Consider the following 57671-nt stretch of genomic DNA (forward strand, 5'->3'; position numbering starts at 1 on the left):
GGGCAGCAGGGCGTCGGGGTCGCCGCCCTGGGCACTGATCATCCGGCGCCAGACGTCCATCGCCGAGCCGTCCTTCAGGGCCTGCTCCGGGTCCTTGCCCCCGGTCAGGCCCCCGGCCTCCAGCATCTCGCGCGCCAGCCGTACGGTCAGCTCGACCACGTCGGCGGGCCCGCCCCCCGCGAGCACCTCGACGGACTCGGTGACCTCAAGCGCGTTGCCCACGGCCCGGCCGAGCGGCCGGTCCATGGCGGTGAGCAGGGCGACCGTGTTGACCCCGGCGTCGGTGCCCAGCTCGACCATGGTCATGGCCAGCTCACGGGCCCGGTCCACGGTCTTCATGAACGCGCCGGAACCGACCTTGACGTCGAGCACCAGCGCCCCGGTGCCCTCCGCGATCTTCTTCGACATGATCGAGGAGGCGATCAGCGGGATCGACTCGACGGTGCCGGTGACGTCGCGCAGCGCGTAGAGCTTCTTGTCCGCCGGGGCGAGCCCGTCACCGGCCGCGCAGATGACCGCCCCGGCCTCCCTGAGCACGTCGAGCATCCCGTCGTTGGACAGGGACGCCTGCCAGCCGGGGATGGACTCCAGCTTGTCCAGGGTGCCGCCGGTGTGACCGAGCCCCCTGCCGGAAAGCTGCGGCACGTAACCGCCGCACGCGGCGACCAGCGGGGCCAGCGGCAGTGTGATCTTGTCACCCACCCCGCCGGTGGAGTGCTTGTCGGTGGTGGGACCGGGCAGCGCCGACCAGTCCATCCGGGACCCGGACCGGATCATGGCCTGGGTCCACTCCGCGATCTCCCGCCGGGTCATGCCGTTGAGCAGGATCGCCATCGCGAGCGAGGACATCTGCTCGTCGGCCACGACACCCCTGGTGTAGGCGTCGATCACCCAGTCGATCTGCTCCCTGGACAGCTCGCGGCCGTCCCGCTTGGTGACGATGACGTCGATCGCGTCCATGGTCAAGCCCCCCGGCTCAGGTTGGTGACGACGGCCTCGGCCATGCTCATGGTCAGGCCCCCCGGCTCAGGTTGTCGGGCCCGAAGGCGTACGGCAGGATCTCCGTCATCGGCTTGGGGCCGTCGACGGTCTCCACCAGCAGTTCGGGACCGCCGAACTCGTACAGCAGCTGACGGCACCTGCCGCACGGCATGAGCAGCTCCTCGTGCCCGTCCACGCAGGTGAACGCGACCAGCCGGCCGCCGCCGGAGGCCCGGAGCGCGGACACCAGCCCGCACTCCGCGCACAGCCCGAGGCCGTAGGAGGCGTTCTCGACGTTGCAGCCGGACACGATCCGCCCGTCGTCCACCAGGGCGGCGGCGCCGACCGGGAACTTGGAGTAGGGGGCGTAGGCGTGCGCCATGACCCGTACGGCTTCCGCCTTCAGTGCCGCCCAGTTGATGTCCATCGGGCTCGATCCACTCATGGGCACGTCGCGAACGACTCGTGCCGCCTGTATGACTTCTTACGGAACTTCTCGCACACCACGGTCACTTCGCCTGTCCCCTGCGGTACGGCACGCCGTCCGCGGCGGGCATCCGGAGCCGCTGGGCGGCCAGCGACAGCACCAGCAGCGTGGTGATGTGCGGCGTGACCGAGGTGAACTCCGACGGGATGGTGTCGGTCAGCGCGAACAGGACGAACACGGCGATCGCCGCGATCCCGGTGATCAGCGCCGCCCTCGTGCGGTTCTGCTGGACGAGCTGGTAGACCGCCACGGCGGCGATGAGGATCGCCACGACCAGCAGCAGCGCGTGCACCGACTCGCCACCCCGGCGGAGCTGGAGCCCGTCGGTGTAGCCGAACAGCAGGGCACCGCCCGCCAGACCTCCCGGACGCCAGTTACCGAAGATCATGGCGGCGAGGCCGATGAAGCCACGGCCGCCCGTCTGGCCCTCGCGATAGGCGCTGGCCGCCACCTGGGACAGGAACGCGCCGCCGAGACCGGCCAGTGCGCCGGAGACGACCACCGCGACGTACTTGTAGTAGTAGACGTTGACGCCCAGCGACTCCGCCGCCGTCGGGCTCTCGCCGCAGGAGCGCAGCCGCAGGCCGAACGCCGTGCGCCAGAGCACGTAGAACGTCAGCGGGACCAGCAGGATCGCCAGGATGGTGAGAAGCGAGACGTTCGTGGTCAGGCCGCGCAGGATGCCCGCCACATCCGACAGGAGGAACCACTGTTTGGCCTCCAGCCCCTTCAGATGGTCTCCGACCCACGGCAGGCTCACGACGCCCGGTTTGGGCACCGGCGGCGACTGGGCGTCGCCGCCACCCGGCATGGTGGCGAAGGTGACCTTGGAGAGGTACTGGGTGACGCCCAGGCCCAGGATGTTGATCGCGACGCCGGAGATGATGTGGTCCACCCCGAACGTCACGGTGGCGAGCGCGTGCAGCAGGCCGCCGAGGGCGCCGCCGAGCGCGCCGACGATGACGCCCGCCCAGGGGTTGCCGAAGTGGATCGCGCCCCAGGCCCCGCCCCAGGTACCCATGATCATCATGCCCTCGAGGCCGATGTTGACCACACCGGCCCGCTCGGACCACAGGCCGCCGAGACCGGCCAGGCCGATCGGCACGGCCAGCGCGACGGCGGCGTTGATCGCTCCCGCCGAGGTGAGGTCGACGGCTCCGGTGACGGCGCGGGTGAAGGACAGCAGGAGGATCAGCCCGCCGATGGCGTACAGCAGGACCTGCCAGGTGAGCTTGAACCTCCTGGCCTTCTTCGGTTCCTCCACGGCAGGGGTCTTCGCCACGGCCAGACCGCCCTCGCTCATGCCGACGCTCCTTCAGCCTGGGTGGGAGTCGCGCTCGCCAGCTGCCTGTTCACCCGGCGTTGCCCGGCCGAGACGCGATAACGGTGAACGAGCTCGTAGGCGATGATGACCGAGAGCACGATCGTGCCCTGCATGATCTGGACGATGTCCGGGGAGATCTCGTGCAGTTGCAGGATGTTCGACGAGGTGTCGAGGAAGGCCCAGAGCAGGGCGCCGAGCGCGATGCCCACCGGGTGGTTGCGGCCGAGCAGCGCGATCGCGATGCCGATGAAGCCGAGCCCCGTGGGGAAGTCCAGGCTGTAGCTGTAGGACTCGCCGACCAGTTGCGGTATGCCGACCAGGCCCGCCACGGCGCCGGACAGCATCATCGCGATGAGGGTCATCCTCTTCACGTTGACCCCGCTGGCCACCGCGGCCGTCTCCGAGCGGCCGGTGGCCCTCAGGTCGAAGCCGAAGCGGGTCTTGTTGATCAGCACGTGGTACAGGATGCCCATGACGATCGCCAGGACGATGAGGCCGAACACCTTGGTCGTGGTGCCGGGGATGATCTCCAGGCCGGGCACCTGGCCGGACGCGCCGATCGGCTTGGTACCGATGTTGTTGCTGCCCGCGACCTCGACCGCGAGGCGGTCCTTGTTGAGGAGCCAGGCGCCGAGCGAGGTGGCGATGGCGTTCAGCATGATCGTGGAGATGACCTCGCTGACCCCCCGCCTGACCTTGAGCAGGCCGGCGATCGACGCCCATCCGGCGCCGATCACCATGGCGACGAAGATGATCAGGGCGACGTGCAGGGGGGCGGGCAGGGTGACCGCCCCGCCCACGGCCGCGGCGACGAGCACCGCGAGGCGGTACTGGCCGTCCACGCCGATGTTGAAGAGGTTCATCCTGAACCCGATCGCCACCGCCAGCGCGGACAGGTAGTAGGTCGTCGCGGAGTTCAGGGTCAGCACGATCGACCGCGGCTGCGCGCCGTAGTCGACCATGAGGAGCAGGGTGTTCAGCGGAGGGTCGCCCGTGATCAGCAGGACGATCGAGGTGATCAGTCCGGCGAACACGATGGCCAGGATCGGCGCGATCAAAACCGGGCCGCCGAGGCGGACCCGGCCGAGGAGCCTGTCGGCGAAGGTCGACGTCTCGGGGCTCATACGATCACTCCGGCCGCCACGCGCGCTGTGTGGATGTTCATGCCGCCTCTCCAGCACCCGTCATGGCTGATCCGAGCTGCTCGGGCGTCACGTTCAGCGGGTTCACGTCCGCCACGATGCGACCTCGCAGGATGACCTTCAGCGTGTCCGACAGGCCGATGAGCTCGTCGAGGTCGGCCGAGATGAGTAGTACGGCCAGGCCCGCGGCGCGGGCGGCACGAAGGTGGTCCCAGATCGCGGCCTGGGCGCCGACGTCCACGCCGCGCGTCGGGTGGGAGGCGATCAGGAACACCGGGTTCCCGCTCATCTCCCGGCCGATGATCAGCTTCTGCTGGTTTCCGCCGGACAGGGACGAGGCGTCCACGTCGATGCCCGGCGTACGGACGTCGTACTCCTCGACGATGCGCTGGGTGTCCTTGCGCGCCCCCGAGCGGTTGATCCAGAAGCCCCTGACATTGGGCCGTCTCGTCTGGTGACCGAGGATCCGGTTCTCCCAGAGCGGCGCCTCCAGCAGCAGTCCCTGCCGGTGCCGGTCCTCGGGGATGTAGCCGATCCCGGCCTCGCGGCGGCGCAGCGTCGGCCAGGCGGAGATGTCGTGCTCGCCGAGCCGGATCTCGCCGTCGGCGGCGCGCATGCCCATGATGGCCTCGACGAGCTCGGCCTGGCCGTTGCCCTCGACGCCGGCGATGCCGAGCACCTCGCCCTTGCGGATGTCGAAATCGACGGCGTCGACGATGCGGCGCCCCTCCGGCGAGTGGACGGTCAGACCGCGCACCGACAGTGCGACCACGTCGGTGACGGTGGACTCGCGGGTCTCCGGGCTGGGCAGCTCGCTGCCCACCATGAGCTCGGCGAGCTGCCTGGCCGTCACGTCCTTGGGAACCACGCTGGCCACGGTCGTGCCGCGCCGGATGACGGTGATGGCGTCGGCGACCGAGAGCACCTCGTCCAGCTTGTGGGAGATGAAGATGATCGTGAGGCCCTCGCGGACCAGCACGCGCAGGTTGGCGAAGAGCTCCTCCACCTCGTGCGGCACCAGCACGGCGGTCGGCTCGTCCAGGATGAGGATCCGGGCGCCGCGATAGAGGACCTTCAGGATCTCCACCCGCTGCCGGGCGCCGACCCCCAGGTCCTCGACCGTGGCGTCGGGGTCGATACCGAGGCCGTAGGAGTCGGAGATCTGTATGATCTTCTTCCGGGCGGCGCCGAAGTCGAGGGCGATCCCGCCCTTGCGGGGCTCGCTGCCGAGAACCACGTTCTCCAGCACCGTCAGGTTGTCGGCCAGCATGAAGTGCTGGTGGACCATCCCGATGCTCGCGGCGATCGCGTCTCCGGGAGAGCGGAAGGTCGCGGCTTTCCCGTTGACACGGATCTCGCCCTCGTCGGGACGTTGCATGCCGTACAGGATCTTCATGAGGGTGGACTTGCCCGCGCCGTTCTCGCCGACGATGGCATGCACGTGACCCTGGTTCACGGCAAGGGAGATGTCGCGGTTGGCCACGACGCCGGGGAATCGTTTGGTGATCCCCTCGAGTTCGACGGCCGGAGTCGAGGTGTTGATGACGGCCTCCTCCACACGGATGGCCTTGATTGCGGAACGTGATGGTGAAAGTAGGGCAAGAGGCCCGGGGGATTTGTCCACCGGGCCTCTTATTAGTACCAGTTCAGGAGGTCTTGTCCGGAACGGTGATCTCGCCGGAGATGATCTTCTGCTTGAACTCGTCGAGCTTGGCCTTGATGTCGTCGACCTGGCCACCGGTGGTGGAGTAGTCGACGCCGCCGGCCTTGAGGTCGTAGGACGTGGTGCCGGCCTTCACCGTGTTGTCGGCGAAGCTCTTCAGGAAGTCGAAGACCGCGACGTCGACCTTCTTGAGCATGGAGGTCATGATGACGCCCTGCAGATCGGCGGCGGCGGTCTTGGCCTGGTCGGAGTCGACGCCGATGGCCAGGCCGCCCGCGGCCTTGGCCGCCTCGAACACACCGCTGCCGGAGCCGCCCGCGGCCTGGTAGACCACGTCGGCGCCCGCGTCGAACATGCCCTCGGCCGCGGTCTTGCCCTTGGCCGGGTCGGCGAAGCCGGTGAAGTCCGGCGGCTGGCTGAGGTACTTGCTGTCGATCTTGATGTCGGCCTTGACGGCCTTGGCCCCGGCGGCGAAACCGGCCTCGAACTTGTTGATCAGCGGCACCTGCACGCCGCCGATGAAGCCCACGTGGCCGCTCTTGCTCTTCAGCGCCGCGGCGGCACCGACGAGGAAGGAGCCCTGCTGCTCGGAGAAGAGCAGGTTGGAGATGTTCGGGCCCTTGGCGGCCTCGTCGTCGACGATCGCGAACTTGATGTCCGGGAACTCGGCGGCGACCTTCGCCACCGGACCGGAGTAGGCGAAGCCGATGGCGATGATCGGGTTGTAGCCGCCGTCGGCGAGCAGACGCAGCCGCTCCTCCTTGGCCGCCTCGGTCTCGCCGTTGCCGGCTTCGAGCTCCTTGGTCTCGGTGAGGCCGAGCTCGGTCTTGGCCTTGTCCAGACCGGCGGCGGCCGCGTCGTTGAACGACTGGTCACCACGCCCGCCGATGTCGTAGGCGAGACCGACCTTCGCGCCGCCCGCGGCCGGAGCCGCGCTGCTCGCTCCGCCACTCGGCGCGGCCGACGTGGCCGGCTCCTCGCTTCCACCGCACGCGGCAGCTCCCATGAGCATGCTGCCTGCCAGTGCTGTTGCGGCCAGCCTGCCGAATCGGTTCTGAAGCAAGATGGACTCCCCTCGCGTTTATGTGCACGCGCGAAGAGACGCACGGCAACCCTGCACGGAAGATAGTTGGTCAGAGAGGGTTGACCAAACCAACGCACGAGTCCGCAACAGGTCCGTTATGCAGCTCACGCCACCTTGTGACCAGCGGAGCCATCCGCGGCCACATCTTCGCCCGAGGGTAGTCCTTTACCTGGAGGACGGGTTCTGGTCACCACCGTGACAGGTGTTACGTGTGAGAAAGTCCGATTTATGGCTAATTGTCCAGATTGAGCGCCAGGAGCGGCTCGGTGGAGGCGGCGCTGGGCCGCCTCCCCTCCCAGAGCGCGGTCAGCGCGGTCGCCGCCAGGAAGCGCACGCCGGTGCCGATCGCGGTCTCGTCCACGTCGAAAGTGCCCTGATGGATGTCGGCCAGGTGCGTCGAGCCCGGAGTGCGGGTTCCGAGCCTGCCGTACGCCCCGGGAACGGACTCCAGATACCAGCCGAAGTCCTCGCCGCCCAGGCTCTGCTCCGTCGGCGCGACGGCATCCTCCCCGAGCACACCCTCCGCGGCCTCGGTCAGCATCTGCACGCTGACCTCGTCGTTGACCACCGGCGGAACCCCGCGCACGTAGTCCATCTCGGCCTCGACGCCGTAGGCGCCCGCGACCGACTCCAGCAGCGTCTTGATCATGTCGGGAGCGGCGTGCCAGGCGGTCTCGTCCAGGCAGCGCACGGTGCCCTCGGCGATGCCGTCGTCCGGGATCGCGTTGGCGACCGAGCCCGCCTCGACCCGGCCCCAGACCAGGCTCAGCGACGAGCGCGGGTCCACCCTGCGCGACAGCGCGGCCGGCAGCTCGGTGAGGATCTTGGCGAGCGCGAAGACCAGGTCGGCGGTGAGGTGCGGCCGGGCGGTGTGCCCGCCGGGACCGCTGACCCGGATCGAGACCTTGTCGCAGGCGGAGGTGATCGGCCCGGCCTTGAGACCGACCTTGCCGACGTCCAGCCGCGGATCGCAGTGCAGGCCGAAGATCCGGTCGACCCCGCTGATACCGCCGGAGGCCATGACCTCCAGCGCCCCGCCGGGAAGCTCCTCGGCGGGCTGGAAGATCAGCCGGACCCGGCCGGGAAGCAGCCCGGCCTCCGCCTGCTGGGCGAGGAAGAGCGAGGTGCCGAGCAGGATCGTGGTGTGCACGTCGTGACCGCAGGCGTGGCACACCCCGGGGACCGTGGAGCTGTAGGCCACGTCCTTCTCGTCGGGCACGGGAAGCGCGTCGATGTCGGCCCGCAGCGCCACCGTCGGCCCGTCGCCGCTGCCGACCTCGCAGATGACCCCGGTGCCGCGAGGCAGCACCGAGGGCACGAGGCCCGCCGCGGTCAGACGCTCGACGATGCGCTGCGTCGTACGGTATTCGGCGAACGCGAGCTCTGGATGCATGTGCAGGTCACGTCGGAAATCGATCAGCTCCCGCTCGCGACCGGCGAGGAAGGTGTCGAGTTCTCCCCGCAAATTACGCCCGCGCATTACGTACCGTCCTATCCGCGCCAGCGGTCTGAATCGTCGACGCACCGTGCCACTGCCCAGGATCACGCAATCCATGAGGCAGCCTCGAAAAAAAGCGACCGCCGCACCGATGGGCCGGAGTGGGTGTCACGAGCCACGCCAGTGCGGACTGAGAACCGTCGACATGGGAGCGACAAGCCGATGGTCTTGGGGCCGCCGTCACGTTGACGATGCCATCGACTTTATCCCTCCTGCCTGGCAGCTCGCCGCCATCTACACCAAATGTTTTGTCACCCCATGCCCCTCTTCTATGCCTTCTGACCCTCTCGAACCAGAGAAGATGACCCGGATTAACTAGATCGTGGCAGTCGCCGGTGGCCACACCGGGTCATGTCACGGCGGCGGTGACAGCCTGTCACTCGATCCAAACCTGGCCGACCTGGCAATTTGCATGGCCTCAGGTACCAGTCATAGAACCCGGCGGAGTGATGTAAACAGGAGAAATGCATGTTTCACTCCGCATATGATCGCTAACATCCCATTCGGGGAGAGGCAGTCGCGATTGAGCATCTTCGAACCGATCGAGGGGACCCTGGTGGTTGTCCCCTCACTGTCGCTTCCACAAGATGAGCTGCGCAGGATCACCGCCGTCCGCTCCTACGAGGAGCGATTGCTGTTCCTCCTGCTCACCCTCAAAAAACCCGACATGGAAGTCGTCTACCTGTCCTCCACGCCGGTGGACGACGCGATCGTGGACTACTACCTGAGCTTCCTCGACGATCCCGACGAGGGCCGCACGCGCCTGCAAATGATCAGTTTGGATGATCCGCACACGCAACCGCTCAGCGAGTCGCTGCTGCGCCGTCCGGACGTCATCGCGCGGATCCGCGAGGCACTCGGCGACGCGAAGGACACCTGGATGGTGCCGTTCGTGGTCAGCGAGTACGAGGAGCGGCTCGCCGAGATCCTCGCCCTGCCGATCTACGGCCCGGCCACCGCGCTGGCCCATCTGGGCTCCAAGAGCGGCGGGCGCATGGTCGGCGAGGAGGCGGGGGTGCCGGTGGTCAGGGGCTTCTCCAGCCTGCGGTCGCTGACCGAGGTGGAGCACGCGGCCCGCGCCATGGCCCCGGCGAACAAGCTGATGGTCAAGCTCAACAACAGCTACTCGGGGCTGGGCAACGCCATCGTGATCAAGGACGACCGGCCGCTCACCGCCTGCCGTACGAGCTTCTCCGCGGAGGACGAGGACTGGACGACGTTCGCCGAGAAGATCGCCGAACGCGGAGCGGTGATCGAGGAGTTCCTCGACGACCGGCCCCTGTACTCCCCCAGCGCCCTGGCCAGGATCACCCCCGGCGGCTCCTACGACGTGGTCGCCACGCACGAACAGGTCCTCGGCGGCCCCAACGGGGACGTCTACCAGGGCTGCACCTTCCCCGCCCGGCCGGAGTACCGCGCCGAGCTGGGCGAGTGCGCCGAGCGGATCGCCCGCGTCCTCGCGAGCCGGGGCGTGGTGGGCCTGTTCGGTGTGGACTTCTTCGCCATCAAGACCGACGGCGGCTACCGGGCGCTGCTGTGCGAGATCAACCTGCGCATCGGCGGGACCACCCACCCGTTCGGCGCCGCGCTGCTCGCCACCGGCGGCACCTACGACCCGGGCACCGGCACGCTCATGTGCGGGAAGCAGTCCAAGTACTACGTGGCGACCGACAACTGCTCCGCCCCCTGCCTGCGGGGCCGCACGCCCGCGGAGGTCGTCAAGATGGTCCACGACGAGGGCCTCGGATTCGACGACGGCACCCGTACCGGGAACGTGCTGCATCTGCTCGGGGCGATCCCCGGGTTCGGGAAACTCGGCTTCACCAGCATCGGCAACTCCGAGGAAGAGGCCGCCGAACTACACCGAAGGACCATTCGGGCGCTTCGCCAGTCCGCGTAGGCCGATCACGCCCAGCACGATCGCGAGCACGATGTTGACGGCGATCAGGATGCCGTGCACCACGTAGAAGGACGTCGGGTGACCGTCTGCGAGGTTGAAGCCAAGGTTGATCCATTCGAAGATCATGAAAGCGGCAAGGCCGATCAGAAATCCGGCGATCTTTCGCGATATTTGCATGGTGTCAGTATTCCGTTGCGTGGCTGACCCCTGGTCAGGGCATGAGTCGCCGCATGCGAATCGGCACGAAGCTACCCTGAGGTCATTATGGGGATGAAACACGTCGCGCCCGTCGGGGTGCTGCTCGCGGCGACCACTTTTCTGGGCGCCCCCGCGCACGCCGGCTCGGTGGCCGCGCCCGCGGGAACCGAACCCGGGAGCGTCAAACCGGGAGGTGCCAGGAAGGAGCCGGTCGGCGGCCCCAGGCTCGGCGGGCGGGGCGTCATCGCCCCCACCGGCGTGAAGGCGCCTCCCAAGACGGCCGCGGAGTCCTACGTGGTCGCGGACGCCGACACCGGCGAGGTGCTCGCCGCCAAGGACGCCCACGGGCGCTATCTCCCGGCGAGCACCCTCAAGGCCCTGACCGCGATCACCCTCATTCCGAAGCTCGACAAGACTCGGAAGATCACACCGAGCAGGCGCGCGGTGAACGAGGAGGGCAGTGCGGTAGGCCTGGTCCCCAAGCCCCTCTACACGGTCGAGGACCTGTTCAAGGCACTGATGCTGGTGTCCGGCAACGACTGCGCGATGGCGCTGGCCGAGGCCAACGGCGGCCTGGCCACGACCCTGGCGGACATGAACGCCGAGGCCAAGCGCCTGCAGGCGTACGACACGGTGGCCAAGACGCCGAGCGGGCTCGACAAGCCCGGCCAGAGCAGCTCGGCCTACGACCTGACGCTGATCGCCCGAGCCGGGCTAGCCAACGCCGATTTTCGGCGATATATCAGCACAAAGACTGACAAGTTCCCGGCGCCCAAGGGCCACTACGAGATCGGCAACCACAACAGGCTGCTCTGGAGCTACAAGGGCATGATCGGCGTCAAGAACGGCTGGACGTCCAAGGCCCTGGGCAGCTTCGTCGGCGCGGCCAAACGGAACGGCCACACGGTCATCGTGTCGATCATGCGGCACAACGGCTCCTTCTGGGGCGACGTCGCCGGCCTGCTCGACTGGGGCTTCGCCGCCCGCGGCAAGGTGATCCCCGTCGGGCACCTGGTCGACCCGATCCCCGACCCGCCGCCTCCCACCCCGACCCCTCCGCCCGTCAAGGCTCCGGTCGCGGCGCCCAAGGCGGTGGAGACCGCACCCCACGAGGAGTCGCCTCCCGTCGGCCTCTACGTGCTCGGCGCCGGCCTGCTCGGCGGCGTGATCTGGATGGCGTACGGCCTGCGCCGGCGCTTCCGCTGAAGCGTCGTCCCGGTGGGGACCCGCCGCCTCGCGTACGGCGCGGCGGTCCCCCCGGGGGCGGCCGTCAGGCGAAGGGTCTCGCCGGGCATCCGCGCCCGCCGGACGGACGGCCCGTCAGGCGGGCGCCCCGTCGACGGGAACGGCCGGGGACGGGGTGGGATCGGGCGGGGGTCCGAAGCAGGCGGTCGCGGTCCAGGCGGCGGCGTAGATGATCACGCGGGCCGAGAGGTTGATCCAGACCAGCAGGCCGACCACCACGGCGAACACCCCGTAGACGGGGTTGTTCAGGGTGTACGACAGGATCAGCGCGGCGAGCTGCTTGAGCAGTCCGAAGCCGATCGCGCCCAGCACGGCTCCGCGCAGCACCACGCGGAACGGCTGCGTGGAGCGGCCCACCCAGCCCAGGAGGATCAGGAAGACGACGACGTCGGCCAGCACGCTGACCGCCAGGCCGACGGGCCAGATCACAGCGATGGCGGTCACCGATCCCGGCAGGCCCAGCCATCCGGCCACGACCCCGCTCGCCTGGGTGGCGAAGCCGCCGACCACCACCGAGAAGATCACCGTGATGCCGACCAGGACGAATGAGGCGAGATCGCGGAGCTTGCCCATGAAGAAGTTGAGCGGCGCCTCGGTGGTCATGGAGATCTCGCGGAGCGCGCCGCGCAGGGCGTCCATCGCGCCGAGCCCGGCGTAGAGCAGGCCGATCAGGCCGATGATCCCGGCGCCGGTCCGGGACTCGGAGATCTGCTTGATCGGGAGCTTGTCGGCGAGACCCGGCAGGTACGCGTTGATGGCCCCGGCCAGCGCGGCGGTGGCCTTCGAGTCGGCGAACAGGAAGTAGCCGAAGATCGCGAAGGCCAGAGCGATGATCGGAAAGAACGACAGGAACGCGAAGTAGGTCACCGCCCCCGCGAGCCGGTCTCCGGACTGGACCTGGTAGCGCTGCACCGTCCTGATCAGATGATCGAACCAGTGCCATCGGACTCGGGCCACGCCGATCCGCGCCCTGCCCCCCTCGCGGACCGCCTCGATCCGTTCCTGCACCTTTGCCACGCGCGCCCCCTACCCAGTCGTCGCCGCACCGATCACGAATGACGAAAGGAAAAGGGGAACGCGAGAGCCGTACACGCTCGGGAGTGCTCAGAGTAGGACAGGGCCCGAACCCGAACCCATCCAAACGCGCCCAGAGTGTCAGGAGGGGCAGGAAACTCCAAACGCGCTCAGAGCGTCAGAGAAGGCAGGAAACCAACCCGGTCACGAACCTGGGCCATGGTCCCCGCGGCCACGCTACGGGCCCTTGCAGCCCCGATGGCGAGCATCCTGTCGAGCTCGGCCTCGTTCGCCAGCAGCTTCTCGGTGCGCTCCCTGATCGGGGTGAAGGTGTCCACGACCAGCTCGGCCACGTCTTTCTTGAAGGTGCCGTATCCCTGGCCGGCGTAGCGGGCCTCCAGCTCGGGAATCGGGGTGCCGCTCAGGGCGGACTGGATGCGCAGCAGGTTGGTGACGCCGGGCTTGTTCTCGTCGTCGGCGAGGATCTCGGATCCGGTGTCGGTGACCGCGCGCATGACCTTCTTGCGGAGCGGCCCCGGCTGCTCCAGCAGGTCCAGGATGCCGGCGGGCGAAGAGGAGGACTTCGACATCTTCGCCGTGGGGTCCTGAAGGTCGGTGATCTTCTCGACGCCCTTGACGATGTGCGGCTCGGGCAGCGTGAAGGTATCGCCGAAGCGGTGGTTGAAGCGCTGCGCGAGGTCGCGGGTGAGCTCCAGGTGCTGCTTCTGGTCGGCTCCGACCGGCACCTTGTCGGCCTGGTAGAGCAGGATGTCGGCGGCCTGCAGGATCGGGTAGGTGAACAGCCCGACACCGGCCGAGCTCTCTCCCGACTTCGCCGACTTGTCCTTGAACTGGGTCATCCGGCCCGCCTCGCCCATGCCGGTGAGACAGATCAGCACCCAGGCCAGCTCGGTGTGCTCGCGGACGTGGCTCTGGATGAAGACGGTGGACCGCTCCGGGTCCAGACCCGCGGCGAAGAGCTGGGCCGCGGCGACCCTGGAGCGCCTGCGCAGCGCCTCCGGCTGGTACTCCACCGTGATCGCGTGCAGGTCGACGACGCAGTAGAAGGCGTCGTAGCCCTCCTGCATGGCGACATACTGCCGCACGGCGCCGAGGTAGTTGCCCAGGTGGAAGGAGTCGGCGGTGGGCTGGATGCCGGACAAGACACGAGGACTGGCCATAGCATGCAATTCTGTCAGCCTCCGGGAGTCGTTGGTGCCCGCCCGTCAGGCTCCGGGGGCGCCTCCGGCCGGTGTTTGATACGAACCCGCGACACCCTGCGGCCGTCCAGGTCCGTGACCGACAGCTCGAAGCCGGGGATCTCCACCCGCTCCCCCAGCGCCGGCAGGTGGCCGAGGGCCGACATGACGAACCCGCCGAGGGTCTCGTAGGGGCCGTCGGGCAACCGGATCCCGGTCTCGGTCGCCACCTCGTCGAGGTTGGCCAGCCCGTCGAGCTCGGCCTCTCCCGCGGGGAGCACGACCTGCCGGTCCTCCACGTCGTGCTCGTCGCGGATGTCGCCGACGAGCTCCTCGACCAGGTCCTCCATGGTGACGATGCCCGCGGTGCCGCCGTACTCGTCGACCACGATCGCCAGGTGGTGGCCCTCGTCGCGCATCTCCGACAGCGTGGCCAGCACCCGCTTGCTGGCGGGGACCAGTTTGACCGGGCGGATCGGCACCAGCTCGCTGATCGGCTCGATCGACCCGGTCAGCACCGGGTCGAGCAGGTCCCGGATGTGGACGAACCCCACGACGTCGTCGTAGGAGTCCCGGTAGACGGGGAAACGGGAGTGCGGCATGGCCGCGGCCAGGATCGCGGCCTCGGCCAGCCGGGTGTCGGCGGACATGAACTCCACCTCGGTGCGCGGCAGCATCACCTCGCGGAGCTGCCGCTTGCCCGCCGCGAAGACCTCCGCGATCAGATGGCGCTCGTCGACGGTGAGCTCCTGGTGGCCGACCACCATGTCGCGCAGCTCCTCGGTGGAGATCTCCTCCCGATCCGTGTCGGGGTTGCCGCCGAGCAGCCGGACCACGCCGTCGCTGGACTTCGACAGCGCCCAGATGAGCGGTCGCGACAGCAAGGCCAGCCGGTCCAGGAACGGCGCGACCAGCAGGGAGAGCCCCTCGGCCCGCTGCCGGGCGAGCCGCTTGGGCGCGAGCTCGCCCAGCACCAGCGAGAAGTAGGAGATGACCAGCGTCACGAGCACCAGCGCGATCGTGGCCGCGGCGGACGCGGGCACCCCCCAGCCGGTCACCACCGGGACCAGGTCCTTGGCCAGGGTGTCGGCGCCGAACGCGGCCGACATCATGGTCGCCACGGTGACGCCGATCTGCACGGCCGCGAGGAAGCGGTTGGGGTCGCGGGCGAGCTTGGCCGCTCTCGCCCCCCGGCGGCCGCGACCACTGAGCCGCCTCACCTGGCTCTCCCTCAGGGAGACCATGGCCATCTCGGCGGCGGCGAAGAATCCCCCGATCAGTACGAAAAGCAGGACCAGGGCGATGTTCGCCACGACGCTGTTCACGAGATCGTCTCCGTCATGGCCGTCGCTCGTTTCGCGGCGGTGGCCGATATTTGATGTGCCAGCATATGCTGGCGATAGCCATACAAAAGTAAACAAGTACAAACAACATCAAACAGGAGGCTCCGTGAAGCTGCTGGTCACCGGAGGTGCCGGATACATAGGCAGCGTCGTGGCGGCGCAACTCGTCGAGGCCGGTCACCAGGTCACCGTGCTGGACGACCTCTCCACCGGTCATGCCGACGCGGTGCCGTCCGGCGCCCGCTTCGTGGAGGGATCGATCACCGACGCCGGCGGCGTGCTGCCCGGAATGGACGGCGTGCTGCACTTCGCGGCGAAGTCCCTGGTCGGCGAGTCGGTGGAGAAGCCCGGCCTGTACTGGGCGAACAACCTCGGCGGCACCCTCGCCCTGCTCGACGCCATGCGGACCGCCGAGGTCGGGCGGATCGTCTTCTCCTCCACCGCCGCCACGTACGGCGAGCCGGAGCGCTCCCCGGTCCTGGAGACCGACCCGACCCGGCCGACCAATCCCTACGGCGCGTCCAAACTCGCCGTCGACACCGCGCTGACCACGTTCGCCGGGCTGTACGGCCTGGCCGCGGTGAGCCTGCGATACTTCAACGTGGGCGGCGCCCACACCGCGGAAGACGGGCGGGTCTACCGCGAGCGTCACACCGTGGAGACCCACCTGATCCCCAACGTCCTGGCCGTGGCGCTCGGCGGACGCGACGCGGTCAGCGTGTTCGGCACGGACTACCCCACCCCCGACGGCACGTGCGTGCGCGACTACATCCACGTGGCCGATCTGGCCAGAGCGCACCTCCTGGCGATGGAAGCCTGCTCCCCGGGCGAGCACAAGATCTACAACCTGGGAAACGGCACCGGTTTCTCGGTTCAGGAGGTCCTGTCGGTCTGCCGCGAGGTCACCGGGCACGAGATTCCGGCGGTCGTACAGGAGCGTCGCGCCGGAGACCCGGCGGTGCTGGTGGCCTCGTCCGAGAAGATCCAGCGCGAGCTCGGGTGGAAGCCCGAACACCCGTCCGTCCGGGACATCGTCGCCGACGCCTGGGACGTTCTGCCGCGCTGACCTCGTGAGAGCACGGACGCCGGGCGGCCGTGTGCTCCGATCGAACTCCCCGGGCGCGAACCTCCGGCCTCGGCCGGGGGATCGCGCCGACCGGCAGGACGCGCGGCCGGGCCGGTCGCGACAGGGCGTGGAGCCCCCGCCCTCGGGTGATCCGTGGATCGCCCGTCGCCGGTCTCCGGGGTCGGCGACCCCTCCTTCGGCCGCGAGGAGGGCGTCAGGCTGGCGATGTTGTTGGCGGGGCGGCGGTCGCCCAGGCGGACGGAGTAGACGGTCGCCTGGGCCCGCGGGCCGCGCCCGTGGGCACGGAAGGTGAGCCGCATGCTCACCTTCCCGCCCGAGCCGACCGTGCGCAGTGCGCAGCCGACGGAGCCGGGGCGCGGGCGGCACCGGGCTCCGGACGCCGACAGGAAGCGCGCCTTCCCCGTGTCGAAGAAGACCGCGGCGTCGCGGACGGCCCGGGGCCCGCGGTTGCGCACCACGGCCCCCACCGTGACCAGCCGGCCGCCGATCGCCCTGCGCGACAGCCTGACCGCCAGGTCCGTGCCCTCGCCCACCGGGGTCGACGTCTGGGCGGAGTCGTTCGTCCCGTTCTCGTCCACGATCTCGGAGGAGAGCGTCGCGGTCGCCCTGAGCGGGCCTCGCGCGCCCGGACGGACCAGGCCGCTGATCGTCACGCCCCCGGCGTCCCCGGCCATGACGTCCTGCCGTGAGGCGCAGATCACCTCGTTGGCCGCGCCGCCGGGAAGGCACTCGGCGACGTTGACGCCGATGACCTCGACCCCTTCGGGCAACCGGACGACGAGCACGGGCAGCACCGCGTCCTCGGGCCCCGCGTTGCTCACGTCGGCCCGGTAGATCAGCGGCTTACCCGGTTGCGCGAGTTTCGGCAGGACCGACAGCCGTACCGAAAGATCGGCCCCGACCAGGTTCTTCTCCCCGGACCTCGCCGACGCCGCGCCCGGAGCTACCGCCAGCACAAGGCTGACCACACCGGCGACGATCCGCACCCGCACCATGATCCCTGAACACCGGCCCCCTCGACCATCAGTGATCATTGAACGCCGAGTCGCCCTCCGGGGCGGTGATCGACACGCCGCCAGTTCGTTCCGCCGGCCGCGCGTCCCGGCGGCGGGCCGGGGAGCGGCGGCGGGCCGGGGAGCGGCGGCGGGCCGGGGAGCGGCGGCGCCGCGGCGTCCCGCCCTGCCCGGCGGGCGGTACGGGATCCCGGACCCCGCCCCGGACGCGGAAGGGCCCCGGCACTCACGGCCCCGGACCCCGCGACCCCCGAATACGTCAGGTGTCGCGACGGTTCCCGGAGCCCGCGTGCCGGGGCCCTTTCTCAGCGGCTCAGATGAGGCCGAGCTCGCGAACGGCGGCGCGCTCCTCCTCGAGCTCGCGCGTCGAGGCGTCGATGCGCTCGCGGGAGAAGGCGTTGATCTCCAGGCCCTGGATGATCTCCCACTTGCCGTTGCGCGAGGCGACGGGGAAGGAGGAGATGATCCCCTCGGGCACGCCGTACGAACCGTCGGACGGGATCGCGGCGGAGGTCCACTCGGTGCCGTTGACCCAGTCGAAGACGTGGTCGATCGCGGCGTTGGCGGCGGAGGCGGCCGAGGACGCGCCACGGGCCTCGATGATCGCGGCGCCGCGCTTGGCGACGGTCGGGATGAAGGTGTCGCGCAGCCAGGCCTCGTCCACCAGCTCAGCGGCGATCTTGCCACCGACCTCGGTGTGGAACAGGTCGGGGTACTGGGTGGCGGAGTGGTTGCCCCAGATGGTCATCTTCTTGATCTCGGTGACCGGGACCTGGAGCTTGGCGGCGAGCTGGGACAGCGCGCGGTTGTGGTCGAGGCGGGTCATCGCGGTGAACCGCTCGGCCGGGACGTCCGGGGCGTGCTGCTGGGCGATGAGCGAGTTGGTGTTCGCCGGGTTGCCCACGACCAGCACGCGGACGTCGTCGGCGGCGTTGTCGTTGATGGCCTTGCCCTGGGGGCCGAAGATGCCGCCGTTGGCCTGGAGCAGGTCGCCGCGCTCCATGCCCGCCGTACGGGGGCGGGCGCCGACCAGCAGGGCGACGTTGGTGCCGTTGAACGCGACGTTCGGGTCGTCGGTGACCTCGATGCCGCTCAGCAGCGGGAACGCGCAGTCGTCGAGCTCCATCGCGGTGCCCTCGGCAGCCTTGACCGCCTGCGGGATCTCCAGCAGGCTCAGCTTGACCGGGACGTCGGCGCCCAGCAACTGGCCCGAGGCGATGCGGAACAACAGCGCGTAGCCGATCTGGCCGGCGGCGCCGGTGACGGTGACCTTTACGGGACTCTGGGCCATGACCTTCCCCCACTCGAAGGATGAATTGTGACGCTCGGATGTTACCCGTCCACGCCGGACGGCCGTCCGCCGAGTGCCCCGATGCGCCCTCGGGGCAGCAGGATCAACGCGACGAGCGCGACGAGCGCCCCGCCAACGGCGAGCCAGGGGACGACGGTCGCGGTGGCGGCGGCGTGGGCGGCGCTCAGCCCGTGGACGGGCGCGTCGTCCCTGATCACCGAGGCGTAGACCGTGCCGGCGAGGGCCAGGGCGACCGAGCCGCCGACCTGGCGGAAGAAGGTCAGGTTCGCGGTGGCGGTGCCGATGAACCGGGGCGGGACCGAATACTGGATCGCCACGGTCAGGCCGGACAGCATCGGCCCCATGCCGAGGCCCAGAAGCGCCATCCACCCCGCCAGGACCAGAGCAGGGGTCTCGGCCGTGAGCCCGGCGCAGAGCAGCGCCCCGACCGCGATGAGGAACGGTCCCGCGACCAGCCACGGCTTGTAGCGCTGGGTCCTGGAGATGAGGGCACCGGCGATCATGCTGCCGGCCACCATCCCGAGCATGAGCGGGTAGATGCGCAGGCCCGACTCGGTGGCGCTGAGCCCCATGGCCTCCTGGAAGTAGCGCGGCAGGAACACCACCCCGGCGTAGAGGCAGAAGGCGGTGAAGAACGACGCCACGTTGGCCAGCGTGTAGGTCCGGTTGCGGAACAGCTCCAGCGGGATGATCGGCTGCTCGGCCCTCCGCTCGACCAGGACGAACGCCACCAGGAGTACGGCGGAGGCCGCGATCGGCCAGAGCACCGGCCCGCTGGTCCAGGAGTGGTCGTCCAGGCCCTTCTCGGTCAGGCCGACGAGCAGCGCGCCGATGCCCGCGGAGAACACGGCCATGCCCAGGTAGTCGGGGCGGACGCCGCGCCCCTGCCCGGCCACGTGCGGCAGCCGTGCGACGACGATCGCGATGAGGACCAGTCCGACGGGCAGGTTGATCAGGAAGGCCCAGCGCCAGCTGGCCTGGTCGGTGAAGACACCGCCGAGGAACGGCCCGGCGATGTAGCTCAGCGCCATCACCCCGCCGAGCGCGCCCTGGACCCGGCCGCTCCTGTCCGGCGGGAACAGGTCGGCCACCATCGCCAGGGAGAGCGGCAGCAGCGCTCCCGCCCCCAGCCCCTGCAGCGCGCGGAAGCCGATCAGCTGGCCCATGTCCTGGGCGACGCCGCACAGGAGCGAGCCGAGCAGGAACACCACGACGCCGATCAGCAGCAGCGGCTTGCGGCCGTAGGTGTCGGACAGCCTGCCGTACAGGGGGACGGTGATGGTGGAGGTCAGCAGGTAGGCCGTCACGACCCAGACATAGAGGTCTGAGCCGCCGAGCTCCTCGGTGATCCGGGGCAGGGCGGTGCCGACGATCGTCTGGTCGAGCATCGCGAGAAACATTCCGCCGAGGACGGCGAGCAGGAGCAGCCCGTTGCCGGAACGGGGCTTTGCGGGGGATATCAATACGTCAGTAGACACATGTTGATAATTACCTGTCTGCTTTGACATGTCAACGCGCGGATATGATGAGGGCATGTCCCTGCGGATCGCCCTTCTCGGCCTGCTGACCGTCTCCGGCCCCTCCAGCGGCTACGACCTCACGAAACTCTTCGAGGGGTCGATCAACCACGCCTGGCAGGCCGGGCACAGCCAGATCTATCCGGAGCTGAACAAGATGGCGGCGGACGGCCTGGTGACCGTCGAGGAGGAGGGTCCCCGGGGCAGGAAGACCTACGCGATCACCGACGCGGGCTCGCTGGAGCTGCGGCGGTGGCTGGTGGAGAAGGAGCCGTCACGGTCGCACCGCAGCGAGGCGGCGCTCCGCGCCTTCCTGCTGCCCACCCTGGAGCCGCAGGAGGCCCTGGCGCTGCTCCGCGCGGAGGTCGAGGTCTACGACGCCAAACTGGAGGCGCTGGAGGCACTCTGGAGGAGCAAGTCCCTCGCAGAGGTCGGCTTCGGGAAATACGCCCTGGACCTGGGCATCCGGCAGATCCGGACGGTGCGTGACTGGGCCGCCGACACGGCGGCGGCGATCGAGAGCTCGGGCGGAGGGGCTCGGCCCTAGGCGCAGGGGGCCATGGCGGGGAGGCCGTTCTCGCGGGTGGCGAACTCGACCTTCGAGAAATGCTCGTCGAGCAGTCTCGCGATCGTGCCGTCCTTGTAGAGGGCGGCGATCGCCCCCTGCACGGCCTCGCAGGTGCGCTCGTCGCCCTTCTTGACGGCCACCGCGTAGCGCTCGTCGGTGAGCTTCAGGCCGAGCACCTTGTAACGGACGCTCTCCCGGTCGGCGAACCCGGCCAGCAGCAGGTCGTCCCCGGGAACCGCGTCGACCTCGCCTTTCAGCAGCTTGTCCATGCACTCGGAGTAGGTCTGGGCGGGAACCAGCGTGAGCCGGTCCACCTCGCCCTGCAGGACGGCCACCGAGGTGCTCGCGGCCGGCCGGCACACGCGGCGGCCCTCCAGGTCCTTCGCGGCCGCGATCGGCGAATCGCCCCTGACGAGGACGTCGACGTGGGCGAGATAGTACGGCCCGGCGAAGGTGACGCCGTCCTCGTCGTTGATCGGATACGTCGCGAGGACCAGGTCGAGGTCGCCGGTCGACAGCAGCCTCGGCCGCTCCTCCCGGCTGGTCGCCCGGAAGGTCACGCCGTCCCGGGGCACTCCCAGCGCTCGGGCGACCTCGACCGCGAGGTCGATCTCGAATCCCTTCCAGTCGCCGTTGTCGTTCAGCGCGATACCGGGCAGGAAGTCACGCACGCCGACGGTGAGCCTGCCGGTCTTGGCCGCCTTGTCCACCACGGAGGCGAACGTCCCCGGGACGGGCTCCCCCGTGGGCTGGACCTCCTCCGCGCCGAACAACGGCGGCCACCCGGTGGCCACGAGGGTCGCGGCGCCCCCGATCAGCAGGACGGCCGCGGCGGCGACCGCGGCGATCCAGCGGCCCTTGCGGGAACGCCTGGCCGGGAGCGGCCCCGGGTCCCCGACCCAGGTCGCCGTGGCGACGTCCTGCCAACCCGGCGGGACGTCCGCCGGGCGCTCGCCGTACCCAGGAGACGAGGGACGCTCGCCGTACCCGGGAGACGAGGGACGCTCGCCGTACCCGGGAAAGGACGGGTGACCGGGAGACGGGTGACCGGGGGACGACGGACGCTCGCCGTGACCGGGCCGCTCCCGGCGGTCGTCCCGGGTGGGCGCGTCGTGGCCGGGGTGCCGCGACGAAGGGTCCGTGGCCGGGGGAACCGGACCGGTCGGGACGGCGCCGCCCGGCCTGGTGCCCGGGATGGGAACGCCCAGCCTGACGCTCGGTATCCGCATGGGGCTGGTGGCGTCGTCCTCCTCCGGGCCGGCGACCTGGGCGCCCTGGTTGAGGATCATGGGTGACGCGTTCACGGTCTCGGGGTGGCCGAGCATCCGGAGCAGTATCTGATCGGCCGAGGGCCGGGTGGCGGGCGACTTGGACAGTGCGGAGCGGACCACGCCGCGCAGCGGCTCCGGCATGACGCTGACGTCCACCTCGTGGTTGAGGATGCGGTTCAGCACCACCGCGATCGAGCCGCCCGCGAAGGCGGTCTCCCCCGTCGCGGCGAACACGATGGTCGCCCCCCAGGCGAACACGTCGGTGTACGGGCCGACGTCGGAGCCGGAGATCTGCTCGGGCGCCATGTAGGCCGGGGTGCCGATGGCCCGGCTGGTGATCGTGCCGGTGGAGTCGATGATGCGGGCGATGCCGAAGTCGACCACGCGGGGACCGTCGGCGGCGATGAGCACGTTGTCCGGCTTGAAGTCGCGGTGCACGATCGAGGCGTGGTGGATCGCGGTGAGCGCGGTGGCCGTGCCGATCGCCAGCCGCTGCAGCGCGGTGCCCTTGAGCGGGCCGTCGTCCTCCACGACCTGGCGCAGCGACCTGCCGTCGATGTACTCGCTGGCGATGTAGGGGGTGTCGCCTTCGAGATCGACGTCCATCACACCCGCCGTGCAGAACGAGGCGACCCGCTGCGCCGCCCTCGCCTCCCTGGCGAACCGCGACCTGGCGACCGTGTCCCCGGAGAACTTCACGTGCAGCAACTTGATCGCCGCCCGCTCCCCCGACGCGTTGATCCCCAGGTAGACGACCCCCTGGCCGCCCTCGCCGATCCGCCCGACGATGCGGAACGGCCCCACCTGGCGCGGCTCCCCCGCCTCCAGCGGCGCGATATCCGGCATCATCGTCCCCACGTCTCTTAATGTCCCGACAAGCCAAACTTTACGGTGTCACAGGTTGCCCACTCATCGTGTTATCCCGACGTGACCGCACATTTCCCACGCTCCGCGCCTCATCGCCCGCTCCTTCACGGCGAGGAACACGAACACGCCCACCCATCAAATTTCCGACAATCACCCCAATCTGGCGCTCCAGCCGCTTAGATCGCTACCGTTGACCGTCCCCTCAGGCAAGCCGGAGCAAAAACCCTCATGCGCCGATATACCGGTTATCGCGAGTTCGTCCAGCGCGATCAGCGTTCCCTCGTCGGCACCGCCCTCCTCCTCACCGGCAGCCACGAACACGCCATCCGTCTCGCCCTGCGTGCCTTCCACACCGTCGGCCTCGACTGGCCCCCGCCGCTGTGGGAGAACTCCACCACGCACGCCCAGATCGCGCTCTACCGCCGTTTCCTGCAGCGGCCGAGCGCCGCGGGCAGCACGGCCCTGGTACGGCTCCCGCCCCGGCAGCGGCTCCTCGTCGTCGCCTGCCTCCACGACGGCAGATCTCGCGGGGAGATGGCCACCCTCCTCAGCCTGCCCCTGGCGACCGTGGAGACGGAGATCACCGAGGCGGTGTCCACGCTCACCAAGGGCAACGAGAGCCGTCTGGTCGCGAGGCTGGCGACGGGGGCGGGCGAGGCCTCGGTGCCCGACCTCACCGCCCGGGCCATGCGCGCGCTCAGGCGTCGCCGCACCCGGGGTGCCTTCCTCACCATGGCCGCCGCCCTCGTCCCGATCGGCCTCATCGCCGCGTTCATCCTGTTCCAGTCGGGAGAGGTGTGGTGGAACTCGGCTCTGGGCGAGCGGAACCACCCGCTCTCGACGAGGTCCCCGGAGACCATGCAGGTGGTCCCCGCCCCGACCCCGGCCCCGGCCACCGGCCTCCAGCCGTGGCGCGCTCCGCGGACCTCCTCCGTGATCCGCTACGCGGTCCCCGGGCAGTGCCCCGGCGAGGGCCTCGCGGCGGGCGGCGGGTCCGTCACGGCGCCGATCGGGGAGATCACCTGTACGGGCTGGACGCTGAACCTGGTCTCCGGCCGGGCCCCGGGCGGCTCCTCGTCCGAGCCGGGGGACTGCGAGGGCCGCAACCGCTGCGAGTCCACCGTGAGCGTCCCCGACGCGGCGCAGCATCTCGCGCACCGCGGGAACGGGAAAGGCCCGCAGCTGGATCCCACCATCAGCCTCGACGGGCGCCGCATCGCCTACCTGAGCGCGGCGGAGCGCAGGTATGTCGCCTACGACCTGCGAAGCGGCGTGAAGCGGTACCTGTCACCGGTCCTCGTTCCCGCCGACACGGAGAACGGCACGCTGGTGAGCGTCTCCCCGGACGGCCGCCACTTCACCGTCACGCTCGGCGAGCGGCGACTGAGGACCGATTTCGTGACAGGGGCCCTGACTCCGGTGCCCGCGGGACAGGAGTCGGCGGCGGAGAAGGCGTCGAACTGGCTCCGGCGGCAGTACCCCGCCTGGAAGGACTCGCCCAGCGGCAAGTACTCCGCCGCGATCGGGGTCGACAAGGCCGCGCCCGGAAAACCCCAGAGCCTCCACATCATCGACACCACGTCACGAACGGTTTTCAAGCGCCTCCCCCTCCCCTCGCCGGGCGAGAACGCCAAGGCCGAGGTCGTGAGCTGGCTGAACGGCCGTGAAGTGGTCGTCAAGATGACGACCAAGGCAGGTGGCGAACGTCACGGATTCTTCCGGGTGAACGCGGTCACCGGACAGACGCATCGCGTGGCCGGCCTTCCCGGCGACGAACCGATCGTGCTCGGAGCCGCGACGGCGTTGTGACGACGCGGTGACGCCTCAGGGGTCGTGACGCCCCGAGACGGAGACAGGACGGCGCGGCCGCCCTCGAACGGATCCTGACACGAACCTTGACAGCGCGGACCGGCCACACCCGCGGAAGCGAAAAGGGCCGCCCGGAGGGCGGCCCTTTCACAGGTGGTTCAGGTGGTCCGCCGACTACAGACCCATCTTCTTCTTCAGGTTCTCGTCCAGGGCCGACAGGAAGTCCTGAGTGGTCAGCCACTTGGCGTCGCTGCCGACGAGGAGGGCGAGGTCCTTGGTCATCTGACCGCCCTCGACGGTCTCGACGCAGACCTGCTCCAGCTTCTCGGCGAAGTCGACCACCTCGGGGGTGTTGTCGAGCTTGCCGCGGTGCTGGAGGCCACGGGTCCACGCGAAGATCGAGGCGATCGGGTTCGTGGAGGTGGGGTTGCCCTTCTGGTGCTCACGGTAGTGGCGGGTCACCGTACCGTGGGCGGCCTCGGCCTCGACGGTCTGGCCGTCGGGGGTGAGCAGGACCGAGGTCATCAGGCCGAGCGAGCCGAAGCCCTGGGCGACCGTGTCGGACTGGACGTCGCCGTCGTAGTTCTTGGCGGCCCAGACGTATCCGCCCTCCCACTTGAGCGCCGCGGCGACCATGTCGTCGATCAGGCGGTGCTCGTAGGTGATGCCGGCGGCCTCGAAGTCGGCCTTGAACTCGGTCTCGAAGACCTCGGCGAAGATGTCCTTGAAGCGGCCGTCGTAGGCCTTCAGGATCGTGTTCTTCGTGGAGAGGTAGACCGGGTAGCCGCGGGACAGGCCGTAGCGCATCGAGGCGCGGGCGAAGTCACGGATGGAGTCGTCCAGGTTGTACATCGCCATCGCGATGCCGGAGCCGGGGAAGTCGTAGACGTCCAGCTCGATCGGCTCGGAGCCGTCCTTGGGGGTGTAGGTGAGGGTCAGCGTGCCCTCGCCGGGGATCTTCAGGTCGGTGGCGCGGTACTGGTCGCCGAAGGCGTGGCGGCCGATGATGATCGGCTTGGTCCAGCCGGGAACGAGCCTCGGCACGTTCGACATGATGATCGGCTCACGGAAGATGACGCCACCGAGGATGTTACGGATGGTCCCGTTCGGGGACTTCCACATCTTCTTGAGGCCGAACTCCTCGACCCGAGCCTCGTCCGGGGTGATGGTGGCGCACTTGACGCCGACGCCGTACTTCTTGATCGCGTTGGCGGCGTCGATCGTGACCTGGTCGTCGGTGGCGTCGCGGTTCTCGATCCCGAGGTCGTAGTACTTCAGGTCGATGTCCAGGTAGGGAAGAATCAGCTGGTCCTTGATGAACTGCCAGATGATCCGGGTCATCTCGTCGCCGTCAAGCTCGACGACGGGACCCTCTACCTTGATCTTGGGCATGCGTGTAATTCCCCTTCTGAACTAACAACCGGCCAGACGGTCCCTTTTGAGGCTCACTGGCCGTTGAGGTTATCGGACGGGTGGGATCGCCCTGCGATCCACCCTTTCATCCGATCGATCGCGGCATAAGCCATGGGTACTGGAGAAGTATCCCGCCGACCATCAGCGCGATACCGAGGAGCGCGAGAGTGGCGACGTCGGTGGGTTTACGGCGTACGGCGAGCCGTCCGCCTCCGGTCAGCCGGGCCAGCGCTCCCAGCAGTACGACCGCACCGAGGGCGAATCCGCCCCACTCCGGCTCATCGGCCACCACGACGAAGACCAGCGCGAGAATCGCACCCACCACTACCAGTGGATACGGACCCCAACGATCTTCAGTTGTTTTCGCCGCCTGTGCGTTCACCGGCTCGTTCACCGCTCTCGCACCCCGCTCATCGCTCGGCAATCGGCTTCCACTTCTGATCCCGCTCGCCGATGTACTCGCTGTCCGGACGGATGAGACGGTTGTCGGCGTGCTGCTCGATGACGTGCGCTGTCCATCCTGACATGCGGCTGACCGAGAAGACCGGCGTGAACAGGTCGGTCGGGATGCCGAGGTAGTGATAGACAGTCGCGGCGTAGAAGTCCACGTTCGGATAGAGGCCCTTCGTCTCGAAGACGACCTCCTCCATCTCCTTGGACATCCGATAGTACTTGTCGTCGCCGGACGCCTCCCCGAGCTCCTTCGACATGCGGCGCAGGTGCGTGGCGCGCGGGTCCTCGGTCTTGTAGACCCGGTGCCCGAAGCCCATGATCTTCTCGCCCGCGGCGAGCCTGTCCCGCACGGACTGGGCGACGGCGCTCGGGTCGAGCGACTCCAGGGTGCGCATGACCTGCTCGTTCGCACCGCCGTGGAGGGGGCCCTTGAGGGTGCCGATGGCCGCCACGATGGCCGAGTGCATGTCGGACAGGGTCGCGGCGCAGACCCGGGCGGCGAACGTGGAGGCGTTCATCGTGTGGTCGGCGTGGAGAACCAGGCAGGCGTCGAAGATCTTGACCTCGTGCTCACCGGGGGTGCGGCCGGTGATCTGGAGGAGGAAGTTCGCCGCGATGCTCAGTTCGGGATCGGGGTCGGCGATCGTGGTGCCGGTCCTGGCCGCGTGGTAGCGGGCGACGAGGAGCGGCTGCTGCGCGGTCAGCCGGGCGGCCTTGCGCAGGTTGGCTTCGGGGGTGTTGGAATCCTTGTCCGGATCGTCGCCCGCGGCCAACGAGACCAGGGTGCGCAGCGCCTCCATGGGGGCCTGTTTCTCCGCGATCTCGGAAATGTTGGCCTCGACGAGCGCGCCGAGCGTGCGCCCTCGAACGAGTTCCGTCCCGTAGGCGGCCAGCTGCTCTCCGGTGGGGAGATTGCCGCACTGCAACAGGTGGGCGGTCTCTTCGAAGGTGGTGCGGCCGGCCAGATCGTGGATGTCGTAACCACGATAGAAGAGGCGACCGGCCTGACCGTCGATGTCACTGAGCGCTGTGGACGCGGCTACGACATCGGCGAGACCTTTTGTGGGTTTGTCCGCCATGAGTGTTTCCTCCGCTTATCTGTGTCCGAAGTCTACCTGTGAGCAGGGGAAACCTTTCCGGGAGGTCCAGACCAATTTCACGAAGGATTCTCCTTCTGGCAAAGGCGATTCCCCATCCCCTCGTTTGGGTAAGCCGGAGCTGTAGGAATAGTTACGGCGGGCTACCTGGGGAGGAACTGCCGTGGAGGGGCCGTTCATACGCATCGAGGACACTGGCGAGGTGGTCCCGTTGCGCCCCGAGATCACAACGATCGGGCGTGGCCGGGGAGTGGACATCCGGCTCACTGATCCGAGTGTGTCCCGGCTGCACGCGGAATTCGTTCGGCGCGGACCCTATCTGTACGTCGTTGACCTGGGTCTGTCCCGCAACGGCACCAGGGTGAACGGCAGGCCGATCGCCCGGAGGGTGCTCGACGACGGTGACGTCGTGTCCTTCGGCGCCGCGCGAGGCCGAATCGGCGGAGTCCCGCGTGAGGACTTCGCCCCCGAGGTCGAGCTCCGCCGTGCCGCGGCACCGGAGCTGACACGACGAGAGGTGGACGTACTGACGTCACTGTGCCGGCCCGCGCTGTCGGACGAGGCGTTCGTCGCCCCGGCCACCGCGCGGGAGATCGCCGACGATCTGGTGGTGACGGAGGCGGCGGTCAAGCAGCACCTCCTGCGCCTCTACCAGAAGTTCCGGATCCCGGAGGGCACCAACCGGCGCACCAGGCTGGCCAACGAGGTCGTCGCCCTGGGACTGGTCAGGCCCACCCCGGTGGTGCCGCCGCAGCGTGCGGCCGGCACCCCGGAGCCCCGGCAGGCGACGACCGCGACGGCCGCGAACCGGCGGGCGTCCTAGTCTCGTCTCCGGCCGTGCTTCTCCGCGGCCTCGACCACGTTGGTGAGCAACAGGGCCCGCGTCATCGGGCCCACACCGCCGGGGTTGGGGGTGAGGAAGCCCGCGACGTCGCCGACGCCGGGGGCGACATCACCGGCGATCTTGCCGTCGACCCTGGAGACGCCGACGTCGAGCACGGCAGCGCCGGGCTTGACCATGTCGGCGGTGATCAGGTGGGGCACACCCGCCGCGGCGACGATGATGTCGGCGCGCCGGGTGTGGGCCGCCAGGTCCTGGGTGCCGGTGTGGCACAGGGTGACGGTGGCGTTCTCGGAACGGCGGGTGAGCAGCAGGCCGAGTGAGCGGCCCACGGTGATGCCGCGGCCGACCACGACGACCTCGGCGCCCTTGATCGGCACGCCGTACTCCTGCAGGAGCAGGACGATGCCGTGCGGCGTGCACGGCAGCGGCGCGTCGACCATGTGGACCAGACGTCCCAGGTTGACCGGGTGAAGACCGTCGGCGTCCTTCGCCGGGTCCATCCGCTCGATCAGCGCCAGGGTGTCGAGGTGCCGGGGCAGCGGGAGCTGGACGATGTAACCGGTGCACTCGTCCGAGGCGTTGAGCTCGTCGACGACCGCCTCGACCTCGGCCTGGGTGGCCGTCGCCGGCAGATCCCTGCGGATGGAGGCGATGCCGACCTCGGCGCAGTCACGGTGCTTTCCCGCCACGTAGATCTGGCTGCCGGGGTCGTCACCGACGAGAACGGTGCCGAGTCCGGGGACGATGCCCCGCTCTCCCAGCGCGGCCACCCGTGTCGCGAGGTCCGCCTTGATCTTCGCCGCCGTTGCCTTGCCGTCCAGAATCTGCGCGCTCATGGGTTCAATCCTTCCACGAGATCATCCGCGATCCGCTTCCCGCCGCTCGATGATCCTGCGCGTGAAGGGGATCCACTCCATCGCACGCCCGCCGAGGTAGGCCCCGCCCACCGCGAGGATGATCAGCAACCAGGGGCTGGCCCAGAAACCGTTCATGATCACAAAGGCGTTCAGGGCGGTGTCGAGCAAGGGCATGAGGGATCTCCATAGCGGCGAGGGAAGGGATGCTTCACACTAACCGCAGGTCAAACCTTTTTCGCCCAAAAAGTTCTGTCCAATTCGCCACTTTCCTATCTCCGGTGTACGGCCGCCACACGCGTCGGCGCGGCCGTACACCGAAAAAAGGATCAGTGGAAGAAGTGACGGGTGCCCGTGAAGTAGAGGGTGATCCCGGCGGCCTCGGCCGCGGCGATCACCTCTTCGTCCCTGATCGACCCGCCGGGCTCCACGACCGCCTTCACCCCGGCGTCGATGAGGATCTTGAGGCCGTCCGCGAACGGGAAGAACGCGTCGGAGGCCGCCGCGGACCCCTGGGCGCGGTCGCCGGCGCGGGAGACCGCGAGCTGCGCGGAGTCGACCCGGTTGACCTGACCCATGCCGACGCCGACGCTCGCGCCTCCGGCGGCGAGCAGGATCGCGTTCGACTTCACCGACCGGCAGGCCTTCCAGGCGAAGGCCAGGTCGGCGAGGACCTCGGCGGAGGCCGCGGGACCCGCCTTGAGCTCCCAGGCGGACGGGTCGTCACCCGGGGCGTTCACCCGGTCGGTGGTCTGCACCAGCAGGCCGCCGTCGATCCGGCGGGACTCCGCCGCGTTGCCCGGCCCCTTCGGGCAGACCAGCAGCCGGATGTTCTTCTTCGCGGTGAGCACCGTCAGCGCCTCGGCGGTGAAGCCGGGGGCCACCACGACCTCGGTGAAGACCTCGGCGATCTGCTTGGCCAGCTCCTCCGTCACCTCGCCGTTGACCGCGATCACGCCGCCGTAGGCGGAGACCGGATCGCAGGCGTGGGCCTTGCGGTGCGCGTCGGCCACGTCGGCGCCGACCGCGATGCCGCAGGGGTTCTGGTGCTTGATGATCGCGACGGCGGGCTCGGCGAAGTCCCAGGCGGCCCGCCAGGCGGCGTCGGTGTCGAGGTAGTTGTTGTAGGACATCTCCTTGCCGTGCAGCTGCTCGGCGTTGGCCAGGCCGTCCTTCTGCCCCGAGTAGAGGGCCGCGCCCTGGTGCGGGTTCTCGCCGTAGCGCAGCGGCGACTTGAGCTTCCAGGCGGCGCCCATGTAGGACGGCCACGCGCCCTCCTCCGCGGCGTAGACGTCGGCGAACCAGGAGGCCACCGCGGTGTCGTAGGCGGCGGTGTGGGCGTACGCGACGGCGGCGAGGCGGCGGCGCTCGGCGAGGGTGAACCCGCCCTCGGCCACCGCGGCGAGCACGTCGTCGTAGGAGCGCGGGTCCACCACGATCGAGGCGGTGCCGTGGTTCTTGGCCGCGGCCCGGATCATCGCGGGACCGCCGATGTCGATCTGCTCCACGCACTCGCTGTCGGAGGCGCCGGAGTCGACGGTCTCCTGGAACGGGTAGAGGTTGACCACGACCAGCTCGAACGGTTCGATCTCCAGCTCTTCGAGCTGCTTGACGTGGGCCGGATTGCCGCTGTCGGCCAGCAGACCGGCGTGCACCCGCGGGTGCAGGGTCTTGACGCGGCCGTCGAGGCACTCGGGGAACCCGGTCAGCGACTCGACCGGGGTGACGGGAACGCCGAAGGAGGCGATCTTCGCGGCGGTACCCCCGGTGGAGACGATCTCGACGTTCGCGGCGTCGAGCCCGCGGGCCAGCTGCTCCAGCCCGCTCTTGTCATACACCGCGATCAACGCGCGCCGGATGGCGATGCGGGTCACTTCGTGGTCCTCCTGTTTGGTTCCGGTTTTCCGTTGACGACCCGGCGCGTTCGCCGGACCGTCCGGAGTCGGCGAGATGCTCACTAGGCCGCCCGAACTCGCTGAACGACCCCTGCTCGACGAACCCCCCAGCTCACTGGCCGCATCCAGGCTAGCCGGACCGTCCGAGGCGGACGTTCCGGCCCGTGACGGTCCAGCCCTCGCGGGCCATCCGGCCGACGGTCTCGACCAGCAGGCTCCGCTCGACGCCCTTGATGCGCCGGTGCAGGGTCTCCTCGTCGTCGCCGTCGAGCACGGGCACCGCCTCCTGGGCGATGATCGGCCCTGTGTCGACCCCGGCGTCGGCGAGCATCACCGTGCAGCCGGTGATCCGCACGCCGTACGAGAGGGCGTCGCGGACCCCGTGCGCGCCGGGGAAGGCGGGCAGCAGCGCGGGGTGGGTGTTGAGCACCGGGAAGGAGTTCAGGGTGGGCGCACCGAGGATCTTCATGAAACCCGCGCAGACCACAAGATCGGGTTTGTACTCCGCGATCCGGGCGGCGAGCTCCCGATCCCACGCCTCACGGGTGGGGTGGTCGCCGAGTTTCTCCACGAAGATCGGCACATCGGCGCGCCGCGCGCGGGCCAGACCTTCGATGCCGTCGCGATCCGCACCTACCGCCACGATCCGGGCGCCGTAATTTTCGTCTGCCACAGCGTCCAACAAGGCCTGTAGGTTGGTTCCAGAACCGGATACGAGGACCACAAGCCGAACGGCCTGAGATGACACCGACGCACTCCATTCGGACGGGGACTCACGCCGTTGCCAGGGTATCCGCCTGTCCGAACCCGCGATGCAAGGAGCTCACGTGACACTACCCGTCCAGGCACGGCCGTCGGAGGGCGCGGGGCGGCGGGCACTGCTGCTCGCGGTCGCCGCGGTGGTGATGACGCTGGTGCTCCCCCTGGCGGGACTCGTCATGTCGATCTTCGCCCTCGTCGCCTCGATCCGGGCGATCCGGACCCTGCGGTCCGTGACCAAGCCCGTGGGCATCGCGGTCACCGGCATCGTCCTGTCGGTGATCGCCCTGCTGATCTGCCTGTCGGTGACGGTCCTGCAGCTCTACTTCAGCAGCGAGCTGACCACCTACTCCGAGTGCCGGAGGGGCGCGGGCACCGTCACCTCCCAGAACGAGTGCGTGGACCAGCTCGAACGGGCGATGGAGACGAGACTGTCCCTCCCGGCCGGCACGATCCAGTTCCCCTTCCCTCCCTGAGCCCCTGAGCTCTCGGGTCCCTGAGCCCCTGAGCCCCTGAGCTCTCGGGCCCTTGAGTCCTCGGGCTCTCGGGCCCCTGAGTCCCTGATCCCCTGGGCTCTCGGGCCCTGAGCCGCCTCCCGCGCCCGGCGCCCGCCGGAGTGGCGAATCACACACGAGCGCCCCCGCCGCGGCTCGATGGAGTGCGACCACGGCGATCCGGCGCGGGCGTCCGCGATCCGGGAAATCACCCTGCCGGATGCGGGCTCGGACGTACGGCCACGGCCGTGTTCGTCGTAATCTGAAGTGACTCTGTCGTATGTCTGTGACAACCAAGGACGGTTCGGGTGTCCGACTCGTTTGTACATCTGCATGTTCACACTGAGTACTCCATGCTCGACGGAGCCGCCCGTTTGAAGCAGATGTTCAAACAGGTGGGTGATCTCGGCATGCCCGCCATCGCGATCACCGACCACGGCAACATGCACGGGGCCTACGACTTCTACAAGCAGGCCACCGGCGCCGGGATCAAGCCGATCATCGGCATCGAGGCCTACGTCGCCCCGGCCTCCAGGAACCAGAAGAAGCCGGTGCTCTGGGGTGAGCCCCACCAGAAGCGCGACGACGTCTCGGCGGGTGGCTACTACACCCACATGACGATCTGGGCGAAGAACGCCAAGGGCCTGAGCAACCTGATGAAGCTCTCCTCGCGCGCCTACACCGAGGGCTTCGTCCGCAAGTGGGCCCGGATGGACGCCGAGATCCTCGCTGAGCACTCCGAGGGCCTGATGGCCACGACCGGCTGCCCGTCGGGCGAGGTCCAGACCCGTCTGCGCCTCGGACAGTACGACGAGGCGGTCGCGGCGGCGGCGAAGTTCCAGGAGCTCTTCGGCAAGGACAACTACTACCTGGAGATCATGGACCACGGGCTCGACATCGAGCGCCGGGTCCGCGACGGCCTGACCCGCATCTCCAAAGAGCTGAACATCCCGCCGCTGGTCACCAACGACTCGCACTACACCTACGAGTCGGACGCGACCTCCCACGACGCGCTCCTGTGCATCCAGACCGGCAAGCAGCTCTCCGATCCCGACCGGTTCCGCTTCGACGGCAGCGGCTACTACATCAAGGACGCCGACGAGATGCGCGCGGTGGACTCCTCGGACCTGTGGGCCGAGGGCTGCCGCAACACGCTGCTGGTCGCCGAGAAGGTCGATCCGACCGGCATGTTCGGCTTCAAGAACCTGATGCCGACCTTCCCCATCCCCGAGGGGGACACCGAGGAGAGCTGGTTCCGCAAGGAGGTCTGGCGGGGCATGGAGCGCCGCTTCCCCGAGGGAGCCGACGAGGAGCACCGGGCGCAGGCCGAGTTCGAGATGAACGTCATCCTGCAGATGGGGTTCCCCTCCTACTTCCTCGTGGTCGCCGACTTCATCATGTGGGCGAAGAACAACGGCATCCGGGTCGGTCCCGGCCGTGGCTCGGCGGCCGGCTCGCTGGTCGCGTACGCGCTGGGCATCACCGACCTCGACCCGCTGCCGCACGGCCTGATCTTCGAACGGTTCCTCAATCCCGACCGCGTCTCCATGCCCGACGTCGACATCGACTTCGACGAACGTCGGCGCGGTGACGTGATCCGTTACGTGACGGAGAAGTACGGCGTGGACAAGGTCGCGATGATCGCGACCTTCGGCACCATCAAGGCGAAGGCCGCCATCAAGGACGCGGCCCGCGTCCTCGGTCATCCGTACGCGCTGGGCGACAAGGTCTCCAAGGCGTTCCCGCCCGCGGTGATGGGCAAGGACATCCCGCTGTCGGGCATCTTCGACAAGGACCACCCGCGCTTCAACGAGGCCGGTGAGCTGCGCAGGCTGTACGAGGAGGACGTCGACGTCAAGTCGGCGATGGACCTCGGCAGGGGCCTGGAGGGCCTGATCCGGCAGACCGGCGTGCACGCCGCCGGCGTCATCATGTCCTCGGAGGTGCTGACCGACTACATCCCGATCATGCGCCGCGACTCCGACGGTGTGATCATCACGCAGTTCGACTACCCGACCTGCGAGACGCTCGGCCTGCTCAAGATGGACTTCCTGGGCCTGCGCAACCTCACGATCATCGACGACTGCCTGAAGATGATCGAGGCCAACACCGGCAACGCGATCGACCTGCTCAAGCTCCCGCTGGACGACGCCAGGGCCTACGAACTCCTGGCCCGCGGCGACACCCTGGGCGTGTTCCAGGTCGACGGCGGCGGCATGCGATCACTGCTGCGGCTGATGAAGCCCGACAACTTCGAGGACATCTCGGCGGCGCTCGCGCTCTACCGGCCGGGTCCGATGGGCGCGAACTCCCACACCAACTACGCGCTGCGCAAGAACGGCCAGCAGGAGATCACCCCGATCCACTCCGAGCTGGAAGCGCCGCTCCAGGAGATCCTCGGCACGACCTACGGCCTGATCGTCTATCAGGAGCAGGTCATGGCCATCGCGCAGAAGGTCGCCGGGTTCTCCCTCGGCAAAGCCGACCTGCTCCGCCGCGCGATGGGCAAGAAGAAGAAGTCGGAGCTGGACAAGCAGTACGAGTCGTTCGAGCAGGGCATGAAGGACAACGGCTACTCCGCCGCCGCCATCAAGTCCCTCTGGGACATCCTGCTGCCCTTCTCCGACTACGCCTTCAACAAGGCGCACACCGCCGCCTACGGCCTGGTCTGCTACTGGACCGCCTACCTCAAGGCCAACTATCCCGCCGAGTACATGGCCGGTCTGCTGACCTCGGTCAAGGACGACAAGGACAAGTCGGCCCTCTACCTCAACGAGTGCCGGCGCATGGGCATCAAGGTGCTCCCCCCGGACGTCAACGACTCCGACTTCGACTTCACCCCGCGCGGCACCGACGTCCGTTTCGGCCTGTCGGCCATCCGAAACGTCGGCGGCAACGTGGTCGACGGCATCCTTTCCGCGCGCAGGGAGAAGACCCGCTTCGCCGACTTCAAGGACTTTCTGAACAAGGTTCCGATGGTCGTCTGCAACAAGCGGGTCATCGAGTCGCTGATCAAGGCGGGTGCCTTCGACTCGTTCGGGCACGTGCGCAAGGGCCTGGTGATGGTTCACGAGCAGGCCGTCGACAACATCATCGGGATCAAGAAGAACGAGGCCCAGGGACAGGACTCCCTGTTCGGCGCCATGGAGGGGACCGAGGACCAGACCTTCGACGTGCAGATCCCCGTCGGGGAATGGGACAAGAACACCCTGCTCCAGTTCGAGCGCGAGATGCTCGGCCTCTACGTCTCCGACCACCCCCTCTTCGGCGTGGAGCACATCCTCGCCTCGGGAGCCGACTGCTCGGTCGCCGCGCTCCAGGAGGAGAACCGCCCCGACGGCCAGATCGTCACCGTCGGCGGCATCCTGAGCGGCGTCCAGCGCAAGGTCACCAAAAAGGGCGACACCTGGGTCCTGACCACGCTGGAGGACCTGGAGGGCGCCATCGAGGTGATGATCTTCCCGTCGGCGTACCAGCTCTGCTCGACCGTGCTCGCCGAGGACGCCATCGTCTTCGTCAAGGGCCGCCTGGACAAGCGCGAGGACGTCGGCAAGATCATCGCCATGGAGGTCACGGCCCCCGACCTGAGCCGCGAGGCCGGAGGCGCCCTGGCCGTCAGCCTCGCCCTGACCCGCGCCACTCCCCCGCTCATCGGCCGTCTCAAAGAGGTGCTGACCGCCCACCCCGGCACCACCGAGGTGCACCTGCAGGTCCACAACGGCAGCAAGACCACCGTCATGCGCCTCGACGACCGTCTCCGCGTATCACCGTCCCCGTCGCTGATGGGCGATCTCAAGCAACTCCTGGGACCCGCCTGCCTCGGCGCCTGACGAGCTCACGCGGGGGCCCCACGGTGCGAGCCCGCCCGCGCGGGATCGCGACCGTGGGGGCCGCCCGCCCGCGCCCTCAGTCGCGATCCCAGGCGTAGGGGTCCACGTAGATCACGTGGCCGCCCTTGTCGTCGGACTCGTCGACGATGTCGCGCCGGGGCGGTCGCGGCGGCTCGGGGCGGCTGGTCTTCGGCGGGCTCTCCGCCGCCGCCGACGCGTGCTCGTCCTGCCAGTCGTCTCTGATGACCGGAATCGGCTGGGTGTCGCACTCCGTGGCGTCCATCCAGTGGCCGGGGAGCGTGCTGCGGGCCTCCTCCGAGTCGGCCAGCCCGACCTTGCTGGCCACCGACCCGGCGGCTTTGGCGATCTTGACGCTCGCCTTGCGGACCGGCGCGGTGGCCGTTCCGACCTTCGCCGCGGCCTTGGTGACGGCCGTGTTGTGCCCTCGGAAGATCAGCCACCAGTTGGCCAGCCCCGCGGCGATCCCCGCGGCGACACCCACCTCCAGCGTCACCGAGAGCATGACCTGCCAGGCCTCCGGCCCCAGGGAGGAGAGCCGCGCGCCGCCGAGCGAGCCGCCGGACAGCGCGGCCAGCAGCCCGGCCGCCACCCCCGTCACCAGCCCGCAGACGAACCCCCACAGCGGCGCGCCCTCGTACGAGGGCGAGGGCGAGATCCGGACGACCAGGACGCCCGCCACCGCCCCGGCCACGAACGGCACCGCGATCACCAACATCACCCAGCCCGGGGTCGGGCCCGCCTCCGGCAACGCCCCCAGGATCGGCAGGCTCGGCACCGTGCCGAGCTGGACTCCCGTCGGCGCGACCAGCGTGCCGGTGCCGACGGCGAAGCCGGGGCCGACGATGTAGGCCATCGCCCAGATGAACACGTTGGGGAGATAGAGCCCCTGGACCAGCAGGAGCAGCAGGCCCCCGACGAAGCCGGGTGACAGGACGCCGGACAGTTCACGGACCTGCCCGAAGTTCACCACGATGGCGCCGAGCACCATGACGGCGCCCGCCACGAGCATGATCGCCAGAGCCGCGGACGAGCCGATCACGACCGAACGCAGCCGCTCGGGCAGCAGGCGCAGCATCAGGCGCCACGGCCCGATCGTCCTGGCGGTGGCCAGGGAGCCCGCGATGAAGGCCAGCACGAGGTGGCTGATCAGCGTTTCGGCGAGGAAGGGCTGGGTGATCTCGTTCCGGGTGATCAGGGCGATCATTCCGGCCAGCAGCGCGTACGGCGCCGCCAGCGAGATGCCTGCCTGGGCGACCAGCACCAGCTGGGCCCTGCGGCGGGCGATGGCCACGTCCTTGGGGGTGTTCTTGGGCAGCCGGGCGGGCAGGCGCAGGCGCAGGTCCGCGTCACGGGCCATCCAGATGCCCGCGCGGTACAGCAGGAACGCCGGGAGCACCGTCAGCCCGAGCGGGAGCAGGCCGACCGATCCGCCGGGGATCGCGAACCCCGCGTGGTGAGCGGCCAGCCAGAGCTGCGCCGCGGTGCGGAACACCCCCGGCAGGCCGGCGCCGAGCGCGCCCCGGGGAGAGGCCACCCAGCCGACCAGAGTGAGCGTGGTGAGCACCGCCAGGCCCGCTCCGAGCGTCCAGGCGGCGGCGAGCATTCCGGAGACGGGAAGCGGCCGACGGACATCGTCGTCGTCACCCGTGACGCCAGGCAGGGGGATTCGGCTGAGGACGTTGCGAGGCGCGGTCCGGAGCTGATCGAAAAGGGCCGTCACAATAGTCGATGGTCTCAGGATCTTCGGTGTGAAAGAGACTCCTTCGCCCCCGCGTGTCGCGCCGCAGGGCATCGGTGGCACCCGCCGTACGACAGGGAAGGCGCCCGGCGCGGTGCCGGACGCCTTCCTGACGGTCGAACCGGTGTGCCCCACCGCTTTCGCGAAACAGGACGAACCAGCAGGTCCGCACGACTATCACCGAACTGGGATCAAGCCAACGGACCTATATGAATCTCACCGGACCAGGGGTGAACCCGCGGGCCCGCACGGCTTTCGCCGAATCGCGGGCCCGCATGACCTTCGGCCGGACTAGCGGGCCTGCATGACCTCGCGCATCAGGCGGGCGGTCTCGCTCGGGGTCTTGCCGACGCGGACGCCGACCTTCTCCAGGGCCTCCTTCTTGCCCTGCGCGGTGCCGGCCGAGCCGGACACGATCGCGCCGGCGTGGCCCATGGTCTTGCCCTCGGGGGCGGTGAAGCCCGCCACGTAGGCGACGACCGGCTTGGTCACGTGCCGCTCGATGTAGGCGGCGGCGCGCTCCTCGGCGTCTCCGCCGATCTCACCGATCATCACGATCGCGTCGGTGCCCGGGTCGTCCTGGAAGGCCTGCAGGGCGTCGATGTGGGTGGTGCCGATGACCGGGTCGCCGCCGATGCCGACCGCGGTGGAGAAGCCGATGTCGCGCAGCTCGTACATGAGCTGGTAGGTCAGCGTGCCCGACTTCGACACCAGGCCGATCCGGCCGGCGCTGGTGATGTCGGCCGGGATGATGCCCGCGTTGGAGGCGCCGGGGGAGGCGATGCCGGGGCAGTTCGGCCCGATGATGCGGGTCTTGTTGCCCTTGGCGATCGCGTAGGCCCAGAACTCGGTGGTGTCGTGGATCGGGACACCCTCGGTGATGACCACGCAGAGCGGGATCTCGGCGTCGATGGCCTCCCTGACCGCGTCCTTGGTGAACGCCGGGGGCACGAAGACGACCGAAACGTCGGCGCCGGTCTGCTGCATGGCCTCGGCGACGGTGCCGAAGACGGGCAGGCCCTCGTGGGTGGTGCCGGCCTTGCGGGCGTTGACACCGCCGACGACGCGGGCGCCGGAGGCGAGCATGCGGCGGGTGTGCTTGGTGCCCTCACCGCCGGTCATGCCCTGGACGATGATCTTACTGTTCTCGGTCAGCCAGATAGCCATTACGCACCTACCGCAGCGAGCTCGGCGGCGCGCTTGGCCGCATCGTCCATCGTGTCGACCAGTTCGACGCCGGAGAGCTTGGCGTCGGCGAGAATCTGCCGTCCGAGTTCGGCGTTGTTGCCGTCCAGGCGGACGACCAGCGGGAGGCGCACGGTCTCGCCGCGGGCGTCCAGCAGCTCGAAGGCGGAGACGATTCCGTTGGCGACCGCGTCACAGGCGGTGATGCCGCCGAAGACGTTCACGAAGATCGACTTCACGGACGGGTCGGAGATGATGATCTCCAGACCGGCCGCCATGACCTCGGCCGAGGCGCCGCCGCCGATGTCGAGGAAGTTGGCGGGCTTGGGCCGGCCCGCGAAGGCCTCGCCGGCGTAGGCGACGACGTCGAGGGTCGACATGACCAGGCCCGCGCCGTTGCCGATGATGCCGACGGAGCCGTCGAGCTTGACGTAGTTGAGGTCCTTGGCCTTGGCCGCGGCCTCCAGCGGGTCTTCCGCGTTCTTGTCCTCGAAGGCCGCGTGGTCCTTCTGGCGGAAGGACGCGTTGTCGTCGAGGGTGACCTTACCGTCGAGGGCCTTCACCTGGCCGTCGGCGGACAGGATCATCGGGTTGACCTCGACCAGGGAGGCGTCCTCGTCGACGAAGGCGCACCAGAGCTTCTCGATGAGCTCGGCGGCGCCGTCGAGCGCGACCTCCGGCAGACCGCCGGCCTGGGCGATCTCGCGCGCCCTGGCGCGGTTCACTCCGTCCAGCGGGGAGATCGGAACCTGCGCGACCTTGTCGGGGTCGCTGTGCGCGACCTCTTCGATCTCCATGCCGCCCGCGGCGGAGCAGATGGCGAGGAACGTGCGGTTGGCGCGGTCGAGCAGGAAGGAGAAGTAGTACTCCTCCGCGATCGCGCTGGCTTCCTCGACCAGGACCTTGTGGACCGTGTGGCCCTTGATGTCCATGCCGAGGATCTGGGTGGCCTTCTGCTCGGCGTCGGCGGCGTCGGCGGCGACCTTCACGCCACCGGCCTTACCGCGTCCACCGGTCTTGACCTGGGCCTTGACGACGACACGGCCGGTCAGCTGCTCGGCTGCCGCCCGTGCCTCCTCCACGGTGTGCGCGACAATGCCGCGCGGCACCGGGATGCCGTACTCCGCGAAGAGCTCCTTCGCCTGATGTTCGAACAGGTCCACGAGGGTCCGTCCTTGCTTGTCCGGCTGGTGTATAGATGTCGGCGGGCCGGCTCCATGATCTAAGGGGGAGCCCGGTATTTTCGCGCCAATGAAGCCTAGCCCGCCGAACGGCATGGCCAGGCAACCGGGTCCCAGATCGCATCCCGAGATCTTTCGGGAGATCGACCCCTCTCGGGACACGGCCTGGACGCGGGCCGTAGCCCTAGACGCGGGCGGGAATCGCGCTCCGCGCCCACTCGACGATCTCCTGCGTGGTCGCGCCCGGTGTGAAGATCTGCGCCACGCCCATCTCCCGCAGAGCGGGCATGTCGGCCTCGGGAATGATCCCGCCGCCGAACACCACGATGTCGATCGCGTCGTTCTCCTTCAGCAGCTCGATCACCTTGGCGAAGAGCGTCATGTGCGCGCCCGACAGGATGGACAGCCCGATCGCCGCGGCGTCCTCCTGAATGGCCGTGCGCACGATCTGCTCGGGTGTCTGGTGCAGACCCGTGTAGACGACCTCCATCCCGGCGTCTCGCAGCGCCCGCGCCACGATCTTCACGCCTCGATCGTGCCCGTCCAGTCCGGGCTTGGCGATGACGACGCGAATCCTCGGCTCGACATCCATGCAGACCTCCTTGTCCGCGCTCCCCCGCAACGTAGGAGCTGTCCGCAGCGTAACCGGCCCGGCTCTCCCGGGTCTCGTCGGCCGCCGCACATCATGTCCTGGCTACGATCACCACCCGAAAGGATGCCATTCCTTCGCCCTCGCCCGTATCGCCCCTCTACCGCCGACCAGGTGACCGGCAGGACCGCCGACGCCGCCCGGAGCCCGCGCGGTCCCGGATCGGCCGGAGGGGTGTTCTCCTCGGCGGACGGGTGGGCGCACGCACCGGATGGGAACCCGATCGGCCGGATGGCTTTCCCCGCCTTTCCCATGACGACTCCGCCATCGATTCGAGGACAAATAGGCGCGGATCGATGGGAAAAAGTCGCACCCTTCTGATATGGCGCCCCCGTCAATGAATATGACGGTCCGTGATGAGGCGAAGGCGAAATCCGGCCTCTCCGGTTGGCCCGGCACCGGAAACGCGTGGGGGCCACGGCGACTGCACAAAATGTGCACAAGTAATTCAAGATAAATCACCGAATATGAGATTATCTACCGATCTTGTTATGCAAGGATGCTCTGGTCCCTCCGCCAACAGGGCGAGGGAACCATCAGGAGGAATTTCCTTTGAAGCGACACATCGCCGGTCTGGCGTGCGCCGCAATGACCGTGCTGAGCGTTCCGGCACTGGCATCGACCGCGACCGCGCAGACCTCCGACCCGATCTCCGCGCTCAGGGGTCAGTTCAAAACGGGTCTCGGCGTGAAGACCGTCGACACGACCAAAGTCAGAGGCCTCGCCGGAAACGCCGTGGTCGCCAAGCGCACCGGCGTGTTCCAGTTCGGCACCTCGGGAATCCGCGCGTCGGATCACACGGCTCAGCTCCGCATCAAGCCGAGCGATCTGGGATTGAACGGAGAGACGACGACCAGTGACGACGATCAGCTGACCAAGTTGTTCACCGGCATGACCAAGCCCGAGCAGGTCGTCCGCATCAAGAACGCGACCTACGTCTCCGGCGGCATGTTCGGCGAGTTCCTGCCCGTGGACAAGACCTGGTTCCGGTTCGACAACACGGTCGGCGTCCTCGGCGCCATGAGCCAGTTCGTCAACGTCGCCGAGCCCTCGACCCTCAAGACGCTCCTCGGCCGCGCCACGGTGAAGCAGGCCGGCACCTACGCCGGAAAGATCACCTTCAGTGAGCTCTACAAGGTCTCGCCGTGGTTCCGGGCGTCGATCGGGGGCCCGCTGACCTCCAAGGACGCCAAGACCTCGATGAGCTGGAAGCTGTACCTCGGCGCCGACAAGCTCGCCAAGCGGCTCACGACCTCGTACCCCGCGGGCGCGAAGGACGCGATCACGGTCGACACCAGCTACACGGGCTGGGGCTCCAAGGTCACGGTGGCGGCCCCGCCCGCCGACCAGGTGGCCAAGCTGACCGAGCTGGAGTTCGACGGGAAGATCGAGCCCCCCTTCACCATCCTCAACACCATTCCGAACTAGTCGCCGGTTCTACCGGACGACCCGCGCCCGGCAGGCATCGCCTGCCGGGCGCGTCACGTTCATCGGTTTTTGATCTGGTACGTCGCGGATGTAGGCAAGAATCTCCTTCACTTCTCCGCCACGGCGCGGGGCAGGGCGAGGACCTCGTCACCCGGTTTCCGGGCATACTTGATCCGGCTTTCGCACGGGACCGGTTCTGAGGGTCGTGGGGCCCTCAGAGCTTGTCCAGCTTCGCGTAGCTCAGCAGCAGGGTCTTCTCCCCGCTGGAGCCGAAATCGACCTTGACCTTGGTCTTCTCCGCGATGCCGTCCACGGACACGACCGTGCCCAGGCCGAACGAGTCGTGGGTGACCCGGTCGCCCGGGGACAGGTTGGGAATCGGCCGGCCGGGCTTCTTGGCGGGAGCGGAACGGGACTCGCTCCGGGAGGTGGCGGCGCCCCAGGCGGACTTCTGGGGGTCGCTGCGCCACTCGACCAGCTCGACCGGGATCTCCGCGACGAACCGGGAGGCCGGGTTGAAGGCGGGCGATCCCCAGGAGCTGCGGACGGCCGCCCTGGAGAGGTAGAGGCGCTTCTCGGCCCGGGTGATGCCCACGTAGGCCAGCCGGCGCTCCTCCTCCAGCTCCTTGGGCTCGCCGAACGAGCGCATGTGCGGGAAGACCCCGTCTTCCAGACCGGTGAGGAACACCACCGGGAACTCCAGGCCCTTGGCCGTGTGCAGGGTCATCAGCGTGACCACGCCCTGGCCGCCGTCGGCGGGCGGGATCTGGTCGGCGTCGGCCACCAGCGAGACCTGCTCCAGGAACTCCACGAGCGTGCCCTCGGGGTTGGCCTCCTCGAACTCCGAGGCCACCGAGATCATCTCGTCCAGGTTCTCCAGGCGGCTCTCGTCCTGCGGATCGTCCGAGGCCGTGAGCTCCAGCCGGTAACCGGTGCCGCCCAGCACCTCCTGGGCGAGCTGCGACGGCGGCATGCCGTCCGCCTTGACCATCAGATCGTCCATCAGCGCGACGAACTCCTTGATGGCGTTGAGCGACCGGGTGGCCATGCCCGGCGCCTCGTCGGCCCGGCGGAGCCCCTCCCAGAACGGGATCCGCTCCCTGGTCGCGAACGCCTCCACCATCGCCTCGGCCCGGTCGCCGATGCCGCGCTTGGGCACGTTGAGGATGCGGCGCAGCGACACCACGTCGTTCGGGTTGGCCAGCACGCGCAGGTACGCCAGCAGGTCGCGGACCTCCTTGCGCTCGTAGAAGCGCACCCCGCCCACCACCTTGTACGGCAGGCCGGTCCGGATGAAGGTCTCCTCGAACACCCGGGAGGCGGCGTTGGTCCGGTAGAACACGGCCACATGACCGGGCACGACGCCCTCGTCGTCGGTGAGCTTGTCGACCTCCTGCGCGACGAACATGGCCTCGTCGTGCTCGTTGTCGGCGACATAACCGACGATCTTCGGCCCGGCGCCCTGGTCGGACCAGAGGTTCTTCGGCTTGCGGCTCTCGTTGCGAGAGATCACCGCGTTGGCCGCGGACAGGATCGTCTGGGTGGAGCGGTAGTTCTGCTCCAGCAGGATCGTCCTGGCCTCCGGGTAGTCGCGCTCGAACTCCAGGATGTTGCGGATCGTCGCGCCGCGGAAGGCGTAGATCGACTGGTCGGCGTCACCCACCACGCACAGCTCGGCCGGGGTGACCCCGCCCTCCCTGACCAGGTCGCCGTCGGCGGTGCGAAGCTCGGGACGGCCGGCGATCTCACGGATCAGGGTGTACTGCGCGTGGTTGGTGTCCTGGTATTCGTCCACCATGATGTGGCGCCAGCGGCGCTGGTAGTGCTCGGCCACGTCGGGGAAGATCTGGAACAGCGTGACCGTCAGCATGATGAGGTCGTCGAAGTCCATCGCGCCGGCCTCGGTCAGCTTCTGCTGATAGTTGCGATAGGCCTCGGCGAGCTTGCGCTCCAGATGGGTGGACGCCCTGTCGGAGGCCGTCTCGTAGTCGATCAACTCGTTCTTGAAATTGCTGACCTGGGCCGAGAAGGACCGCGGCGGGTAGCGCTTGGGGTCGAGGTCCATCTCGCGGCAGACCATCGCCATCAGCCGCTGGGAGTCGGCCTGATCGTAGATGGAGAAACTCGTGGGGAACCCCAGGCGTTTGGCCTCGCGGCGCAGGATCCGCACGCACGCGCTGTGGAAGGTCATCACCCACATCGCCGCGGAGCGCGGGCCGACGAGCTTGTCGACCCGGTCCTTCATCTCCCGCGCGGCCTTGTTGGTGAAGGTGATCGCCAGGATCTCCTGCGGCTGCACGCCCCGCTCGGCCAGCAGGTAGGCGATGCGATGGGTCAGCACCCGGGTCTTTCCCGAACCGGCACCGGCGACGATGAGCAGCGGGCTGCCGTGGTGCACGACGGCCTCACGCTGCTGGGGGTTGAGCCCGTCGAGCAACGAGTGGGTCAGGGAAGCGGCTGGGATCGACACGTCATCTAGGTTAGAGCGGCTCACCGACAACCGGGTCCACGGGTGCAAAGGAATGCGGACGGAGTCGCCGGCGGTTTCGGAGATCGAGTGATCTGCGGAAAACAGGAAAAAACAGAAGGGCTTCTCATGCTGTCCGAGAACGAGATCAACCGAGTCCTCGTGGTGACCGCCCATCCGGATGACGTCGACTTCGCCGCGGCGGGGTCGATCGCGCGGTTCACCGATCGCGGCGCCGAGGTGGTCTACTGCGTCGTCACCGACGGTGACGCGGGCGGCTTCGACCGTGAGCTGGACAACGGCGGCATGGCCCAGCTCCGCCGTACCGAGCAGAGCGAGGCCGCCAAGGCCGTCGGGGTGAGCGACCTGCGTTTCCTCGGCTACCGCGACGGGAGCGTGGTGCAGAGCCTGGACCTGCGGCGCGACATCTCCCGGGTCATCCGCCAGGTCAAGCCGGACCTGGTGATCACCCACACCCCTGAGCGCAACTACCGGTTCATCGCCCCCAGCCACCCCGACCACCGGGCGGTCGGCGGCTCCGCCCTCGACGCCGTCTACCCCGACGCCCGCAATCCCTACGCCTTCCCCTCGCTTCTTCTCGAAGAGGGCCTGGAGGCGTGGACGGTCCGCGAGGTCTGGCTCAGCGGCGGCACGACCCCCGACCACCACGTCGACATCACCGAGACCTTCGACCGCAAGCTCGCCGCGCTGCGCGCCCATGTGAGCCAGGTCGGCCACGTGGACGGCTTCGAGGAGTTCGTGAGGACCCGGTTCTCCCAGTTCTCCCGCGAAGCCGGCCTCGGCGAGAACCGCTACGCCGAGGCCTTCCAGCGGGTGTCCACCGTCTGAATCCGGGTTCGGAAGGGACGATCACCCGCTCGGGAGGAACCGGGTCGTCTCCGAGGGGGAAGGCTCAGCCCTTGGCCTTCGGGGCCGTGCCCGCCCCCACCGCGGGGGCCCCGGTCCTTTCCGCGTTCGGCGTCGCGGCCGTCTGCCCGGAGCCGGAGTCCGGCGGGGCGAGGCGGGCGAACAGGTAGCCCAGCGAATTGGTCGCGACGTGGAACAGCGCGGGCGCGGCCAGGCCTCCCCTGCGGCGCAGTTCGCAGAAGAACACCCCGGCCGATCCCGTCGCGAGCACGGAGCCGATCACCACCCGCGACGCCTCCATCGCGGACGCCCTCCCTTTCCGGCCCGGGCGGCCCGGTCCGCCCGGCTCTCCTGACCGAGCCGGTCCGGCCGGCACCCCCGGTGAACGCGGTCCGTCGGCGGGGGCCTCCCCCGCGGTCAGGCGGCTCAGCGCGGGGTTGGCGGCCATCATGTCGATCGCGGGGAGCACGTGCCAGAGACCGAACAGGGCCGAGGAGACGGCGGTGGCCGTACCGGCCCCGTGAGAGCGGGAGAGAAGAGCGTGGAGCACCCCGCGGAAGCCGACCTCCTCCAGCAGGACCGTGCCGAACGGCACCTGGAGCAGGGCCTCCTCGAACGCGCGGGCACGGGACAGGGACAGCGCGCGCTCGTCGCGGAAGAACCGGCGGGTGGCGGGGACGGCGATCCCCACGCCGTAGACCACGGCGACGGCGGAGGCGAGCGCCCCGCCGATCCGCAGCCCCCTCGCGCGTTCGTGGAACCCCAGATCGGCCCAGGAGAGCCCGGAACGGCGAGCCACGGCGAGCAGCGCGCCGGTGGCCACGGTCGAGGTCAGCGGCGCCAGGCGCGGCGCCAGGCGGTTGTTGAGCACGTTGGCCGCCACCAGCACGGCCACCGCCCCGGTCACCGCGCGGGCCGACGTGACCTCCGGTTCCCCACCGGCCGTCATGACGTCCCGGCCGACGCGGCTCGCGACGTCACGCCCGAGGCCGCGAACACGGCCTGCCACCCGGCGCTCACGGCCGCACGCCCCGGACCCCTCGCCGGCCTGCGCCCCGCGACCCGAACACCCGCATCCCGTCTCCCTCCGGCTCGGTTCGAGGCTACGCGAGCGACGGTCATCCCGCGGCGGGCTGCCGCCATCCGGACGGGAACCGCAGGCCGCGCCGTTCTTTCACGGTGAGGCCGCCCCAGATTCCCTCGGGCTCCCCCTCCCGGATCGCGTAGGCCCGGCACTCCTTGAGCACCGGGCACCTCTCGCAGACGGCCTTCGCCCGGGCCTCGTGCTCGGCCGACTGCGTCAGCGGGAAGAACACTTCGGGATCGATCTCGCGGCATGCTCCCCGCGTGGCCCAGCCGATCTCGCGAATGGTCATCCGCACGACATCACCCCCTGGTGGGTCACCGGCCCTCAGCCTAGGTGGATCGCACCGGCGTGACATCAATCTTCCGGCGGATTCACGGGTACGCATCCGGGAGCACCCGGCCGGCCGGCGTGCCTCAGCAGACGTCCGTGCCCTCGTTGTAGCCCCGGACGAACACCGCCTGGCGCTGCTCCGCCGTACCGTGGGCGTCCGGGCGCAGCCAGTCGTCGGTGGGGTCTCCCGCCGCGGCGAGGTTGATCAGCAGTTCGTTCTCGTCGCCGTCCTCGGCCAGCAGCGCCCCGCCCCTGACGAGCGCCCCGAGGGTCCCGCCCGCGTAGCAGTCCGCCTGGAGCTCCAGCTCCACGTTGAGCTGGGAGGAGGTGTTCAACTGCGCCTGTACGGCGTGCCCGAACTCATGCGGGATGATCACGTAGATCGAGCCGTCTCCCATCCGCTCGTCGAGTTCGCGCATCCAGTTCTCGTCGTAGGCGATGAAGTGCCCCGCCGGACAGTAGAAGGCGTTGTTCGGGACCGCCGGCTGTCCGCCGCAGGAGGGGCCGTTCGCCCCCTGGTAGGCGATGAAGTCCTCGATCGGGCGGTAGGTCAGCCCGCCTGCGGCGAAGGTCTGCTTCCAGTACGCCTCGGTGGACTCCTTCGCCAGTTCGACGTCCGATTCGAACGTCTCCCCCCTCGGCGTGGCCGTGGCGGCCCCCGTGGCCGGGTCTGTCCCGGAGCCCGGATCCGGCTGATCACTCCCGCAGGCCACGACGGTCACCATGAGCAGCGCGAGAAGAAGCGAGATGGCTCTCATACCCCCATCGTGACAAGCCGGGGGCCGGGGCGCGAGGGCTCCGGCCTACCGAGACCCGCGGGCACGAGGGCTTCCACGCACTTCCGCCTCCGCGCACGAGGCCCTCCCCGGGCCTCGCTTCTCCGGACGCGAGATCTTCCGCCCGCCTCGCCTTCCGAGCACGATTCCTCCGCCGGTTCCCTGCCGGTCCTCTGCCGGTTCCCTGCCGGTCCTCTGCCGGTCCTCTGCCGGGAGACGGTCAGAACGACGGCCAGGTGTGGACGGGTTGGTTGGTGTGCATGTGCTCGATGTAGCGCAGGGTCATCCGGCGCAGTGCCTCGTGCCTGTCGAGGGTGTCCATCGCGTTCAGGGCGTCGCTCTGCCAGCTCGCCCCGTTCGTGCCCGTCACGCACCTGCGCTCGATGATCCCCAGCAGCCGGTCCCTGACCTCGGGATCCATCCTCCACAGGTCGAGCCCCTCGTGGGCGAGCGGCAGCAGGCGGCGCAGGATCAGCTCGGCGGCGGGCACCACGCCGAGCCCCGGCCAGTAGAGCCGGGCGTCCAGCCCGTGCCGGGCGGCCGAGTGCAGGTTCTCCTCGGCCGCGACGAACGACATGCGCGTCCACTCCGGGCGTTCGGCGTGGGGAAGCACGCGCATGAGGCCGTAGTAGAACGCGGCGTCGGCGATGACGTCCACCACCGAGGGCCCCGCGGGCAGCACCCGGTTCTCCACCCGCAGGTGCGGAATCCCGTTCACGACCGCGTAGACCGGCCGGTTCCACCGGTAGACGGTGCCGTTGTGCAGGGTCAGCTCGCCGAGCTCCGGGGTCACGCCGCGCTCCAGTTGCTCCTGCGGGTCGCCGGCGTCGCACAGGGGCAGCAGCGCGGGGAAGTAGCGGGAGTTCTCCTCGAACAGGTCGAAGACCGAGGTGATCCACCGCTCGCCGAACCACACCCTCGGCCGCACGCCCTGGGTCTTCAGCTCCACGGGCCGGGTGTCCGTGGCCTGCTCGAACAGCGGGATCCTGGTCTCCTGCCAGAGCCTCCTGCCGAACAGGAACGGCGAGTTGGCCGCCACCGCCACCTGGGGGCCCGCGATGACCTGGGCCGCGTTCCAGTGGGCGGCGAACGCCTCCGGGCCGACCTGGAGGTGGAGCTGGACGCTCGTACAGGCCGCCTCGGGGGTGATGCTGTCGGCGAAGGTGTCGAGGGTCTCGTCGCCCTCGATCGACAGGTGCAGGTCCTCGCCCCTCGCCGCGAAGATCTGCTCGTTGAGCAGCTTGTAGCGGGGATTGGCCGACAGCGTGCCCTCGTGCACGTCGTCCTCCCGCAGCGTGGGCAGGATCCCGATCATCAGCATGTGCCCGCCGACCGTGTGGGCCCGCTCCTCCGCGTGGTTGAGCCGGTCCCGGACCAGCTTCTCCAGCCGCGTGGCCCCGTCCCCCTCAAGGGACTCCGGCATGACGTTGATCTCCACGTTGAACTGACCGAGCTCGGTGGCCCAGTCGGGCTCCGCGATCGCCGCCAGCACCTCGGCGTTCTTCATCGCGGGCTCGCCCCGCTCGTCCACCAGGTTGAGTTCGATCTCCAGTCCGGCCTTCGGCCGGTCCTCCTCGAACCTAGACTCATGCAACATCCGCGCCAAGACGTCCAGGGACCGGCGAAGCTTGTCCCGGTGGCGTCTCCGGTCCTCGCGGCTGAAAACCATGGCTGGCACGTCGCGACCCATACTTCGCAGAGTCGCACATAAGTTACAGATAGTACAGACGCGACGAGACACGGCGAAGGGTCGGATCGGACACCGTGTCGTGGCGCGGCCGACAGTGCCCGGATCTTCCCGATCGTGCTCGGAGGATCAGACCAGACGCCGCGCCGTGGCCCAGCGGGAAAGCTCGTGGCGGTTGGAGAGCTGGAGCTTGCGCAGGACGGACGAGACGTGGGTCTCCACGGTCTTCACCGAGATGAACAGCTCCTTGGCGATCTCCTTGTAGGCGTAGCCCCGGGCGATCAGCCGCAGGACCTCGCGCTCGCGCTGGGTCAGCGAGTCGAGCTCGGGGTCGATCGGAGGAGCCTCGCTGGAGGCGAAGGCGTCCAGCACGAAGCCGGCGAGCCTCGGGGAGAAGACCGCGTCGCCTTCGGCCACCCGGCGGATCGCGTCGGTGAGCTCCCTGCCGCTGATGGTCTTGGTGACGTAGCCCCGGGCACCGCCGCGGATCACCCCGATGACGTCCTCGGCCGCGTCGGAGACCGACAGGGCGAGGAAACGGACCGGGGAACCCGAGCCGAGGACGCGGCGGAGCACCTCCTGGCCTCCCCCGCCGGGCATGTGCACGTCGAGCAGGACCACGTCGGGCTGGAGCTCGGCGATCGCCTTGACGGCGGACTCGACGTCCTCCGCCTCGCCGAGCACCTCGATGGAGTCGCCCAGTTCGGCCCGGACCCCGGAGCGGAACAGCCGGTGATCGTCGACGATCAGGACCTTGACAGTGCTCATGAGCCGTCCTTCGCCGGTCGCGTGCGCGGATCGCCGGATTCGCCGGATCGCGGATGCCCTGCCTGCCGGTCGTCTCCCGGTCGTCCCTCCGCCGGAGGTCCTCCGGCGGGCCGTTCCCTGACTCGCTGCTTCCTGGCTCGCTCGCTCACGCCTTCTCCAGCTTCATGGTCAACATCACTTCCGTGCCCTCGCCGGGCTCGGTCCGCACTCGGGCGCTGCCGCCGTGGCGTTCCATCCTGCCGATGATCGACTGGCGGATGCCCATCCGATCCTCGGGCACCTCCCCCATGTCGAACCCGACACCCCGGTCCCGGACGAAGATGGTGACCTCGTCCGGCTCCGCCTCGGCATAGACGGAGATGACCTCCGACCCAGAGTATTTCGCGGCGTTGACCATTGCTTGCCTCGCGGCTTGCATCATCGCGGATAATTCCGGCGTCAACGGGCCGTCGCCCACGCAGACGACCTCGATCGGCACCCCGTGCGCGTCCTCCTCCTCGGCGGCGACCCGGCGCACGGCCGCGGCCACCGACGCGTCCGCGTCCTGTTGGGGCTGGTAGAGCCAGTTTCGCAGTTCACGCTCCTGGGAACGGGCGAGCCGCATCACCTCACGCGAGTCCTGGGCGTTGCGCTGGATGAGCGTCAGCGTGTGCAACACGGAATCGTGCACGTGCGCGGCCACCTCGGCCCGTTCCTCCTGCCGGATGCGCTCGCGGCGCTCCCGCTGCAGTTCCTTCCACAGGCCGGCCAGCCAGGGGGCCGCGATCAGCCCGACACCGCCCACGACCACCAGCGTGAACACGATGCCGGAACTGGCCTGGTTCAGCTCGGCGTTGGCCGCCAGGAAGCCGATCGCGCCGACCACGACGAGCACCAGCCCCGCGAAGGTGCGGACGCGGTTCTGGCGCACCTGCCCGACCGTCGTGTTCATCCAGCGCTGGCGCCGATCGGGGTCGGCCTGCTGCCACAGGATCAGCGAGCCGATCCCGCCGACGGCGATCGGCCACGCGCCGATCCCGCCCGACGAGGCACCGGTGAGCCAGCCCAGGGACATCAGGGCCAGCCCGATCGCGACGTAGGCGGCGAGCTGGCTCCAGTCCCTGGAAGGCTCCCTGCCCTCGTACGACTCCCGCGGGGTGAACATCCACAGTGCCGCGTACGCCACGGCGCCGATCCCGTCCAGGACGGTGAGCAGCACGAACGCCAGCCGCAGCACGACCGGGTCGAGCCGTAGCTGGGCGGCGGCGCCCTGGGCCACCCCGGCGACCAGCCTGCCCTGCACCAGCCTCATCAGGCGGGGAAGGGCCGCGGGGTTCTCCGGGGGCACGGGGGCCGCGTCGCGAATTGCCTGTCGTTCAGCCATATCGTCAGCATCGTCACATGTAATGCCTCTCAATGCATCAGGCGTTCCCCTGAGACGACCCTGAGAGAGACCTGCCCTCTCCGGGACGACTCAGGGGTGTCCCGGATGCGGCCCGAACCTGGGAAGGCCACGATAAGGACATGACCGACACCGGGAGCGCACAGGACCCGACGAGCACCTTGTCCGACCCTCCGCCCACCTCCACCGCCGGCGACGACCGCGGCCTTCGGCGCAGCGACGAGGGACGCATGCTCACCGGCGTCTGCGCCGGGCTCGGACGCCACGTGGGGATCGACCCGGTCCTGTTCCGCGTCGGGTTCGCGGTGCTGGTGCTCGGCTCCGGAATCGGGATCATGCTCTACATCGCGGCGTTCCTGCTGATGCGCGAGACCAGCGGAGCCCCCGGCTACATGGAGCAGTGGACCCGGCGCGACTTCGACAGCGAGACGGTGCTGGCCCTGCTGACCGCAGTGTTCGCCCTCGGCCTGATCATCAACGTGTCCTCGGGCGGCATCGGCACCGGCACGGTCGTGGTCGGCACGACCTTCGCCATCGCCCTGCTCACCGCCCACGCGCGCGGCGTCGACCTGCTGGCGGTGGCCCGGTCCCTGCCCGATCGGCTACGCCACCGTCGCGCCCCCTCGGCGCCGTACGTGGCCTTCACGCCCGTCCCCGATCCGGACCTTCACCCCGATCCGGGCCGATCGCCCCTTACGGAGCCGTACCCGACGACCGCTCACCCCGACGCTCACGCCGACACACACGCGTCCGCGCACACCGGCACGCACGGGTCCGCGCACACCGACGGCACCTCGACCGCGCAGGCGCACCCCGCCGCCGCTCCCACCGAGGCGCGCGCGGCCTCGGAGACGTCCCCGGCCTCCACCGGGCAGTGGGACGAGCAGGAGCCCACCGCTTCCGGATCTCCGGCCCCGCGGCCCGGCCCGGGGGGACCGTACGGCGTGCCGTCGAGCCCGTATCGTCCCCGGCCGGCGTACGACTCCTCCGGCGAGCCGTTCTCGCCCTACGGCCCCTACCAGCCTCTGGATCCCAGAAAGCGGTACCAGCAGTACTCCCCCTACGACCTGGCCGAGCATGGCGCGCCGGTGCGGACGGCGCCCCAGCCGAAACGGCCCAGATCGTTCATCGGGAGCCTCACCCTATGTCTGGCCATGATCGTTGGAGGGATCATCGTGGCGATCCAGTCCGCCTCAGGATCGATCAACATGACGGTCGCCGGCGGCGCGATGCTCATCGTCATCGGCGGCGGCCTCCTGGTCGCCACCTGGTACGGCCGGGGCGCCGGCCTGGTCGCCCTCGGCACCGTCATCTCGATCGCCCTGATCGCGGGGTCCACGCTGACCGACATGCCGAAGAGGTTCGGCAGCTACAACTGGGAGCCGGCCACGCTCTCCGAGGTCGTCAGGAACTACTCGGTGGGCGTCGGCGACGGCACCCTGGACCTGAGCGAGCTGGCCCTTCCGCCGGGCTCGCGGACCGTCTTCGACGCCTCGGTGTCGGTCGGCGAGATCAACGTGATCGTTCCGGCGACGGCCAGGGTCGAGGTCAACGGCTCCACCAAACTGGGCGACGTCAAAATCGACCACGCGGTGGAGGGAGGGGCCGACATCCGGCACAACAAGATCCTCGAACCCGAGGTGACCCCGAAGGGCGACGTGGCGACCATCATTCTGAACGTCAAGGCGGGCATCGGAGACGTGGAGGTGCGCCGTGCGGCCTGACCTCGAACGGACCGGCCGCGGCCGCCTGCACCGCACGGACTGGATGGCCCTGCTCAGCGGCATCCTGTTCATCGGGGTCGGGATCGTCTTCATCAACCGCCCGGACATCGAATCACTGATCATGATCCCGATCGTCCTGGGCGGTCTGGGCCTCGCCGGCCTGGTCGCCATCCTCGCCCGCGTGATCCGGCGCTAGCCCGCCGGGCGCGCCGGCGCCGCACCGGCGGCGCGCTCAGCGATCGGCGATCCAGGAGCCGTGGAAGCCCGCGGGGACGCGGCGCGGGAGCCGTACGGACGCGACGTGGTCCAGGTCGGCGGCGCCCAGCACGAGCAGTTCCGAACCCTCTCCCGCGTGATCGGTGACGATCGACAGCAGCCAGCCGTCGTCCTCGGACCGGGCGCCGGAGGCGGGCACGAAGACCGCCTCACCCGGCCGCGCGCCGAGGTCCCTGGTACGGCCGACGCCGGTCACGGCGTCGTACTTCACCACCGCGTCCGAGGACACCGTGTAGAGGAACCGGCTGGTCCTGCCGAGCCGGTCCTCGTTGAAGGTGGGGAACTCGACGACGCGGTCGTCGAGCTGTTCCTCCCTGACCGCGCCGCTCGCCGGGTCGAGCACCCACCTGTGCAGCCTCGCGCCGTCCGCGCCGGCGGCGGGATTGGCGCTGCCTCCGATGTGGCTCCAAGTCTCCGCGAAGGCTCCCGGGGAGTAGCGGGCCGCGTCGAGCACCACCCGGCCTGCGGCGTCCTCGCGGGCGTTGCCCACATGGAACACGTAACACGGGTCCACCTCGAACCAGGTCACCCGCCCGCCACGGTCCATCACGCCGAGCCGCGCGCCGTAGGAGTCGTCCCACCGGTACGGCATGCCCCGCCCGACCAGGTCCATGTCGAAGACAACGGGCAGGTCCAGCCAGACGACGTGATTTTCCGTGATCGCAAAGTCGTGGATCATCGTCGGCCCGGGAACGTCCACGACCCGGCTGTCCACCAGTTCGCCCGTGGCGGACAGCCGGTGATAGGTCAGGTAGGGGGCGAAGAAGCCGTACCCGAAGAAGTGCAGCTCACCGGTGACCGGGTCCTGTTTCGGATGCGCGGTCATGGCGGTGGTCAGCCGCCCGCCGAAGTCCCACGGCCCGACCGTGTCCAGTTCCGGCGTCATCTCGTACGGCAGGCCGTTCTCGACGAGCGCGAGAATCCTGCCGGCATGCTGGACGACGCTGGTGTTGGCGGCGACGGCGGTCAGGTCGATGCCGTTCGGGCCGAGGAAGGGGGCGCTGTCGGTGAACTCGCGGGTGCGAACCCACCGGTTGCGGTACCACTCGGCGCGGCCGTCGCGGAGCCGCAGGCCGTGAATCATGCCGTGCCCGGTGAACCAGTGGCCCGGGTCCTGGCCGGGCAGCGGGTTGGGCCCGTTGCGGAAGTAGCGGCCGGTGAGCTCCTCCGGGAGGGTGCCGGTGACCGGCAGATCGGCGACGCCGATCTGCCGGGGACGGGAGCGAGGTTGCTCGCCAGGTATGAGGGTGTGGATACGTCCATGGCGTGCTCCGGGAAAGTCGGGGAAACGGGCGAACGGGAGCCTCGGCGTAAGCCGGTGGAGCGGGGAGCTTTGGTGTGAGCCGGTGGGACGGGGCGCGGGTGGCGCGGGCCTCGACGCGGACCGGGGCGGGGAAGCAGGCCACGCGGACCGGGAGACACGGATCAGGCGAGGCGGGCTTCGGTGCGAGCCGGGGCGAGAGATCAGGCGGCGGAGCGGGCCGCGACGATTTTGGGGTAGCGGGCGGTGAAGACGGCGGGCGCCACGAAGGTGGCGATCTTGATCACGAGGACGACGGCGGTCGCGTGTGGCGCGACGTAGAGCAAGGCGGCCAGTGAGACGGCCGCGACGACGAAGGAGACGCCCCATACCGAGGTGATGATCGCGTTGACGCGGTAGAACCGCGGCGTCCGCCACACCTCCGGCGGTGTCATGCTCCGGGCGATGCCCGGGGTGAACGGCTTGCGAATGGCCAGGGAGCCCCAGCTCGTGATTCCGAGCCAGACGTTGACCAGGGCCGGGCCGTACGGCATGAGGGGGGAATCCGGGGAGACGAAGGAGATCAGGGTGATCACGGTGAAGAACACCGCCGCGCTGGACTCGATCACCATCTGGTCCCAGTCCTTGCCCGCCCGGCGGTCGGCGACGATGACCGCGAGGGCGATCACGAGCCCGGCCACCGCGCCGTAGCGCCAGTTGTCGCTGGTGGCGATGACCGCGTAGACGATCCACGGGAGGAAACCGAGCAGGCAGGCGCCTACATGAGGCGACAGGCCGAGTCCTCGGCGGAGCAGCACGAGAAACTGGCGGCACTGATCGAATTCGTGGCCGGGGGCGACGACGACCTGTCGGTCTACGGCCTTCTCGCCCTGGAATGGGGTCTGCGCTTCAGCGCCATGCAACACGAATGGGCCGAATGGGCCGAAGGCGAGATCGAGCGGGTCTCCGGCGCGGACGCACCACCGGCGGCGCGCTGACGCGGCGAAGGGCGAGGAGTACGTAGCGGAAGAAGAGGACGTAGCCGAGGGAGGGGTCGCGGCGCAGGAGGCCGACGCCGCGGGGGCTCGCGCGAGGAGACCGGCGCACGGTCGTCCCGCTGGGAAGTCTCACGGATCAACGGCGTACCAAGCGTTAGACTGCAGGAATGTTGGCCCTGGAGTTCGTCAGTACGGTCCGCGCGACGCGAGCGGGGTTGACGGACGTGCTCTCGGACGTCACGGGCATGACCGAGTGGGGCCGGGCGCACGCTTCCGAGCTGGGGCTCGACCAGTCGTTCGTCGCCTCGGAGGAGGTGCGGCGCGAGGTGGTCGAGCTGCGGCAGGCCGTACGGTCCCTGTTCGCCAGGGCCGTCGCGCCGGGACCGGCGAGCAGCGCCGACGCCGACCGGCTGCCAGATTTCGCCGAGGCGATCGACCTGGTCAACGCCACGACGCTGGCCGTGCCGATGGCCCCGCGACTGGAATGGCCCGACGGGGAGGACCCGACGGCGACGAACGTCCTCGCGGGCCGGACGGCGGAGTCTCCACGCCTCCGCGCCGTCCTCGCGGCGTCGGCCGTCGAGCTGCTGGCCGGGACGCACCGCGAGCACCTGCGCGCCTGTCCGGCTCCGCGCTGCGTGCTCTATTTCGTCAAGGAGCACGCCCGCCAGGAGTGGTGCTCGGTGGCCTGCGGCAACCGGGCCCGCGCCGCCCGTCACTATCGCCGGCACCGGGACGACTGACCTTCACACCGGCCCTTCCCGGGGGTTTTCCCCCGCGACACCGGGACGACCGGCCTTCACACCGGCCCTTCCCCAAGGGTTCCACCCAGCCACTCCGCAGCACTGGGGCGCGACCTTCGTCCCGCCCCTCCCTCAGGGTTTTCCACACCGCACACCGGGACGACCAACCTCTCCCAGGGCTCTCCATCACCCCGCCGGTCCCCCGCTCCGTCCGCCGGCGCCTGCCGACAAGGCCGGGGATCGTCCCGGCAGGATCACCGAGACAGCGCAACGACGGTGACCTAACTCACAAACCTATAACGGGGAACTTCATATTTTTCCATTACATTTTTCTCATACGTTCTAACGGGAAGACCCGTTAGAAGCCGCGATGAGAGGAAGAAAGATGACCTTCCAGACGGGCCACATCGGCCTCAACGTCTCCGACCTCGACGCGTCCAAGGACTTCTACCTGAAGGTTTTCGGCTTCGAGGTCTTCGGCGAGTCCGGCGAGGCGGACCGGCGCTACGCCTTCCTCGGCCTCGACGGCGAGCTCCGGCTGACCCTCTGGCAGCAGAGCGAGGGCCGCTTCTCCACCGCGACGCCCGGACTTCACCACCTGTCCTTCCAGGTGCCGGACATCGAGGCGGTCCGCAGGGCCGAGACCGTGATCCGGGAGATCGGCGCCACGCTTCACCACGACGGCGTGGTGGCGCACCGCGAGGGTTCCTCCTCGGGCGGCGTGTTCTTCGAGGATCCGGACGGAATCCGGCTGGAGATCTTCGCACCGACCGGCGCGGACTCCTCCCCCGCGCCGACCGAAGGCGCTCCCACCTGCGGCTTCTTCTAGGCGATCATGAAGCACACGGGAGAGCTGGCGGTGCAGCGGAGGGCCGGGGTGCGAGCCGGGGAGTGGGGCTCGGCCAGGACGCGGCCGGAGATCCCCCCGGCGGCGGCCGAGTTCCTCACCCGGCAGCGGATGCTG

Annotated in this window: 50 protein-coding genes and 1 pseudogene (2 of these 51 cut by a window edge); 16 read left to right on the forward strand and 35 right to left on the reverse strand. The window is 69.2% G+C overall.

The window, feature by feature from the left end; all coding sequences use genetic code 11:
* The 7 genes from J2853_RS28455 to J2853_RS28485 form a co-directional block, all read right to left on the reverse strand.
* Positions 1-960: the 5' portion of a thymidine phosphorylase gene (locus J2853_RS28455; RefSeq protein ID WP_307563250.1), read on the reverse strand. It extends 321 nt beyond the left edge of the window; only the first 960 of its 1281 coding nucleotides appear in the window; it begins with the start codon at positions 958-960; its stop codon lies beyond the left edge, outside the window.
* Between the two features lie 52 nt (positions 961-1012).
* Complete coding sequence (locus J2853_RS28460; protein WP_307563252.1) at positions 1013-1408, reverse strand: cytidine deaminase; 396 nt, start codon at positions 1406-1408, stop codon at positions 1013-1015.
* Between the two features lie 82 nt (positions 1409-1490).
* Positions 1491-2771, reverse strand: a complete 1281-nt coding sequence (locus J2853_RS28465; protein WP_307563254.1) for an ABC transporter permease — start codon at positions 2769-2771, stop codon at positions 1491-1493.
* Positions 2768-3916: an ABC transporter permease gene (locus J2853_RS28470; RefSeq protein ID WP_307563256.1), complete on the reverse strand. Its 1149-nt coding sequence runs from the start codon at positions 3914-3916 to the stop codon at positions 2768-2770. Before J2853_RS28470 ends, J2853_RS28465 begins: the two co-directional genes overlap by 4 nt.
* Before the next feature lie 37 nt (positions 3917-3953).
* Positions 3954-5492, reverse strand: a complete 1539-nt coding sequence (locus J2853_RS28475) for an ABC transporter ATP-binding protein (RefSeq protein ID WP_307563258.1) — start codon at positions 5490-5492, stop codon at positions 3954-3956.
* An 88-nt stretch (positions 5493-5580) separates the two neighbouring features.
* Positions 5581-6660 carry a BMP family lipoprotein gene (locus J2853_RS28480; protein ID WP_307563260.1) on the reverse strand — a complete coding sequence of 360 codons (1080 nt, stop codon included), beginning with the start codon at positions 6658-6660 and terminating at the stop codon, positions 5581-5583.
* Positions 6661-6913: 253 nt separating this feature from the next.
* Positions 6914-8161: a M20 family metallopeptidase gene (locus tag J2853_RS28485; protein ID WP_307563262.1), complete on the reverse strand. Its 1248-nt coding sequence runs from the start codon at positions 8159-8161 to the stop codon at positions 6914-6916.
* Positions 8162-8702: 541 nt separating this feature from the next.
* Here J2853_RS28485 and J2853_RS28490 point away from each other — a divergent pair.
* Positions 8703-10079: a peptide ligase PGM1-related protein gene (locus J2853_RS28490; protein ID WP_307563265.1), complete on the forward strand. Its 1377-nt coding sequence runs from the start codon at positions 8703-8705 to the stop codon at positions 10077-10079.
* Here the strand turns inward: J2853_RS28490 and J2853_RS28495 are convergent.
* Entirely contained in the window at positions 10038-10256 is a 219-nt protein-coding gene (locus J2853_RS28495; protein WP_307563267.1) for an SCO4848 family membrane protein, read from the reverse strand. The genes J2853_RS28490 and J2853_RS28495 overlap by 42 nt on opposite strands.
* Positions 10257-10349: 93 nt before the next feature.
* Here J2853_RS28495 and J2853_RS28500 point away from each other — a divergent pair, with 93 nt between their 5' ends.
* On the forward strand, positions 10350-11483 hold the full coding sequence (locus J2853_RS28500; RefSeq protein WP_307563269.1) for a D-alanyl-D-alanine carboxypeptidase family protein: 1134 nt from the start codon (positions 10350-10352) through the stop codon (positions 11481-11483).
* Positions 11484-11597: 114 nt separating this feature from the next.
* Here J2853_RS28500 and J2853_RS28505 read toward each other — a convergent pair whose 3' ends face one another.
* The 3 genes from J2853_RS28505 to J2853_RS28515 all read right to left on the reverse strand — a co-directional run bounded on the left by J2853_RS28505 (position 11598) and on the right by J2853_RS28515 (position 15060).
* Positions 11598-12539, reverse strand: coding sequence for a YihY/virulence factor BrkB family protein (locus J2853_RS28505; protein ID WP_307563271.1), 942 nt, complete (start codon positions 12537-12539; stop codon positions 11598-11600).
* Positions 12540-12706: 167 nt separating this feature from the next.
* The gene (gene trpS, locus J2853_RS28510) at positions 12707-13717 is read right to left on the reverse strand and encodes a tryptophan--tRNA ligase (RefSeq protein ID WP_307563273.1); all 1011 of its coding nucleotides are present in this window, start codon (positions 13715-13717) and stop codon (positions 12707-12709) included.
* 14 nt (positions 13718-13731) lie between these two features.
* Positions 13732-15060, reverse strand: coding sequence for a hemolysin family protein (locus tag J2853_RS28515; protein WP_307563275.1), 1329 nt, complete (start codon positions 15058-15060; stop codon positions 13732-13734).
* A gap of 124 nt (positions 15061-15184) precedes the next feature.
* Between J2853_RS28515 and galE the strand changes: the two genes are divergently transcribed.
* The gene (gene galE, locus J2853_RS28520; RefSeq protein ID WP_307563277.1) at positions 15185-16144 is read left to right on the forward strand and encodes a UDP-glucose 4-epimerase GalE; all 960 of its coding nucleotides are present in this window, start codon (positions 15185-15187) and stop codon (positions 16142-16144) included.
* A 572-nt stretch (positions 16145-16716) separates the two neighbouring features.
* Here the strand turns inward: galE and J2853_RS28525 are convergent.
* The 3 genes and pseudogenes from J2853_RS28525 to J2853_RS28535 all read right to left on the reverse strand — a co-directional run.
* Positions 16717-17199 (reverse strand): annotated as a pseudogene (locus tag J2853_RS28525) (hypothetical protein); the annotation flags it as partial.
* 292 nt (positions 17200-17491) lie between these two features.
* Positions 17492-18469 carry a malate dehydrogenase gene (locus J2853_RS28530; protein WP_307563279.1) on the reverse strand — a complete coding sequence of 326 codons (978 nt, stop codon included), beginning with the start codon at positions 18467-18469 and terminating at the stop codon, positions 17492-17494.
* Between the two features lie 41 nt (positions 18470-18510).
* Positions 18511-19968, reverse strand: a complete 1458-nt coding sequence (locus J2853_RS28535; protein ID WP_307563281.1) for an MDR family MFS transporter — start codon at positions 19966-19968, stop codon at positions 18511-18513.
* A gap of 55 nt (positions 19969-20023) precedes the next feature.
* On the opposite strand from J2853_RS28535, the gene J2853_RS28540 reads away from it, so the two are divergent.
* Complete coding sequence (locus J2853_RS28540) at positions 20024-20554, forward strand: PadR family transcriptional regulator (RefSeq protein WP_307563283.1); 531 nt, start codon at positions 20024-20026, stop codon at positions 20552-20554.
* Here J2853_RS28540 and J2853_RS28545 read toward each other — a convergent pair.
* Entirely contained in the window at positions 20551-22695 is a 2145-nt protein-coding gene (locus tag J2853_RS28545; RefSeq protein WP_307568856.1) for a bifunctional serine/threonine-protein kinase/glutamate ABC transporter substrate-binding protein, read from the reverse strand. The genes J2853_RS28540 and J2853_RS28545 overlap by 4 nt on opposite strands.
* A gap of 246 nt (positions 22696-22941) precedes the next feature.
* Between J2853_RS28545 and J2853_RS28550 the strand changes: the two genes are divergently transcribed.
* Positions 22942-24522: a SigE family RNA polymerase sigma factor gene (locus J2853_RS28550; protein WP_307563285.1), complete on the forward strand. Its 1581-nt coding sequence runs from the start codon at positions 22942-22944 to the stop codon at positions 24520-24522.
* A 174-nt stretch (positions 24523-24696) separates the two neighbouring features.
* On the opposite strand, the gene J2853_RS28555 is transcribed toward J2853_RS28550, so the two are convergent.
* The 3 genes from J2853_RS28555 to J2853_RS28565 all read right to left on the reverse strand — a co-directional run bounded on the left by J2853_RS28555 (position 24697) and on the right by J2853_RS28565 (position 27467).
* Complete coding sequence (locus J2853_RS28555; protein ID WP_307563287.1) at positions 24697-25914, reverse strand: NADP-dependent isocitrate dehydrogenase; 1218 nt, start codon at positions 25912-25914, stop codon at positions 24697-24699.
* A 106-nt stretch (positions 25915-26020) separates the two neighbouring features.
* Positions 26021-26257, reverse strand: coding sequence for a DUF3017 domain-containing protein (locus J2853_RS28560; protein WP_307563289.1), 237 nt, complete (start codon positions 26255-26257; stop codon positions 26021-26023).
* An 88-nt stretch (positions 26258-26345) separates the two neighbouring features.
* A complete protein-coding gene (locus J2853_RS28565) occupies positions 26346-27467 on the reverse strand; it encodes a citrate/2-methylcitrate synthase (RefSeq protein ID WP_307563291.1) in 1122 nt (373 codons plus the stop codon).
* Positions 27468-27648: 181 nt separating this feature from the next.
* On the opposite strand from J2853_RS28565, the gene J2853_RS28570 reads away from it, so the two are divergent.
* Positions 27649-28308: an FHA domain-containing protein gene (locus J2853_RS28570; protein ID WP_307563293.1), complete on the forward strand. Its 660-nt coding sequence runs from the start codon at positions 27649-27651 to the stop codon at positions 28306-28308.
* Here J2853_RS28570 and J2853_RS28575 read toward each other — a convergent pair.
* The 4 genes from J2853_RS28575 to purN all read right to left on the reverse strand — a co-directional run bounded on the left by J2853_RS28575 (position 28305) and on the right by purN (position 31826).
* Positions 28305-29165: a bifunctional methylenetetrahydrofolate dehydrogenase/methenyltetrahydrofolate cyclohydrolase gene (locus tag J2853_RS28575; protein WP_307563295.1), complete on the reverse strand. Its 861-nt coding sequence runs from the start codon at positions 29163-29165 to the stop codon at positions 28305-28307. The genes J2853_RS28570 and J2853_RS28575 overlap by 4 nt on opposite strands.
* 21 nt (positions 29166-29186) lie before the next feature.
* Complete coding sequence (locus J2853_RS28580) at positions 29187-29360, reverse strand: hypothetical protein (RefSeq protein ID WP_307563297.1); 174 nt, start codon at positions 29358-29360, stop codon at positions 29187-29189.
* 152 nt (positions 29361-29512) lie between these two features.
* Positions 29513-31057 (reverse strand): bifunctional phosphoribosylaminoimidazolecarboxamide formyltransferase/IMP cyclohydrolase, encoded by a 1545-nt coding sequence (gene purH, locus J2853_RS28585; protein WP_307563299.1) that lies wholly within the window; start codon positions 31055-31057, stop codon positions 29513-29515.
* 151 nt (positions 31058-31208) lie between these two features.
* Positions 31209-31826, reverse strand: coding sequence for a phosphoribosylglycinamide formyltransferase (purN, locus tag J2853_RS28590; protein ID WP_307563301.1), 618 nt, complete (start codon positions 31824-31826; stop codon positions 31209-31211).
* 79 nt (positions 31827-31905) lie between these two features.
* Here purN and J2853_RS28595 point away from each other — a divergent pair, with 79 nt between their 5' ends.
* Positions 31906-32313 (forward strand): hypothetical protein, encoded by a 408-nt coding sequence (locus J2853_RS28595; RefSeq protein ID WP_307563303.1) that lies wholly within the window; start codon positions 31906-31908, stop codon positions 32311-32313.
* A gap of 326 nt (positions 32314-32639) precedes the next feature.
* Positions 32640-36161 (forward strand): DNA polymerase III subunit alpha, encoded by a 3522-nt coding sequence (dnaE, locus tag J2853_RS28600; RefSeq protein WP_307563305.1) that lies wholly within the window; start codon positions 32640-32642, stop codon positions 36159-36161.
* Positions 36162-36237: 76 nt separating this feature from the next.
* Here the strand turns inward: dnaE and J2853_RS28605 are convergent, their stop codons facing one another.
* From J2853_RS28605 to icmB, 4 genes are all read right to left on the reverse strand, one after another.
* Complete coding sequence (locus tag J2853_RS28605; RefSeq protein WP_307563307.1) at positions 36238-37902, reverse strand: cell division protein PerM; 1665 nt, start codon at positions 37900-37902, stop codon at positions 36238-36240.
* Between the two features lie 309 nt (positions 37903-38211).
* Complete coding sequence (gene sucD / locus J2853_RS28610) at positions 38212-39087, reverse strand: succinate--CoA ligase subunit alpha (RefSeq protein ID WP_307563309.1); 876 nt, start codon at positions 39085-39087, stop codon at positions 38212-38214.
* Positions 39087-40268, reverse strand: a complete 1182-nt coding sequence (gene sucC, locus J2853_RS28615) for an ADP-forming succinate--CoA ligase subunit beta (protein WP_307563310.1) — start codon at positions 40266-40268, stop codon at positions 39087-39089. The genes sucD and sucC overlap by 1 nt, the downstream gene beginning before the upstream one ends.
* A 202-nt stretch (positions 40269-40470) precedes the next feature.
* A complete protein-coding gene (icmB, locus tag J2853_RS28620; RefSeq protein WP_307563312.1) occupies positions 40471-40878 on the reverse strand; it encodes a coenzyme B12-dependent isobutyryl CoA mutase small subunit in 408 nt (135 codons plus the stop codon).
* Positions 40879-41487: 609 nt separating this feature from the next.
* Here icmB and J2853_RS28625 point away from each other — a divergent pair.
* Positions 41488-42363, forward strand: a complete 876-nt coding sequence (locus J2853_RS28625; RefSeq protein ID WP_307563314.1) for a hypothetical protein — start codon at positions 41488-41490, stop codon at positions 42361-42363.
* Between the two features lie 214 nt (positions 42364-42577).
* On the opposite strand, the gene pcrA is transcribed toward J2853_RS28625, so the two are convergent.
* Positions 42578-44827: a DNA helicase PcrA gene (gene pcrA, locus J2853_RS28630; RefSeq protein ID WP_370879538.1), complete on the reverse strand. Its 2250-nt coding sequence runs from the start codon at positions 44825-44827 to the stop codon at positions 42578-42580.
* Positions 44828-44959: 132 nt separating this feature from the next.
* On the opposite strand from pcrA, the gene J2853_RS28635 reads away from it, so the two are divergent.
* The gene (locus tag J2853_RS28635; protein WP_307563318.1) at positions 44960-45679 is read left to right on the forward strand and encodes a PIG-L deacetylase family protein; all 720 of its coding nucleotides are present in this window, start codon (positions 44960-44962) and stop codon (positions 45677-45679) included.
* A 64-nt stretch (positions 45680-45743) separates the two neighbouring features.
* Here the strand turns inward: J2853_RS28635 and J2853_RS28640 are convergent, their stop codons facing one another.
* From J2853_RS28640 to J2853_RS28665, 6 genes are all read right to left on the reverse strand, one after another.
* On the reverse strand, positions 45744-46706 hold the full coding sequence (locus J2853_RS28640; RefSeq protein ID WP_307563320.1) for a CPBP family intramembrane glutamic endopeptidase: 963 nt from the start codon (positions 46704-46706) through the stop codon (positions 45744-45746).
* A 109-nt stretch (positions 46707-46815) separates the two neighbouring features.
* Complete coding sequence (locus J2853_RS28645; protein WP_307568857.1) at positions 46816-47073, reverse strand: WhiB family transcriptional regulator; 258 nt, start codon at positions 47071-47073, stop codon at positions 46816-46818.
* Between the two features lie 124 nt (positions 47074-47197).
* Positions 47198-47872: a neutral zinc metallopeptidase gene (locus tag J2853_RS28650; protein WP_307563322.1), complete on the reverse strand. Its 675-nt coding sequence runs from the start codon at positions 47870-47872 to the stop codon at positions 47198-47200.
* A 238-nt stretch (positions 47873-48110) separates the two neighbouring features.
* The gene (locus J2853_RS28655; RefSeq protein WP_307563324.1) at positions 48111-49487 is read right to left on the reverse strand and encodes a glutamate-cysteine ligase family protein; all 1377 of its coding nucleotides are present in this window, start codon (positions 49485-49487) and stop codon (positions 48111-48113) included.
* A gap of 219 nt (positions 49488-49706) precedes the next feature.
* Positions 49707-50345 (reverse strand): response regulator, encoded by a 639-nt coding sequence (locus tag J2853_RS28660; protein WP_307563326.1) that lies wholly within the window; start codon positions 50343-50345, stop codon positions 49707-49709.
* A gap of 145 nt (positions 50346-50490) precedes the next feature.
* Entirely contained in the window at positions 50491-51708 is a 1218-nt protein-coding gene (locus tag J2853_RS28665; RefSeq protein ID WP_307563329.1) for an ATP-binding protein, read from the reverse strand.
* 140 nt (positions 51709-51848) lie between these two features.
* Here J2853_RS28665 and J2853_RS28670 point away from each other — a divergent pair, with 140 nt between their 5' ends.
* A complete protein-coding gene (locus J2853_RS28670) occupies positions 51849-53450 on the forward strand; it encodes a PspC domain-containing protein (RefSeq protein WP_307563331.1) in 1602 nt (533 codons plus the stop codon).
* A complete protein-coding gene (locus J2853_RS28675) occupies positions 53440-53646 on the forward strand; it encodes a hypothetical protein (protein ID WP_307563332.1) in 207 nt (68 codons plus the stop codon). The genes J2853_RS28670 and J2853_RS28675 overlap by 11 nt, the downstream gene beginning before the upstream one ends.
* 36 nt (positions 53647-53682) lie before the next feature.
* Here J2853_RS28675 and J2853_RS28680 read toward each other — a convergent pair whose 3' ends face one another.
* Entirely contained in the window at positions 53683-55194 is a 1512-nt protein-coding gene (locus J2853_RS28680; protein ID WP_307568858.1) for a carotenoid oxygenase family protein, read from the reverse strand.
* A complete protein-coding gene (locus tag J2853_RS28685) occupies positions 55191-55784 on the reverse strand; it encodes a DUF3159 domain-containing protein (RefSeq protein ID WP_307563334.1) in 594 nt (197 codons plus the stop codon). The genes J2853_RS28680 and J2853_RS28685 overlap by 4 nt, the downstream gene beginning before the upstream one ends.
* On the opposite strand from J2853_RS28685, the gene J2853_RS28690 reads away from it, so the two are divergent.
* The 4 genes from J2853_RS28690 to J2853_RS28705 form a co-directional block, all read left to right on the forward strand.
* Entirely contained in the window at positions 55749-55964 is a 216-nt protein-coding gene (locus J2853_RS28690) for a hypothetical protein (RefSeq protein WP_307563336.1), read from the forward strand. The genes J2853_RS28685 and J2853_RS28690 overlap by 36 nt on opposite strands.
* 167 nt (positions 55965-56131) lie before the next feature.
* Positions 56132-56707 (forward strand): CGNR zinc finger domain-containing protein, encoded by a 576-nt coding sequence (locus tag J2853_RS28695; protein WP_307563337.1) that lies wholly within the window; start codon positions 56132-56134, stop codon positions 56705-56707.
* Between the two features lie 385 nt (positions 56708-57092).
* The gene (locus J2853_RS28700; RefSeq protein ID WP_307563339.1) at positions 57093-57536 is read left to right on the forward strand and encodes a VOC family protein; all 444 of its coding nucleotides are present in this window, start codon (positions 57093-57095) and stop codon (positions 57534-57536) included.
* A 6-nt stretch (positions 57537-57542) separates the two neighbouring features.
* A protein-coding gene (locus J2853_RS28705; RefSeq protein WP_307563341.1) for a pyridoxamine 5'-phosphate oxidase family protein crosses the window boundary here: on the forward strand, positions 57543-57671 show its start. Its footprint extends 807 nt past the window's final position; 129 of the gene's 936 nt are visible here — the first part of the coding sequence; the start codon lies at positions 57543-57545; its stop codon lies off the right edge, out of view.

The organism is Streptosporangium lutulentum, assembly GCF_030811455.1.
Classification (GTDB): Bacteria; Actinomycetota; Actinomycetes; order Streptosporangiales; family Streptosporangiaceae; genus Streptosporangium; species Streptosporangium lutulentum.

Bases quoted from the DNA above. Each gene is read 5' to 3' on its own strand.
- J2853_RS28580 (WP_307563297.1), bottom strand. From the start codon at position 29,360: ATGCCCTTGCTCGACACCGCCCTGAACGCCTTTGTGATCATGAACGGT.
- J2853_RS28540 (WP_307563283.1), top strand. From the start codon at position 20,024: ATGTCCCTGCGGATCGCCCTTCTCGGCCTGCTGACCGTCTCCGGCCCC.
- J2853_RS28545 (WP_307568856.1), bottom strand. From the start codon at position 22,695: ATGATGCCGGATATCGCGCCGCTGGAGGCGGGGGAGCCGCGCCAGGTG.
- J2853_RS28530 (WP_307563279.1), bottom strand. From the start codon at position 18,469: ATGGCCCAGAGTCCCGTAAAGGTCACCGTCACCGGCGCCGCCGGCCAG.
- J2853_RS28495 (WP_307563267.1), bottom strand. From the start codon at position 10,256: ATGCAAATATCGCGAAAGATCGCCGGATTTCTGATCGGCCTTGCCGCT.
- J2853_RS28645 (WP_307568857.1), bottom strand. From the start codon at position 47,073: ATGACCATTCGCGAGATCGGCTGGGCCACGCGGGGAGCATGCCGCGAG.
- J2853_RS28470 (WP_307563256.1), bottom strand. From the start codon at position 3,916: ATGAGCCCCGAGACGTCGACCTTCGCCGACAGGCTCCTCGGCCGGGTC.
- J2853_RS28565 (WP_307563291.1), bottom strand. From the start codon at position 27,467: ATGGCGGACAAACCCACAAAAGGTCTCGCCGATGTCGTAGCCGCGTCC.
- J2853_RS28665 (WP_307563329.1), bottom strand. From the start codon at position 51,708: ATGGCTGAACGACAGGCAATTCGCGACGCGGCCCCCGTGCCCCCGGAG.
- trpS (WP_307563273.1), bottom strand. From the start codon at position 13,717: ATGGCCAGTCCTCGTGTCTTGTCCGGCATCCAGCCCACCGCCGACTCC.
- J2853_RS28555 (WP_307563287.1), bottom strand. From the start codon at position 25,914: ATGCCCAAGATCAAGGTAGAGGGTCCCGTCGTCGAGCTTGACGGCGAC.
- J2853_RS28650 (WP_307563322.1), bottom strand. From the start codon at position 47,872: ATGAGAGCCATCTCGCTTCTTCTCGCGCTGCTCATGGTGACCGTCGTG.
- J2853_RS28500 (WP_307563269.1), top strand. From the start codon at position 10,350: ATGAAACACGTCGCGCCCGTCGGGGTGCTGCTCGCGGCGACCACTTTT.
- J2853_RS28660 (WP_307563326.1), bottom strand. From the start codon at position 50,345: ATGAGCACTGTCAAGGTCCTGATCGTCGACGATCACCGGCTGTTCCGC.
- J2853_RS28700 (WP_307563339.1), top strand. From the start codon at position 57,093: ATGACCTTCCAGACGGGCCACATCGGCCTCAACGTCTCCGACCTCGAC.
- sucD (WP_307563309.1), bottom strand. From the start codon at position 39,087: ATGGCTATCTGGCTGACCGAGAACAGTAAGATCATCGTCCAGGGCATG.
- J2853_RS28550 (WP_307563285.1), top strand. From the start codon at position 22,942: ATGCGCCGATATACCGGTTATCGCGAGTTCGTCCAGCGCGATCAGCGT.
- J2853_RS28460 (WP_307563252.1), bottom strand. From the start codon at position 1,408: ATGGACATCAACTGGGCGGCACTGAAGGCGGAAGCCGTACGGGTCATG.
- J2853_RS28485 (WP_307563262.1), bottom strand. From the start codon at position 8,161: ATGCGCGGGCGTAATTTGCGGGGAGAACTCGACACCTTCCTCGCCGGT.
- icmB (WP_307563312.1), bottom strand. From the start codon at position 40,878: ATGGATGTCGAGCCGAGGATTCGCGTCGTCATCGCCAAGCCCGGACTG.
- J2853_RS28655 (WP_307563324.1), bottom strand. From the start codon at position 49,487: ATGTTGCATGAGTCTAGGTTCGAGGAGGACCGGCCGAAGGCCGGACTG.
- J2853_RS28465 (WP_307563254.1), bottom strand. From the start codon at position 2,771: ATGAGCGAGGGCGGTCTGGCCGTGGCGAAGACCCCTGCCGTGGAGGAA.
- J2853_RS28635 (WP_307563318.1), top strand. From the start codon at position 44,960: ATGCTGTCCGAGAACGAGATCAACCGAGTCCTCGTGGTGACCGCCCAT.
- J2853_RS28695 (WP_307563337.1), top strand. From the start codon at position 56,132: ATGTTGGCCCTGGAGTTCGTCAGTACGGTCCGCGCGACGCGAGCGGGG.
- J2853_RS28575 (WP_307563295.1), bottom strand. From the start codon at position 29,165: ATGAGCGCGCAGATTCTGGACGGCAAGGCAACGGCGGCGAAGATCAAG.
- J2853_RS28690 (WP_307563336.1), top strand. From the start codon at position 55,749: ATGAGGCGACAGGCCGAGTCCTCGGCGGAGCAGCACGAGAAACTGGCG.
- J2853_RS28670 (WP_307563331.1), top strand. From the start codon at position 51,849: ATGACCGACACCGGGAGCGCACAGGACCCGACGAGCACCTTGTCCGAC.